Below are 56,114 nucleotides of genomic sequence, written 5' to 3'. Positions count from 1 at the left end.
AGCCGCACCGAGCTCCGCCTTGCTTGGAAAGTGGTGATAGATGCTCGCAGCCTTGATCCCGACCTCAGCCGCAAGGTCGCGAAAGTTCATGCCGAGATAGCCGTGCGCCTGCGCGCTCAGCGTCGCCGCCGCGAGGATCGCTTCCCGAGAATTCGTGTTCACCGCTGCCTGCCCCACTAAACCGAACGATCGTTAGATAGGGCTTGACGGAGCCAAAATCATCACTCAATTGATGCCTAACGAACGTTAGGTAGAGGCTTGGCCATGGCTGATGACATCCTGTTCTCCGACGCGACACGGCTCGCCGAACTCATCCGCACCCGCGAGGTCTCGCCTGTCGAGGTCGTCCGCGCGCATCTCGACCGCATCGACGCGGTGGACGGACAGGTCAACGCGATCGTCACGGTCGCGGACGGGGCGCTCGAGGCCGCGAAGGTCGCCGAGGCCGCGGTGCTTGCCGGAGAAGCGCTCGGCTCGCTCCACGGCGTGCCCTTCACCGCGAAGGACTCCATCGACACAGCCGGCGTTCCGACCCAGCGGGGCTCGCCGATCTTCAAAGGCCGCACGCCGGATACGGACGCGACGAGCGTTGCGCGCCTAAAGAACGCCGGCGGCATCCTGCTCGCCAAGACCAACCTTCCTGAATTCTCCTACTGGATCGAAAGCGACAACCTGCTCTCCGGCCGCACCAACAACCCGTGGGATCTCGAACGCACGCCGGGCGGTTCGAGCGGCGGTGAGTCCGCGGCGATTGCGGCTGGCATGTCACCGCTCGGGCTCGGCACGGACCTCGCGATTTCGGTGCGTGGTCCGGCCGCCCAGACCGGCATCGTCTCGTTCAAGGCGACGCATGGGCTCGTGCCAATGACGGGGATCTGGCCCCGCGCGCCGCGCCGCTTCTGGCATGTCGGCCCTATGGCCCGCAGCGTCCGCGATCTCGCGCTCGCGGTCTCGCAGTTGGCCGGACCCGACGGCCTCGACGCTTTCGCAAGCAGCGCGGCCTTCAGCGCTGGGCTTGGTCGCTCGCTCGATCGGCCCCTTCGAGTGGGTTGGATGGTCGGGCCCGGCCTCGGGCCGGTCGACCCGGAGGTAGCGGCGACCGTCGAGGCGGCGGCGGATGCGCTTAGAGGCCTTGGCGTCGCGGTCGAGCCTGTCGGCATCCCGGCTCTGGAGCGGGATTTTGCGCTCGACGTCTTCAACCGCCTCCACGTCATGGAGATGAAGCCAGCCTTCAGGGCGGCAACGGCCGGACGTCACGAGGATGAGCTCTACAAGATGGCAAAGACCATGCTTTCGCTGCCCGATACGTCGATGGACGACTACATTGACGCGGAGCAGGCGGCGGAGCGGCTGCGCGACGGCTACGCGGCCTATTTCAGGAACTACGACGCGCTGATCACGCAGGTGCTGCCCATCCCAGCGCACCGGCACGGCGTCGAGCAGTTCGTCATCGACGGCCGGACGGTCGACGCGACCTACCTGCAGGCCGCGACCGTGCCGCTCAACGTCACCGGCCTGCCGGGCCTGTCGATGCGGTTCGGCACGAGCACGGACGGAATGCCGATCAACGTTCAGATCATCGGCGCTTGGCAGGCGGAGCTCGCCATCCTTCATGTCGCGTCGCTGCTCGAAGAGGTCAGCCCCGTTCGAGGCCTGCGGCCCAGTCTCTTGGGGTGAACGCTGACCGTTCCGGCGCGGCGCCTTCGTGGAATTTCTCTCTACGAGGGCGCCGCGGCCAATGAGTGTTTAGATTCTGCTCCGTGCTCGGGGCCGTCCTCGAAAGCCTCTCGGCACAGATCGACGAAGCCTCGCACTTTCGGGTCCATGTATCGCGTCGAGGCGAAGACGGCGTGGACCGGCATCGGCGCGTTCGCCCATCCGGGCAGGACGTAAGCCAGGGTGCCATTGGCGACATGTGGCGCGGCCATGAAGCGAGGAAGCTGAGCCACCCCCAGTCCCGACACGGCGAGGTTTTTCAGCGCGATCATGTTGTCGAGCGCGCAACGCGGCGTCTGCGAAACCTTCTCCGTGACGTCGCCGTTGACCAGCGTCCAGACGGAGCGACCGCTCGCCGACTTCATGATCAGGTCATGGCGCTTCAGGTCGTCGACCGTGCGCAGAGCCGCAGCGTCCTTCAGATAGCCGGGCGAGGCATAGAGGCCGTAGGTGATGTCGCCGAGCTTGCGCGCCGACAGCTCGGAATCCGGAAGCGCTCCAATCCGGATGGCCACGTCGATCCCCTCGTGGATGATGTCGACGGCGCGGATCGAGTAGACCGTCTCGACCGAGACCTTCGGCCATGTGCGCAGATATGTGGCGATCCAGTCGTCGACCCGTGTCGTTCCGAACTCCGGCGTCGCGGTGATCTTCAGGCGCCCCCTCGGCTCCCGGGACTGCTGCGCGACGGCCGCCTCGGCGGCTTCCGCGGCGGCCAGGATCGAGGAGACGCGCTCAAAGTAGTCCCGGCCGACTTCGGTCACGCTGAGCCGCCGGGTCGACCTGTTCAGAAGCCTCGCGCCGAGCTTCTCCTCGATGCGCTGGACGATCCGGCTGACCCGCGCCTTGTCGGTCTCCAGACGTTCGGCGGCCGCGGTGAACGACTCCTCCGTCACCACCGCGACGAAAGCCTGCATTTCGGAAAAGCTGATTGTTGTCGTCATGGACAACATTTTTCATCTGCCACGCGATAGTGCAATCGCGCGCCGGACGCCGCGCACAGCGTCCGGCCCGAGCAGGTCACTGCCTAACGGTGTCGGGGCTCGCCTGCTCGAGGAACAGATCGATGTGAACCTGCGGCATGCCTTCGAGCGTCCCGCCGATCGGCGACGGGCGCACGGCCTCTCGGATCAGCGTCCGAGCCTGATCGTGGGACACGGGTTCGCCCCGCTGCTGATAGATCCGCTTGGCCTCGTCGCCCGTCACGCCTTCCGGGACCTTCGGAGCGTAGCGCCAAAAGTAGATCGCCGTGTTTGGCTCGATGCGCCAGCTTTCAGCGAGCGACCCGGCGTCGACGACGTCATAGCCGATGGCCTCGACGAACTCGGTCACGGCCTGCTTGGCGGCTGCGTCGTCGCCCGCGATCGGCAGGGTCGTCCGGTCGGCGTCGCCCTCGGGCCGGGCGTTGCTCTCCATGTGGATCCAGCTGAGGTTGTGCAGCCCCTTCACGAGCCGGGCGCCGCGAAGGTGCCGCTGCACAAGCTCGCTCGAGGTCAGTTCCCCGTGGTCGAGATCAGCGCGGCGGAACTCGCCCATGCCCGGATAGTAGTTCGTCTGGTCGAGCACGACCTTCCCGGCGAACCCGTCGGACGGCAGCGCCTCGAAGGCGGCGAGTGGAACCGAGACCGTGACGATGTCCGCGGCCGCGATCGCCTCTTCGACGGAGCCTGCGCGGGCAAGCGGGCCGAGCGCACCGACGAAGCTCGAAAGCGTTTCGGCGCCGCGTGAGTTGCTCACCACGACCTTGTATCCCGCCCTTACGGCGAGCCGCGCGACGGCTTTTCCTACGAGGCCGGAGCCGATGATTCCGATTGTGCCTGTCACCTGATGTCCCTTCCATAAGCTGGCCACGGCGCGCTGCCGACTTGTCTGGCGGGCGCGTCCGGACCCAGAGCTATGGACTGCCATCGGAGGATGACAGTGACGTAAGATGCAATAGACCGTTGTCCCAAGAAGCAACAGTCTCCGGCCTGCGTTCAGCCCAGTGCTGAAAGTGTCGATGTGAAGGTTTTCTTTGCATGGTCGACGAACGCCCGGACCTTCGGAGTCGGATAGCGGGTCGACGAGAACACGGCGTGGACTGGGGCCGGCGGCTTCGACCAGCCCGGAAGCACCTCGTGGAGGCGGCCTTCGGTCAGGAGCTGCGCGGCCTGGAAGCGAGGCAGCAGCCCGATGCCGATGCCGGCGGCGACCGCGTCGCGAGCGGCGAGGTTGTTGTTGATCAGGAGACGCGGAACGAGGCGAACGATCTCGCAGTCAGCGCCGCGTCTCAGTTCGAGCTCGGCGCTTCGCCCGGGAGCCGCGAACACGACGGTGTCGTGGGCGTCGAGGTCTTGCGGCGATTTCGGCGCGTCGCGCCCATTGAGATAGCCGGGGCTTGCGAACAGGGCGTAGTCGGCCTCCCCGAGCTTGGCTGCGGTGAGATCGCCGTCGCCCAGGGCGCCGACCCGGATCGCGAGATCGTAGCCCTCGCGGACGATATCGACCATGCGGTTGGTGTAGTCGGCCTCCACCCTTATCCGGGGATGATTGGCGAGGTAGCCGGCGATCCACCGGCTCACAACGCACAGCCCGAACTCCTCGCCGCAGGTCAGGCGCAGCACGCCTTGCGGCTCGCCCTTGGCGCTTTCGGCAAGCCGATCGGTATCTTCTAGGGCGTCAAGGATCGAGACCGCGCGCTCGTACACCTCCTGGCCGAGCTCGGTGACGGTGACCGATCGCGTGGTCCGATGCAGGAGGTGCGCGTCGAGTCGCGCTTCGAGCCGGATCACCAGGCGGCTGAGATGGGATTTGCGGGTGCTGAGCGCCTCGGCCGCTCGTGTGAAGGAGCCGGACCGGACGACGGCCACAAAAGCCCTGAGCTGAGCGGGATCGATTGTCGCTTCCATGGGCGACAAGGTGGTGCTGGTCAGCCGGTTTATCCACTGATCGCGACATCATAGCTCTCCGCCACGCCAATCGAACTGGCGCGGAGAGGCACATGAAAATCGGCATCCTCAACACGGGGAACATCGGGGCCCGGCTCGCGCAGGCTTGGGCGGCGGCGGGACATGAGCTCGTGCTCGCCAAGGACGGCGAAGATCGCAAGCTCGAACCGCTGCTGGCGGAGCTTGGCGACAAGGCTCGGCTCGGTTCTGTCCGCGAGGCCGCAGAGTTCGGCGAGGTCGTCCTGTTCTCGGTCTACTGGCCGCGGGTGGAGGCGATCGTCGCCGCCGTCGGCGATGCGCTCGACGACAAGGTCGTCATCGAGACCATGAACCCGCTCGGCGTCACCGCCGACTTCAAGCACTTCCACGACGTCGAGTTCATGCGTGACAGTTCGACGGCCGAGGATCTGCAGAAGCGTCTGCCGAAGGCTCGCATCGTGAAGGCCTTCAGCACGCTGGCGGCTCCCGTGCTCGAGGCGGCGGCCTGGGAAACGGCCCCGACGCGGCCGAGCGTGCCTTACGTGACCGACGATGCGAACGCCGGGCGGATCACGCGAGAGCTCATTGAGAAAGCCGGCTTCAAGCCGCTCGCTGCGGGCCCGCTGAAGGGCGCCCGGCAGATCGAGCAGCTCGGCGTCTTCCTTCACCACGTCGCCGACCACGAATACGGCGGCGACCCAGACCTCATCCGTCTCGCCCTGACCGTGATCGAGGCCAGCCCTGGCCCGGTCATGCGTGAACGCGTCGCCTGAAGAAGGAACGGCAGAATGTCCAAGCCACTGAACGGGAAGACTGCTCTCGTCACCGGCGGTTCGCGTGGCATCGGCCGCGCGATCGCAGAGCGTCTCGCCAGCGACGGCGCGACCGTCGCGTTGACCTACAACGCAAGCAAGGGCGGTGCGGATGAGGCCGTCGCCACCATCAAGGCGGCCGGAGGGACCGCCTTCGCGCTCCAGGCGGACCTCGCCGATGCAAGCTCCATCCCCGCTCTGTTCGACCGGCTCGACCGTGAGCTCATCGAGCGTAACGGCAACGCCGCGCTCGACATCATGATCAACAACGCCGGCAACTCGGGCTGGGGCGGCCTCGGCGACGCAACGCCCGAGGCCTGGGACGCGATGATCGCCGTCCATGCCCGCGCGCCGTTCTTCATGGCACAGTCGGCGCTGCGCCGCCTCCGCAATCCCGGACGGATCATCAACATCTCGTCGGCGCTCGCCACGCGGCCGCAGCCGATGGTCCCGATCTATTCGATGGCGAAAGCCGCCATCAACACGCTGAGCCACGCGCTCGCCATGGAGCTCGGGCCGCGCGGCATCACCGTGAACGTCGTGGCTCCGGGGTGGACGCGAACCGACATGAACGCGTCCGTGCGCGAGAACGCTGATATCGTGAAGGCCATCGAGGGCGACACGGCGCTCGGTCGCTTCGGCGAGACGTCGGACATCGCCTCCGTCGTGGCCTTCCTCGCGTCCGACGAGGGGCGCTGGGTCACGGGTCAGGTTGTCGAAGCGAGCGGCGGCTACAGGCTCTAAGACTGCTCAGGCAGGCGACGGCCAGCTTCTCGGAAACTGCGCCGTCGCCTACTTTTGCAGATCGAAACCAGCAAGCAGGCGTCACGAATCTCCAGCATCAGCGCGACCTGCGCGACACGGTCGAAGATTCCGTCCCGCGATCCAAAGAGCGACAGCGCCGGAAGCCAGATGTATCCCGGCGCTGTAGTCCGGCGCTTACCGAGAAGGCCGTCCAGCGTCTCGAGCCAAGTGCGCGCCGTCATGCGGCGGCATGGATCGACGAGCGCCCGGCGGCGGTCTTCGCGCGTCCGGCCCTCGAAGTCGGCCGTCTGGAACGTGTCAATGAACTTGTCCGTGACGCGGTCACCGAGCTCCGCACGCAGCGCCTTCAGGGTGGCGTTGCCGGCCGCCATCGGAGCCGCAGCGATCAGCGAGAGGCTGCGCAACAGCTTCGAGCGCTGCTCGGCGACGCGCTGGACCACGATCGAGCCAAGCGAATGGCCGACGAGATGGATCGGCCCATCGGCGATCGCTTCCAGGAACGCCATCGCATCGTCTGTGAGGTCGCCGATCCCGTAGCGCTCCGCCTCGCCTGTCAGCCCGTGTCCGCGCTGGTCGAGCGCGAAGACGCGGGAAACCGTTCGCGAAGGTCGGCAGAAGCGGCTCGAAGCTGCGCCAGCTGTCGCCGTGTCCGTGCAGGAACACGATCGTCGGACCGCTCTCGCCGCGCGCGACATAGTGCCGGCGCAGGCCGCCGAGCGACAGGAACCGGCTTTCCGGCCAGAACGGCCGACGTTCATCGCTCGTCTCCCTTGGATCGACGGCCGTGGGGCAGGCGTCGGCCCGCCCCACGACCGGTTTCAGTAGTCGAGGCCGGCGCCGGCGGGAGCGCCCGAGGGCCCGCTCTTGTCCTTCGGCAGTTCGGCGACCAGCGCTTCGGTGGTCACCAGCAGGCCCGCGACCGAGGCGGCGTCCTGCAGCGCCGTGCGGACGACCTTGACCGGATCGAGAATGCCGGCCTCCAGCAGGTCCACATACTCTTCCGACTGCGCGTTGAAGCCGAAGGTCGGGGAATCCGCGTCAAGGATCTTGCCGACGACGATCGAGCCTTCGACGCCGGCGTTCTCCGAGATCTGCCGCACGGGCGCCTCAAGCGCCTTGAGCACGATGTGCACCCCGGCCTGCACGTCGGAATTGGCGTGTCTGATCGTCGCGACCGCCTTCTTGGCGCGCAGCAGGGCGACCCCGCCGCCCGGAACCACGCCTTCCTCGATCGCCGCGCGGGTGGCGTTGAGGGCGTCGTCGACCCGATCCTTCTTCTCCTTGACCTCGATCTCGGTCGCGCCGCCGACGCGGATCACCGCGACGCCGCCCGAAATCTTGGCGAGCCGCTCCTGCAGCTTTTCGCGGTCGTAGTCGGAGGTGGTCTCCGCGATCTGCGCCTTGATCTGGGCGGAGCGGGCCTGGATCGCCTCCTTGTCGCCGGCGCCGTCGACGATCGTGGTGCTCTCCTTGTCGATCCTGAGCCTAGCGGCGCGGCCGAGCTGGTCGAGCGTGACGTTCTCGAGCTTGATGCCGACGTCCTCGGAGATGACCTGCCCATTGGTCAGGACCGCGATGTCCTCGAGGATCGCCTTGCGGCGGTCGCCGAAGCCCGGCGCCTTCACGGCCGCGACCTTAAGGCCGCCGCGGAGCTTGTTGACCACGAGAGTGGCGAGCGCCTCGCCTTCGACGTCCTCGGCGATGATGAGCAGGGGCTTCGCGCTCTGCACGACCGCTTCGAGCACCGGCAGCAGCGGCTGCAGGCTCGCGAGCTTCTTCTCGTGGATCAGGATGTACGGGTCGTCGAACTCGACCAGCAGCTTCTCGGCGTTGGTGACGAAGTAGGGGCTGAGGTAGCCGCGGTCGAACTGCAGTCCCTCGACCACGTCGAGTTCGGTCTCGAGGCTTTTGGCCTCCTCGACCGTGATGACGCCCTCGTTGCCGACGCGCTTCACGGCTTCGGCGATGATGTCGCCGATCTCCTTCTCGCCGTTCGCCGAGATGGTGCCGACCTGCGCGACTTCCTCCGGCGAGCTGACCTTGCGGGCGCGCTCGACGATGTCCTTCACCGCGGCCGTGACGGCGAGGTCGATGCCGCGCTTCAGATCCTGCGGGTTGAGGCTCGCGGCCACCGCTTTCGCGCCCTCCCGGACGATCGCCTGGGCGAGCACGGTCGCGGTGGTGGTGCCGTCGCCGGCGAGGTCGTTGGTCTTGGACGCCACTTCGCGGACGAGCTGCGCGCCGAGATTCTCGAACTTGTCCTCCAGTTCGATCTCCTTCGCGACGGTGACGCCGTCCTTGGTGATGCGCGGAGCGCCGAAGGACTTCTCGATCACGACGTTGCGGCCCTTGGGGCCGAGCGTGACCTTCACCGCGTTGGCGAGGATGTCGACCCCGCGCAGCAGGCGCTCCCGGGCGTCGGCGGAGAACTTCACGTCTTTCGCGGCCATCGGCCGAACTCCTTCCAGTCTGAAACGCAGGATGGTGCGAGGGAGGACGTCAGGCGACGACGCCGAGGATGTCCGCTTCCTTGACGATCAGCAGATCCTCGCCGTCGATCTTGACCTCGGTCCCGGACCACTTGCCGAACAGCACGCGGTCGCCGGCCTTGACGTCGAGCGCTACGATCTTGCCGCTGTCGTCACGCGCGCCGGGGCCGGCCGCGACGACTTCGCCTTCCTGCGGCTTCTCCTTCGCGGTGTCTGGGATGATGACGCCGCCCTTGGTCTTCTCCTCGCCCTCGAGGCGGCGGATGACCACGCGGTCGTGCAGCGGACGAAAACTCATGCGCAAAAGCTCCGTTGATGCGGCCCGGCGAGAGAAAAACGGCCCGGCGGTGGCCGACCGGCGTTGCCGATCGATCCAGCTTGTCCAACCCCCGATGTTTATCAAGTAATTCTATCAAACTTATTGAATTAAGTTGACGCGATGCGGTTCTGGCGGGACTATCTCGTCTGCCGCGTCGCCGAACCTGAAGGAGCCGCGGCCAAACTCCTGGTTTGGGAATGGCCGTGATGCAAGCTCAGTTCGAAGTTGTTCGCCTGAACCGATGGTCGGCGAAAGCGTGGGGCGTGGTGGACGACGCCGGCGAGCTCGTCGGCGACGCGGTGGAAAGCCGACGCATGAAGCGGGGAGAGGCGTTCGATCTCGCCCGCGCGCTCAACGCGGCCGGGCGGCCGAAGCGTGGGGCGCGGTGCGGCCGGCCGGGGGCCACGGTTGAGGCCCCCATGGTCTGCTGACGCGGGATTGGAATTCGACCGTCTCACGCGGCAGGACGGTCAGTGCGGAGCTGGAGACGGCTCTTGTGTGGCGAGTCCGCCGTCCACCTTTGAAGACCGCTCGGCGGGCTCGCGTTTCTGAGAAGCATTCCTTAGATGACGCCCATCGCAAGCGAGACCCGACATCCGCCGCCTGGGCTCGATGCCGCAGCGATTCCCGCCAATCGTCATGAGAGACGAACGCGCGGCGGCCGCTGCTTCGAATGGCCGACTGTCGGTCTCGCGGTCGCGATCTATGGCGGCTGGCTCGCTCTGACGTTCTTCCACGCCGCCGTTCCAGCGCCGCTGCTGTGGCTTGCGGGCGGCTGGCTTGTGGCGTGGCACGCCTCGCTCCAGCACGAGATCATGCACGGGCATCCGACCCGGAGCCGCGTCGTCAACGACGCGATCGGCTGGCCGCCGCTCTCGCTGTGGCTGCCCTATCCGGTCTATCGCCTGACGCATCTGCGCCATCACCGAGACGAGCGCCTGACCGATCCGCTTGAGGATCCAGAATCGACCTACTGGACGCAAGATCAGTGGGATCGGCTCGGCCGGGTCGGCAGGGCGCTCGCGACCTTCAATGTGACGCTCGCCGGCCGCCTGAGCGTCGGGCCGCTCGTCATGATCGTCAGTTTCCTCGTTTCCGAAGCGAAGCTGTGCTGGGGCGGAGACGCCAACCGCCGGCGCATCTGGGCGCGCCACGCGCTCGGCGTGGCGGCGGTTTCGGCCTGGGTCGTCGGCGTCTGCGGCATGTCGCCGGGCGCCTATCTGTTCGGCTTCGTCTATCTCGGCGCTGCGCTCACGCGGCTTCGTTCCTTCGCCGAGCACCGCTACGCCGCCCGCTTCGAGGAGCGCAGCGCGATCGTCGAGAACGGCGGCGTGCTCGGACTGCTCTACCTCAACAACAATCTCCACGCCCTTCATCACCAGTCGCCCGCCACGCCCTGGTATCGGCTACCGAAACTCTACGGAAAGCGCCGGGAGGCCTTGATCGAGGGCAATGGCGGATTGGTCTATCGGGGCTATGCCGACGTCGCGCGCCGTTTCTTCCTTAGACCCCACGATACGCCGCGGCGGCCGACCGACGCTTGGGGAGCGGGCGCGCCATGATGCTCGCCTCGCTACCGATGTACTCCGGGCCGGAGGGCGCGGCCTCCGCGTTCTGGGCCGCGATCCGCGACGGCCTCCGAAGCCGCGGGATAGAGGGTGCGCCCGCAACGCTTGGCGACCCCGCCGACCTTTCAGCGCATTGGCGATCGCCCGCCCTTCTTTTCAGCCAGACCTGTGGCCTGCCGTTCTCGACGGAACTCGCCGGCTGCGTCACGCTGCTCGCCGTTCCTCACTATGACGCTCCCGGCTGCGAGGGTCCCAACTACCGCAGCGTGATCGTGGCGCGGGCCGACGACGCCGCGGACACGCTCGCCGGCGTCGTCGGCCGCCGCGCCGCCGTCAACGCGGTCGGTTCGCATTCGGGCTTCTCCCAACTCGTCACCACGCTAGCACCCTTCGCCAGAGGAGCGTATCCGTTGAGCGAGATGATGGTCTCCGGAAGCCATCGCGCGTCGCTGTCCTTGGTGCGCGAGGGGGTCGCCGACTTGGCCGCCATCGATTGCGTCACCTGGGCCTTGCTGGTTTCGAACGAACCCAGGGCAGTGTCCGAGCTGAAGATCGTCGGCCGTTCGCCGCCGAGCCTCGGCCTGCCTTTTGTTGCGTCGAGTGAGCTTCCGTCCCAGACAATCGAGGCGCTGCGCAGCGCGCTGGCGGACGTCATGCGGCATTCCGCGCATGAGGCCACACGCAGAGCGCTGATGCTGAACGGCATGTCGACGCCGACCCAGGATGCCTATGCCGCGCACGCGGAATCCGCGCGCTTCGCGCTGTCGTTCATGGGCCACGACGCTGGACCCGATGATGATCTTCCGGTCGCGGCCGCGTTCAGCTCGCCATCCTGACGCGGGCCGCCGCAGGACCGCGTTCGGCCAATAAACGCCGCTCCAAAATTCACGTTCGAGATCGGCGTGACATAGAACTCGACCACGTCCCAGCGGTCGCACGTCAACTCCAGAGCCAAGCTACTGATGTGGTCCGCGTTCGAGGTGTGAATGCCGACGCGTCGAGTGGAAGACGGATGTGGAGGAAGGCAAGCCACGCGCCTTGGCGCTCGCGAAGAGGGCTATATTCGCAAGCATATGATCTATCCTGACGGTCGGAATCGGGAGAGCGGCTACTTCGCATTGGCCGATGAGCTCTGGCCAGAGGCGAAGAGGGTTTGGTCGGCAGGCCTCTACCCGAAGTAGGCGCGCTGAATGTCATCCTCTATCGACATGTCGGCCGCAGGCCTGAACAGCGCCACCACTCCGGACTCAAGCACCGCGACCTTCGCCGCGACGCTCAGCGCAAGCGCCGCATTCTGCTCACAGATCACGAAGGCGACGCCACGCGCCGCATTGATGTCGCGTATCGCAGAAAACACTTCTCGCGCGATGCCCGGCGCCAATCCCATCGTCGGTTCATCGACAAGCATCAGTTTTGGACGCGCCATGAAGCCTCGCGCGATCGCAGCCATTTGCTGCTCGCCCCCGGAGAGGTAGCCGGCTTTCTGGTTTCGACGCTCTTTCAGCCGCGGAAACAGTGCGAAGGCGGCGTCCAAGTCCTCGTTGACGCCTAGGGAGTCCGACCGAGCGTAGGCGCCCATTCGGAGGTTTTCTTCGACGGTCAGTTGCCGAAACAGCCGGCGGCCCTCGAGAACATGAGCGATTCCCCGACGAACCCTCTCGGCGGTCGGCAACCTGCGAATATCCTCGCCGCGGAAGCGGACGGCGCCCCGGCGGACTGAGCCACCTTCCGCGGCGAGCAGGCCGGAGATCGCCTTGAGCGTCGTCGATTTTCCTGCGCCGTTCGCGCCGAGGAGGACGGTGACGTCCCCCTCGGACACTTCGATCGAGACGTCGCTCAGGGCGAGGAGATCGCCGGGATAGACGACCTCGACGCTGCTGAGGGCGAGAAGCGGCTGCCCGGTCGTCACGTCAGTTCTTCGACGCGACGCTTGCCCGGTACTCGTCGACGGACCGCTTGATGCGAGCCCAGACGACGTCCTCGTAAGGCGGAACCCAGCCGCTGATCGTCGTCCAGCGCTCGCCATCCCAGCTCTGGAAGAGCTGCGCGTCGACGCCGCCATGATAGTCGGGCGAGAGCTTGATCTCGGGGACAAGCCCTTCGGCGCCGAGATCCTTCAACCGTTCCTTTGTGAGCTGGACCTTGTTCAGCCCGTCGAGCACCTTCTCGCCGCTGAGAGGCAGGCCGTGATCGCGAACCGCGTTGCGGAACGCCTCGACGATCAGGATGCCGGTAAAGACCCCGCGATTGTAGGCGACCGTCCCGACGCGCTCGCGCGGCAGCGCGCCCTTGCCGGCGCCATAGACCTTCTCAAGGATCTGCTGGATGATCGGGAAGCCGGTTCCGACCCCCTGATAGCTCGCGGAGACATAGCCCTTGGCGAGGTCGCCGGCGGCGGCGATGTCCTCTTCCGAGCCGCACCACAGGGTCCCGATGAACCGGTCGATCGGGAAGCCGACCTTCTGGATTTCCGTGAAGGGCACCGAGCAGGACTGGCCGTAGTTCCACTGGATCGCCCAGTCGGCGCGGTACCGGCGGGCGATGTCCACCCAGGCCGCGCTCTGTTCGAGGCCAGGCGTCGGAAGCGGGAACGACCTCCATTCGAACCCGAACCGCTTCGACAGCTCGTCGAGCACCGGGATGGCGCCGCGACCGTAGGCATTGTCAAGATGCAGGAAGGCTATCTTCTTGCCCTTGAGCTTGTCCTCGCCGCCTTCCCTTTCGGCGATGTAGCGGATGGTGGACGACGCCTGCGCCCAGAAGTTCGCGACGACCGGGAACAGATAGGGGAAGGTCGCGCCATCGGTCGCGTCGGCGCGGTTGCCCGCGGGATTGATGCCCGCGACCTTGTCGGCGGCGAGCCGCTCGCTGAGCGCGACGACTGCGGGCGTGCTGTTCGGATAGACGACCTTCCATTGACCGCGGAACCGCTCATAGCATTCGAGCGCGCGCGGCGTTTCGTAGCCGAATTCGCACTCGCTCCAGCGGATCTGCGCGCCGCCGACGCCGCCCTGCGCATTGACGAGCGCGAAGTAGTCCTGCTGCCCGCTGCTGACGCCCGTCGCTCCGGTCGCGTAGGGGCCGGTGCGCGTGACGAGCATGGGGTGATGGATTTCCGTGGCGCTGTCTTCGGCAGAGGCTGGGGCCACGGCGAAAGCGGCGGGCAGCGCGGCCACCGCGAAGAACAGGGTCCGTAACCCTGCGGGCCGAACGCGTGTCATTGTTCAGTCTCCTGGTTTGGGCCGGGGCGTCGGATGACGCGCCGGAGTGCGTTCGACGCGGCCGTGCCGGCACGTTCGACGAGGCGGGCGAGCCCGTGCGGCTCGGCGATAAGGAAGGCGACGATCAGCAGGCCGAAGATCAGATGTTCGGCGTTGGCCAGCGTCGCGGCGTTGACGGCGCCGCCAAGCGCGTCCGCTCCGCGGTGAAGCGCGATACTCAACACGATCGGGGTCAGCGCGATGAAGGCGGCGCCGAGATAGGAGCCGATGACGGAGCCGAGCCCGCCGATGATGATCATCCCGAGCAGCTTGACGGACAGCTCGAGGCGGTACTCCTCGATCGTCGCGGCCCCCGTCCATGCGAAGGTCACGAGCGCGCCGGCGACGCCGGCGTAAAACCCCGAGACCGCGAACGCGATCAGCTTGTGCCGCAAAGCCGCGACCCCGAGCACCTCGGCTGCGATCTCCCGCTCGCGGATGGCGATCCAGGCGCGCCCGACGGGACTGCGCAACAAATTGGCCGCAAAGAGGGTGAGCGGCGCCACGACGGCAAGCGTCAGCCAGTATTTCGCATGCGTCCCATCCAGGGCGAGCGGCCCGAGGGACAGCTTTGGGATGCTCAAGATCCCATGCGACGTGGCTCCGAACCAAGGGATCCGCTGCATCAGCCAGATCACCACGACCTGCGCCGCCAGCGTCGAGACCATGAGATAGAGGCCGCGGATGCGCCTGGAGGGAAGCCCGACAAGCGCGCCGACGAGCGCAGAGGACGCCCCCGCCGCAAGCAGCGCGAGGGGAAGCGGCAGCCCGTAGCGGCCGTAGGCGATCGCGCCGACGAAGGCGCCGACAGCCATGAATGCCGCCTGCCCCATCGAGATCTGGCCGGCGGCGCCCACGACCACGTTCAGTCCGAGCGCCGCCAGACCGAAGATCAGGGTCGGCAGGGCGATGCTTTTGATCCAATACTCGTCGACCGCGAAAGGGAAAGCGATCAACAGGCCGACCGCGCCCAGCCAGAGCGCGGCGCGCCATGTGCGGCTGCGCGGCGCCGGCTTCACGGCCGGAACGATATCGGCGGCGAAATCGGTCATATCCGGTCGATCGTGCGTTCGCCGAGCAGGCCTTGCGGCCGGAAGGAGAGGATGAGCAGCGCGCCGAGATAGGCGACGATCTCTTGCACGCCCCCTCCGACGAACGGTCCGAGAAAGCCCTCTCCGAGCGCCTCGCCGGCCCCGACCAGAATGCCGGCCAGGATCGCCCCCGGGATGCTCTCGATACCGCCGATGATCAGGATCGGCAGCGCCTTGAGGGTGATCTGCGTCATGCCGAAATGGACGCCGATGCGGCTTCCCCACAGAACGCCCGCGACGATCGAGATCGCTCCGGCGAGCGTCCAGGCGACCGCCCAGATACGGTCGACCCTCACCCCCATCGCTTGCGCCGCCACCGGATCGTCCGCCAAGGCGCGGAGGCCGAGGCCGATCCGCGTGCGCCGGAAGAACAGCACGAGCAGCATGACGCTGACGGCCGCGACGGCCGCACCGATCAGGTCGGGCGGCGACAGATAGACGCCGCCGAGCTCGATCGGCGCCTGCGGAATATCGAGCTTCAGTCCACGCGGCTGGTTGCCCCAGACGAGCTGCGCGAGGCCTTCGAGCGCGTAAGCTACCCCGACGGTCGCCATGAAAACGGTAAGAGGCGAGCGCCCGATCAGCGGACGCAGCACGAAGCGCTCGACCGCAACCGCGAGGACCGCCATCGCGACAAGCGCGCCCGCTATCGCAAGCGGCAGACCCAACGCCGGACGAAGTCCGACCACGGTTAGCGCCGCGAAGAGCGTCATCGCCCCTTGCGCGAAATTGAAGACGGCCGACGCCTTGTAGATCAGCACGAAGCCAAGGGCGACCATCGAATACATGACGCCGATCAACACGCCGGTGATCGCAAGCTCCGCCCCGTAGATCAGATCTCCGCTCATCTCAGCCGGGTTCTCCGGCCACGCCGAAATAGGCGTCGATGACCTTCCGGTCCTTGCGGATGCGCGCGGGCGGTCCTTGTGCGATGACCTCGCCGTGGTCGAGCACCAGGATGCGGTCGGCGAGCGCCGTGACCAAAGGAAAGTCGTGCTCGATCATCGCGACCGTGAGGCCCAGACGGTCGCGGATCAGACGGATGACGCCGGCGATCTCGCGTTTTTCTCCGGCGTTCATGCCGGCCAGCGGTTCGTCGAGCAGCAGAAGCCGCGGCTTCGCCGCAAGCGCGCGCGCAAGCTCGACCTTCTTTTTCACGCCATAGGGAAGGGTCTCGACCGCCAGATCGCGGAACGCGCTCAACCCGAGAAAGCCGAGCGCCCATTCGGCGGCTTCGCGCTGCCGGGCCGCGTCGGCCTGGGCCGTCGGCCACGACAGGCCGTAGGCGAAGAAGCCGCCCGCGGCGTGGACGTGGCGACCGACCAGAACGTTCTCCAGCACGCTCAGGCCGGCGAACAGAGCGACGTTCTGAAACGTGCGCGCGACGCCGAGCGCGGCGACGCGGCTCGGCTTCGGGCGCGCGACATCCGCTCCGAAGTAGCGAACCGATCCGGCGGTGGGCCGATAGGCTCCGCTCACGACGTTGAGCAACGAGGTTTTGCCGGCCCCGTTCGGCCCGACGATCGCGAAGATCGCTCCTTCAGGACAGGCGAAGCTGACGTCTCGGAGAGCCGTCACCGCGCCAAAACTCAGGGAGACGCCAGAAACCTGGAGCGGCGGCGTAGGCGTGCGGAGCTCTGCGGCGAGCGGCGACATTCTTGCAACCTGGGAGGAGCCTGGAGGCGCGTATACACGCCGGCGTGTAAAATTATTTAATTCAATTGATGGAATGAATAGATTTATGTCAATAAGGGTCGTCGTGCTCAGCCGAGCCGCCAAGCCGCGGCGCGCCGCCCACCGGAAGTCGGGAGCCTGAAATGAACATCGCCGTTCGCCATGCCGCATCGAAGACGCCGACGCCGCATGAGCAGTGGCGCGAGCTCGATCTGGCCGAGACGCTCGCCTATCCGACGCTTCTGCTCGTCGTCGGTCAGTCCAACAGCATTCTCACGCCGACGGGGGCGCAGGCCCATGAGCGGCTATGGGAGCGGACGCGCCTGCCCGACGGTCCTTTGCCGAACACCCTCCGGCTGGCGGAGGCTGCGCGCGCGGCGGAGCAGCGCGTCGCCTGGACCCGCTACGACATTTATCGGAAGGACTATCCGCAGACGCTCGTCGACAAGGCCCAGTACGATTTCTGGGTGAAGGACAAGGCGGACTGGACGGCCGAAGACTGGAAGCGCGACGCCGACCTCGTGGCGGAAGTCGATCAGGCTCGACGTCCCGAAGACCTCGTGCTGTTCTATGCGACGCTCGGCAACGTGTTCCTCGGGACGCTGCTGACGCAGCATCTGGCGGCCTGGGGCGTTCGCACGATCCTGCTCGCCGGCTACCATCTCAACTGGTGCATCGAGCAGGCCGCGCGCACCGCACGCGACATCGGCTTCAATCCGATCGTCGTCGGCGACGCCACGGCGGCGGGCGTCGAGGCGGACGAAGCCCCGACGCTCCAACGGATCGACACCTTCTTCGCCCCCGTGATCTCGACCGATGAAGCCGTCCGGCTGCTCGCCGAGGGAGCGGAGCGCCGCCGCGCGCGCGGTTGGCCGACCGCGCTCTGACGCTCGAACACGCCCGTCGGTGCCCGTCGGCGTCGACGTCCCCGCACACGTCCTTCCGTCTGGTCCTCATGTTCCTCAAGACTCTCCTCGCCGTGGCGCTGTCGTCCACGCCCGCTGCGCCGTGCTTCGCGCAGGACACGCTCGTCATCGGCGCGCCGCTGCCGCTCACCGGCGCGCTCGCGCCGGAGGGCGCCAAGCTGCGGCAGGGCTACGATCTCTGGCTCGAGCGCGTGAACGCGGCGGGCGGCGTGGCGGCCGGCGACAAAAAGCTCAAGGTCGAGATCAAGTTCTATGACTATCAGTCAAACACACCCAAGGCCGTCCAGCTCGCCGAAAAGCTGATCACCGACGACGGCGTCGACTTCCTGTTCTCGCCCTTCGGCTCCGGCGCGACCAAGGCGGCGAGCGCGGTCGCGGAGAAGAACGGCGTGCCGCTGATCGCTTCGTCGGCGTCGTCGGCCGAAGTCTTCAACCAGGGGTACGAGAACCTGTTCGGCCTTTATACCGACAACTCGACCCTGAGCGAGCCGATCGCAGACCTCGTCGTGAAGGCCGGCGATGTAAAGCGCGTCGCGATCCTGTCGCGCAACGATCTCTATCCGCTCTCGCTCGCCAACGAATTCGAGAAGTCGGCGAAAAAGCGCGGCCTTGAGGTGGTGTACTTCGAGAAGTACGCCATCGGCACGCTCGACCACGCGCCAGCGCTGACGCAGCTGCGGGCCGCCAATCCCGACTGGGTGGTCGTCACGGGCTACATCAACGACCTGATCCTGCTCCGCAAGCAGGCCGCGGACCTGAAAATCGCGACCAAGGCATTCACGGGCATCAACGGTCCGGCCTATCCCGAATGGATCAAGGCGACCGGTCCACTCGCCGAGGGGGTGACGACCTCGAGCTGGTTCCACCCGGTTCTGGCCTACACGAGCAAGGACCTGTTCGGCTCGACGAAGGCCTTCGTCGACGCCTTCAAGGAAAAGTACGGCGTCGCGCCCGACTTCACCCAGGCGTCCGGCGCGGCCGTTGGCGTGGTGCTGCAGCTCGCGATCGAGCGCGCGGGCTCCAAGAACCGCGACGCGGTGCGGGCCGAGCTGAAGAAGGGCGGCTTTGAGACCTTCTTCGCGCCAATCTCCTTCGCGCCGTCCGGCATCGCCAACTCGTACGTGCCGCCCGTCTACCAGATCCAGAACAGCAAGGTCGAAGTCGTCTTCCCCGCGGGCGTCGCGACCTCGACGTTCAAGCCCGGCGTCGGCGACTGACGGCGGCGGCTCGATGCTCACCCTTCAGGTCCTGGCCAACGGGCTCGCGCTCGGCGGGCTCTACGCCTCGATCGCCGCGGGCTTTTCGCTGGTCTGGGGCGTGCTGAACGTCATCAACCTGCTGCACGGCTCGCTGATCGTGCTCGGCGGCTACCTCGCCTATTTCGCGTTCGCGGCGTTCGGCGTGAGCCCGTTCGTGTTCGCGCCGGTGGCGGGTCTCGCCCTGTTCGCGCTCGGCTACGCGGTCCAGGTCGTCGCCGTGAACCCGGTGATGGGGCGGCCCGTGCTGATGACGCTGACGCTGACCTTCGGGCTCAACCTGCTGCTCGACAATATTATGCTGTCGGCCTTCAGCGCGGACTACCGCAAAATCACGCTGGACCCGCCGCTCGGGATCGTCGAGCTCGGCCAGGCACTCGTGCCCGTCGACCGCCTGATCGCGACCGCGGTCGGCCTCGCGCTGGTGGCCGGGCTCTGGCTGCTGCTCCGGACCACTCAGCTCGGCAGGGCGATCGTCGCCGTGCGCATGGACCGGGAGGCGGCGGCGCTGATGGGGATCGACGTCCGCCGCATCTACGCGCTCGCCTTCGCGCTCGGGGCCTTCATGGCGGGGGCGGCCGGGGCGCTGTTCGCCGCGATCTTCCCGATCTCGCCGGTGGCCTCCGGCGGCTATCTCGGCAAGGCCTTCGTAATCTGCGTGCTCGGCGGTCTAGGCAGCGTGCCGGGCGTCGTCGTGGGCGGCTTCGCGCTCGGCGTGATCGAAAGCTTCGGCGCGCTCGCCTTCGGGCCGGAGCACGCCGGGACGCTCGCTTTCGTGCTGCTCATCGCTCTGCTGGTGGTCCGGCCGCAGGGACTGCTCGGCCGGGCCGGCTTCCAGTGACCGCGCGGCTCCTCGCCGTCGCGGCGGCGCTCGTCGCGTTGGTCGCCATCGGGCTGCTCGCCGACAACTACGTGCTGCGCCTCGCCGCCACCGCCTGCATGTACGCCGCGCTCGCGCTGTCCTGGAACCTCGTCGGCGGCTTCGCCGGCTACCCGTCGTTCGCCACCGCGGCCTTCTTCGGGCTCGGCGCCTATGCGAGCGGCGTCGCACAAGACCATAGCCTGCCGTTCTGGCTCGCCTGGGTCGGGGCGGGCACGCTGGCGGCGGCGTTCGCGGCGGCGCTCGGCGGCGCGATCCTGCACCTCAAAGGCCATTACTTCGCGATCGCGAGCCTCGTGGTCGCGGACGTGCTCCGGGAGCTGGTCAACTCCTGGACCGACGTCACCGGCGGCGGCATGGGGCTGAACCTGCCGCTGATCGCGCTCGGCGGTCCGCGCGCGCAGGCCGCCTTCTATTTCGCGGCCTTCGCCGCGGTCGCGATCTTCGCGCTTGGCGTCGCCTTCATCGTGAGCCGCTCGCGGCTCGGGGTCGGGCTGCGCTGCGTCGCCGAGAACGAGACGGCCGCGCCGCTGATCGGCGTCTCGGTGCGCTCGGCCAAGGTCAAGGCCTTCACGCTGTCCGGCTTGATCGGCGGGCTGACCGGCGCGGTCTACGCCTCCTGGGTCACCTACATCGACCCGACCGACGTGTTCGACGTGCTGCTGTCGGTGAAGCCCATCATCATGGCGCTGATCGGCGGCGTCGGAACCGTGCTCGGACCGGTCGTCGGCGCGATCGTGTTCCTGGGGCTCGAAGAGCTGATCTGGCGCAACGTGCTCGAGTTCCACGCCGGCGTGCTGGGCCTCGTCGTCGTGGCGCTGGTGCTGTTCTTGCCCGCGGGGCTCAGCGGCGCGAAGCCTTTCGGCCTCATCCGCTGGATCCGTGGGCGCGCGGGGCGGAGGGGCTCAGCGTGAGCGCGCTTCTCGCGATTGAGGGCGTCACGCGCCGCTTCGGCGGGGTGACGGCGGTCGACGACGTCACGCTGAGAATCGGCCGCGGCGAGATCGTCGGGCTGATCGGCCCGAACGGCGCCGGCAAGACCACGCTCGTCAACGTCGTGACCGGGGTCCACCGCGCCCAGGCGGGCGCCGTACGGCTCGACGGCGTGCGCATCGACCGGCTTCGCTCGGACCGGATCGCGCGGCTCGGCGTCGCGCGCACCTTCCAGGTCGTGCAGCCGTTCCCGCGCATGACGGCGCTGGAGAACGTGCAGGCCGCGGCGCTGTTCGGAGGCGGCGTGGCGACGCTTGCTGCGGCCCGCGAGCGCGCCGCCGCGCATCTCGCCTTCTGCCGGCTCGACCAAGAGGCGGACAAGCCCGCCGGGGCGCTCAGCCTCGCCAGCCGCAAGCGGCTGGAGCTCGCCAAGAGCCTCGCGATCGGGCCAAAAATCCTGTTCCTCGACGAGGTCAACGCCGGACTCAACCCGGCCGAGATCGACATCGCGCTGGAGCTCATTCGCGCGATCGCCGGCCGCGGGGTCGCGATCGTGCTGATCGAGCATCTCATGAAGGTGGTGACGGGCGTCTGTGGGCGGATCGTTGTTCTGAAGCAGGGGCGCGTGATCGCCGACGGCGCGCCGCGGGACGTGGTCGCAAACCCCGCCGTCGTCGAAGCCTATCTGGGGCGCCGCTTCGCGGAGCACCTCGCCGCCGAGGCGCGGCAATGAGCGCGCCGCTGCTCGATGTGTCGGGTCTCGCCGCGGGCTATGGCGACCTCACGGTGCTGGCGGAGGTCGACCTTCAGGTCCGCGCCGGTGAGATCGTCGCGCTGATCGGCTCGAACGGCGCAGGCAAGAGCACGCTGCTGCGCGCACTGTCCGGCCTCGTAAGCCCCACGGCGGGGGGCATCCGGTTGGATGGCGCGGACGTCAGGGCGGCCGCGTCCCGCGATCTCGTGGGCCTCGGGCTCGTACACGTTCCGGAGGGCCGGCGCCTGTTCGCGAGCCTGTCGATCGCGGACAACCTGCGGCTCGGCGCCTACGCCCGGCGTGACGGACGGGCGGCGATCGCGCGCGACGTCGCGCGGATGTACGAGCTGTTCCCGCGGCTGGCCGAGCGCCGTCGGCAGGACGCCTCGACGCTGTCGGGCGGCGAGCAACAGATGTGTGCGATAGCCCGGGGCTTGATGGCCCGGCCGCGCCTCCTCATGATCGACGAGCTGTCGCTCGGTCTCGCGCCCAACGTCGTCGAGGATCTGGTCGAGACGCTCCGGCGGGTGAACGGCGAGGGCCTCAGCCTGCTGCTCGTCGAGCAGGACGTCGTGACCGCGCTCGAACTGTCGAGCCGCGCCTATGTGCTCGACCAGGGACGGATCGTCCTTCACGGCGCGTCGGTCGATCTCGCCCGCGACCCGTCGGTGCGCAAAGCCTATCTCGGAGACCTCACAGGAGCGGCCGCATGAACGCCGATCGACCCCAGATCGACTACTATTTCAGCTTCATCTCGCTCTGGTCTTATGTCGGCAGCCTGCCGTTCCAGGATCTCGTGCGGCGCACGGGCGCCGAGGTCACCTTCAAGCCGATCGATCTGCTCGCGGTGTTTGCGGCCGGCGGCGGAAAGCCAGTGAAGGAGCGGCCGAAACAGCGGCAGGCCTATCGCCTCGTCGAGATGCAGAGGTGGCGGGAGATCCGAGGCATTCCGCTGGTGCTGCAACCACGGTTCTACCCGGCAAATCCCTCTGTCGGGCACCGCATGGTCCTGGCGGCTATCCGGGAGGCGCTGGACGTGACCGGGTTCGTGCACGCCGGCCTGAAGGCCGTCTGGGCCGACGAGCTCGACATCGCCGCCCCCGAGACGCTCGTCGCGCTCGCCGACGCCAATGGCCTGCCGGGCCGCCGATTGCTGGAACAGGCGTGGGAGGACACGGCGCTTGGCGAGACCGAAGCGTCGCTCACGCGCGAGGCGGTCGACCGCCTGCTCTTCGGCGCGCCGTTCTACTTCTACCGGGGCGAACCCTTCTGGGGCCAGGACCGGCTCGACCTGCTGGAGAGGGCGATCGTCGAAGGGACAGAGCCGATCCCGTTCGACCCTTCCTGAACGAGACCCAGCTGATCTCTTTTCGACAACTCGGCCCGCGTTCAAGGCCGCCGCGTAGCCCTCAGCCCGAGGCTGAATTACTGTACGAGTTGGCGGCGGGAGCTCAATCGTTCTCAGCCAAAGCCATTCCCCCGGCGTTCATGAACACCATATCGCCCTGCGGGCTGTGGATGCGGCCGCAGAGCACGTCGCGGTGGTGGCGCTCCAGCGGATTGGCGCGCGACAAGCCATGGTTTCCGGTCAGCCGAAGCGCACGCTCTACCACCGCCACCGCTCCTTCAGTTACGGCGACCTTGATCTGCCCCGCCTCCGTGGCGTTCAGCGAGCGGTCGCGATCCCAGTCGCGGCCGACGGAGAGCAGCAGCCTTCGATGAATGGCGAGCTGTGCCTCGTTCTCGCCGACCGCGTGTCGTGGCAGCGGCAGGGAGGCGAGCGGCGCACCGAGGTTGCTTGGCGCGCGCGTCCGGAGGAACCCGATCGTCCACGCCTGCGCCGCTCGCGCCACGCCGTCATAGAGCGCCGCGAGCAGAACGCTGACCCAAACCGCGCCGATCGCATCGGGAGCGGCGGCCCACTCCTCAGGCGACCGTAGGTCGGCCGCATGATCCTCTGGCACGCGGACGTCGTCGAAGATCACGTCATGGCTGCCGGAAGCGCGCAGACCGAGATGGTCCCATGTCTCGTGGATTCGGACGCCTGTGGCGGCGAGCGGAACCAGCACGTTGCCAACGCGCGGCGGCTCCTCGTCGGTGCGTGCCCAGACGACGCCCCAGGTGAGCGCCCCCGCGCCCGTAGAATAGATTTTCCGGCCGGAAAGGCGCCAGCCGTCCTCCGTCCGGCGCAGAATGGTGGCGGGAAGCCCGCCCCGCCAGGGCGTGCCGAGATCAGGCTCCACACGCAGGGCGTTCAGCAACGCGCCCTGGTCGGACGCCGCACCTAGCGTCTCCCGCTTCAGCGTTGGAGAGCAGCGGCTCTCGGCTAGGGACGCGAGCGAGATGTACTGCATTGCTGTGATTAGCCCGGTGGCTGGTTCCGCCCGCCCCAGCGCGCCGACGACCCGGACGGCGTCCTCCAACCCCCGGCCGGCGCCGCCGAAGGTCTGCGGCGCGGTCAGCGCCAGGAAGCCGGCGCGATGCAGCGCTTTTAGGTTCGCGACGGGCAGGCTAGCTTCGCGGTCGTGACGCTCTGCGGTGGCGGCGAAACTTTTCGCCAGCGTCTCGAGGGAGCGGAACGGATCCTGGCGGCCAGACAAGGCCTGCGAGAGGTTTTCGTCGCCTGGCGTCATGCGAACGCGCGACCGACGTTTGGCGCGATCCGCGAACCCGCCACGGAGGGCGCGGCCGCGACCGTCGCCTCAAGAATGTCGATGAAGCGCTGGACCGAGCGCGACGGCGCGTCGGCGGCGCGCAGCCGCAGGCTGGCGCGCCCGAGTTCCGGCAGACCGCCGGACGCGAGGATGTGGAGGCCCGCCGGCACGCTCAGCGGCGTGCGGACCGTGACGCCAAGCTCGGCGGAGATCGCCGCCCAGATGCCGCTGAGGCTGGTGCTGGTGAAAACAGAGCGCCACGGCCGTCCCGACTCCTCGAGCGCGGCGATCGCCTTGGCCGCGAACAGGCATGGCGCGCCCATCAGAACGAGCGGAAGCCGGGCCTGATCGTCCGGCGCGAAGCCCGCCGGAACGATCCAGACGATCGGAAACTCCGCAAGAAGGCGGCCAGGCCGTTGCGTCCCGTCCTCGCCCAGACACCAGAACAGCGCGACGTCCAGCGCCCCGGCGTCGAGCGCCTCCAGCAGGACCGCGTTCCGTTCCACCCGCGCCTCGACCGCGACGGTCGGGTGGGAGCGGGCGAACCGCCCGAGCAGATCAGGCAGCCATGTTTCCGCCAGGTCCGGCGGTAACCCGACCCGTACACGGCCCGAGACGTCGTCGCCCGCCACCGCGGACAGCGCCTCGTCGTTCAGGTTGATGAGCTTCTGCGCATAGCGCAGCAGCGTCTCGCCCGCGTCAGTCAGGTGCAGACCGCGCCCCGCTTTGCGGAAAAGCACCTGTCCGGTCTGCTGCTCGAGCTTGCGCAGATGCAGGCTGACAGCGGACTGCGAGCGCCCGATCAGCTTCGCCGCCCGGGCGAAGCTGTTTAGCTGCACGCCCGCCACGAAACTGCGCAGCACGTCGATCTCGAGATTGGTCGGATGGCTCATCGTCGGCCTTTTCGCCATGGCCTGCGCGCCGTCGCGGGCGCCAATCATGCATTTTTCCTCAAGCTTCGAGCAGAAGAACTCATTTGTGCCAATACGTCCATATGTACTAAATCACGTCTGCGCCTGCACCTGGATGATCGGCGCGACCAGCAGCCCGGCGACGCCGCCGAGCGCGGCGGCGGCCGCGAAGGTCAGGGTGGCCACCCGCCGGGCGTCGACGGATGCCGAGCTCTTGGGCTGCATCCAGCATGGCCGTCGCAATCTGACTCGGGTTTGGCGCAGGCTGGACCCAGACCGGGCCCGATGAGCCCCGATAGCGAGGGTCCGGCGATCCGCGCCAGTTCTCTATCTCGCGATAAATCTCCAGAACCTGCTCGTAGCCCCAGGCGGGGTCTCCGGCCTCGGCGGCGAAGTGGTCCCAATCGCTCCGGTGGCCCCGCGCCCAGACCATGACGTTTATGCTGGAGCCGCCGCCGAGCCCTTTGCCCATCGACATGGAAAGGGACCGGCCGTCGAGGTGCGGATTGGGTTCCGCCTGAAACCCCCAGTCACGCTCGCTTCCGAGACTTGTCGGCCAAAGCGAGGGATCGAGAACAGCTTCGGCGTCGTCGTCGCCGCCGGCCTCGATCAGGAGGACCTGCACGTCAGGATTCTCGGCCAGCCGCCCGGCGACCACCGAACCGGACGAGCCCGCGCCGCAGACGATGAAGTCATACTCCGGCAGTGGTCCTTCGGCCCGCGCGGCTGAGGGCTCCCCGACCACGCCGACCTGGTCTGACGAGATCATTTGGAGACCGCCTTCGCGGCCGTTTCGATGAGGTCGGCGACCGCCGCCGGCTGCGACATGAACAAGGCGTGGCTGGCCTTGATCTCCTTCACGGCGCTGCCGGCCCGTTTCGCCATCGAGCGCATCAGGTCGGGATGGATCGCCCGGTCTTCGGTCGCGATGAGCGCCCAGCTCTTCTTTGTCTTCCACGCCGGCTGGGTGATCTTTGCTTCGAAGCTCGCCTTCGAAGGCAGCACCTGGGAGGCCGCCATGAACTCGGCTTCGGCCTTGGGCACGTCCGCGGCGAAGTCGGCGGCATAGACCTCCGGGTCGAGGTAGAGATAGTCGTCAGCCGTGGCCTTGATGCCCGTCGTCGCGGGTGGCGTCTTGCCGGCGAGATCCAGCAGGTTCTCGCCCTCGTCCGGCTGGAACGCGGCGATATAGACCAGCCCGGCGACGTTCTCGGCCGAGCCGGCCTGGGTCACCACCATGCCGCCATAGCTGTGGCCCACGAGCAGCGATGGCCCGTCCTGGAGATCGAGGATGCGCTTCGAGGCGGCCACGTCGTCCTGCAGCGAGGTCATCGGCGGCTGCACCACCGTCACCTTGAAGCCCCTCGCCTTCAGCAGGTCGTGGACCTTGCGCCAGCCAGAACCGTCGGCCAGCGCCCCATGGACGATGACCACGTTCCGGATCGACTGGGAATAGGCAGGCGCGATCGCCGCCATCGCGAGGAGCGCGCCACCGGCGAGCGAGAGCGCAAGTTGGGTCGTTCCCATGGCGGGGCCTTTTCTGCTTATGGGTTAGATGAGGGGCTGGAGAACGCGCGGCGGTCAGCGAGCCTTGCTCGGATCGTCGGCGGGATTGACGTAGTTGAGACCAAAGGGGCCCGTGCCGTTGACCTGGATCACCGCAGGCTGATCCCTGGTCCAGAGCGAATGCGGCATCAGGGCCGGCAGGTAGAGGAAGCCGCCTTGGCCGAACGGTTCGCCGCGGCTCTCGACCATTTTCTCTCCCATGTCGTGGACAAGGGCGCCGTCAAGCAGCGTGACGGTCTCGTCGGTCGCGTGGGTGTGCGGGGCGATCACGGTTGAGGGCGGAATCCTGAGCCGCAGCGCGAACGGGCCGGGCTTGTCCGGATCGCCCATGATGACGCTGATCTCAATTCCCTTCGGCAAAGCGGCAGGCGCAGGCTTCCACTGGACGGCAGCCGCGTCCTTCACGGTGATCATCTGCTTGTGGGCGGACGGGTCCGCGATCGCAGCCGTCGATAGACCGGCGGCCAGACCGAGAGCTGACAGACGAACGGCTTGCTTCAAGCCCGGGACCGCTGCTCGCGGGAGGTTCGCGAGATGGGCGGCGGCAGTGGTGCGGACGACGTTGATCAAGGCGCTAACCCCATGTTGAAGAGGAGTGGACGATAGGGGAACGAATGAGAAAGGTGCTTTCGAAAGTGATCTTCTCGCTTGCCTTGGACGAGCCCTTTTGAAACAGAAAAGGCGTTGATCGTCCAAAATGAGGGCAGAGTTGAAAGATCCTTCCAGTACTGCGCTTGACAGGATCGATCTGAAGATCCTTCGCGCGCTTCACGCAGACGGCCGGTTGACGAACGCCGATCTCGCCGCCCGCGTGGGCGCCAGCCCCGCGACCTGTCACCGACGGACGCAGCGGTTGTTCGAGAATGGCCACATCACCGGCTTCAGGGCGGACGTCGCGCCCGCTTCGGTGGCTCTGGGCGCCCTTGTGATGATCGGCGTCATCCTTGATCGGTCTTCGCCGGACAGCCGCAACGCCTTCGAGGAGGCGGTGCTTAAGATAAAGGAGATCCTCGACTGCATTCTGGTGGCGGGCGAGTTCGACTACTTCCTCAAGATCCGCGCGCGTGACCTGGCCGACTTCAACAAGCTGCAGAGCCAGACGCTCATCGCCCTGCCGGGCGTCCAGAACACCCGGACCTTCTTCGTGATGAGAGAGGTCAGGGAGAACGCCCGATTGACCTTCTGATCAGCCGACCGCCCATCCGTCAGACCGTCCGTATCGTCCCGCCGTCGATGACGAACTCGGCGCCGTGGATCGCGGCCGCGCGGTCCGAGGCGAGGTAGGCGATCAGGTCCGCGACCTCGTGGGGCTCCGCCGGGCGCCCGATCGGGATGCCGCCGAGGCCGTCGAGCACGAGCCGCCGCGCGTCCTCGACCGTGCCGCCGTTCGCGGCCTGCAGACGCTCGAGGAAGTCCGCCGACGCCTCGGTCATGATCCAGCCGGGCGAGACGGTGTTGACGCGCACCCCCTTGGGTCCGAGCTCCTTGGAGAGAGACTTGCCGTAAGTTCTCAACGCGGCCTTCGCGGCGGCGTAGGCCGTGGTGGACGCGGGCAGCGGCAGGACCGACTGGATGGAGGTGACGTGCACCACCGCCCCGGCGCCGCGTTCGATCATCTGCGGAACGAGCAGGCGATCGAGGCGGACCGCCGGCATCAGGTTCAGGTTCAGCTCGGCGAGCCAGTGATCGTCGGTGAGAGCCGCGAAGCCGCCGCCTGGCGACGACGAGCCGCCGACGACATGGGCGAGGATGTCGACTCCGCCCATCTGCTCGGTCGCCGCTCTGGCGAAGGTCGCCGCGCCTTCGGCCGTCGTCAGATCCGCTTGGACGAACGAGACGCCGTCGATGGGCTGAAGGGTTCCGCGCGCGGCGGTGATCACCCTGGCGCCGCCCGCGACGAAACGATCGACGGTCGCGCGGCCCAAACCTTTTGTGCCGCCGCTGACGAGCACCCGCTTGCCGGCGAACTCGGCCGGATCAACTCGGACGGTCATACCGCGATCTCCAAGGCTTTGATGAGGTCGTTCGCGAGGGTGAACCGGTAGGTGAAGCGGAGCGGGCTGCCCTTGAAGTCGCCATGGGCCGGGCCTTCGAGCACGACTTGGCCGTTCTCGTCGCGAACCGTGTCCGGCGTGAAGATCGCCCTGACGGGGATCACTTCCGTCTCGAGCAGCGTCCGCACTTTGGCGAGGCCCTCGTGGCGGCTTCCATTATCCAAGACCACCGCGTCCGCGGCGAAGGGCTTCAGCATGTCGGCCAGGTCAAGGCGCGCGTTGGCCTCGACATAGGCGGCCACGGGTTTTGGGAGTTCTGGCGTCATGGCGGATCCCGGCTTCGGTGAAGAGGCTCTTGACGTTTGCGATGGCCCGTTGAGCCTGCGAGGCGTCGACGTCAGCGATCTAGCACTGGACAACCGACGCGATAATCGGGACAGAATGAGATAAAGCATCGCGAAAATCGGGATAATGGCTGCTCACGCCCTCATTGAGCTCGACGCCGTTGTGGCGATCGCGCGCCGCAGGTCCTTCCGGGCGGCGGCTGCGGACTTGCAGATTTCGACGACGTCGCTCAGCAACATCGTCGCGAAGTTCGAGAGGCGGCTCGGCGTTCGCCTGTTCAACCGGACCACACGCAGCGTCTCGCTGACCGACGCAGGACGGAGCTTCGTGGAGCAGGTCAGCCCTGCTCTCGTCGACATTCACGACGCCATGGAGGCCGTGAAGTCGCAGCAGGAGGTTCCGTCAGGCACGCTCCGGATAAACGCGTTCCCGACAGCCGCGCGCGAAATCCTCGAGCCCGTCATTCTCGAGTATCTGCGACGCTTTCCTCGCGTCCACATCGATCTGGTCACCGAGGGGCGGCTCGTCGACGTCGTGGCGGAAGGCTTCGATCTCGGCGTCAGAAGCGCGGATCTCGTGCCGAGCGACATGATCGCGGCGCCGATCGGCCGTCCGAGATCAAACGCCGTGGTGGCGTCGCCCTCTTACTTCGAGAAGCACGGCAAGCCTCGAGCGCCTCTCGATCTGCTCGACCACGCCTGCATCCGGGTCAGACTTCCCGACGGCGGGATCTACCGCTGGCATTTCGAGAAAGACGGTCAACCTGTCCAAGTCGACGTGAACGGCCCGATCACCCTTGATGAAGCGAGCCTCGCCCGCGCCGCCGCGCTAAAGGGGATTGGGATCGGCTTCTTCATGGAGTCCGACATCCACGAAGACATCGAGGCCGGACGTCTGGTTCGCGTTCTGAACGACTGGATGAAGCCGGTGGCGCCTTTGTGCCTCTACTATCCGGGCCGTAAAAACCCCTCGGCCGCCTTCAAGGCTTTCGTTGATCTGGCTGGAAGTCGTCGAAAAGAAAATTGACATAGGCGATTGCACTAACGAGCGGAATATTGGCCGCGGCCGGCGTGCCAACGTTTGCTTATGAGCATGTTGCCAACGTCAGCTTATGGCGCTTCGTGGCTGCTGATCGTCGGCCGCGGATGACCCAAGGCGGCCCTTCTTGAGGTCTGCCTTCCCCGTTCCGCCGATTGTTTCGCGTCGCGCCGGTCTAATAACCGGCGCGCGACGGCGTTTGATCAACAGCGCTCGTAACGCATCACATGAGACGCATCGCACAGGTTCGAGCCGGGGGCGGCCGCCACCGCGAAGGCGCTGGCGCAGATCGCGACATGGGCGCTGGGCCCGCCGACGAAATACATCATCAGCGGCGCAGCGAGGATCGGGCCGCCGCCGCCGAACAGGCCGAGCGTCATGCCGACCGCCGAGCCGGACACGCTTCCGAGCAGATCCTGCATAGGTTCGCGCGCAAGCGCCGCCATCACAGGCCGTCCAGCGGCACCTTGAGGAAGCGGCGCCCGTCGCTCCCCGGCGCGGGCAACGCGCCGGCCTTCATGTTGATCTGGAGCGAGGGGATGATGAGCCGCGGCATGGCGAGGCTCGCGTCGCGCGATGTGCGCAGCGCCACGAACTCGTCTTCCGAGACGCCGTCGCGCACATGGATGTTGTTGGCGCGCTGTTCCGCGACCGTCGTCTCGTTGCGAATTTCGCGGCCGTTCGGCCCGTAGTCGTGGCACATGAAAAGCCGCGTCGCGGAGGGCAGGGCCAGCACGCGCCTGATCGAGCGGTAGAGCGCCCGCGCGTCGCCGCCCGGAAAGTCGGCGCGCGCCGTGCCGCCGTCCGGCATGAACAGCGTGTCGCCCACGAAGGCGGCGTCGCCGACGAGATAGGTCATGCACGCCGGCGTATGGCCCGGCGTTGCGACAGCCTGCGCTTCCAGCGAGCCGATCGCGAAAACGTCGCCGTCCTGGAACAGCCGGTCGAACTGCGACCCGTCGCGCCGGAACTCCACGCCTTCGTTGAAGAACTTGCCGAAAGTCGCCTGGACGTCGCGGATCGCCGTCCCGATCGCCATCGTTCCGCCGAGCTCGCGCTGGAGATAGGGCGCGGCCGACAGGTGGTCGGCGTGGACATGGGTCTCGAGCAGCCACTCGACCTCAAGTCCGTTCGCCCGCACATGGTCCACGATCCGGTCCGCCCCCGCATAGGCGATGCGCCCGGCCGCGTAGTCGAAGTCCAGCACGCTGTCGACGATGGCGCAGGCCGGGCCGCGCGGGTCCTTCACCACGTAGGAGAAGGTGTTGGTGGCCGCGTCGAAGAAGGAGGTGACGTGAGGATTCATGCCGCGAGCCTCGCAACGCGCGCGCCGCCCGCCCATTGCTCCATGACAAGCGCGTCTGCGTCGTCCTGCAGCACGCGCCATTCGCCGGCCGTCGACGGCGCGCCCTCGATCACCACCGGGGTCGACCGCGTCTTCAGGCGGATCACCGGGGCGCGGTGGACATATCCGCAATGGTCGCGCTTGAGGATGGCGTTCGCGATCGCCTCGGCCTGCCGGCGGATCGGCTCGACGAAGCGGCAGGGCGCGCCCACGATCGTCACGCAGTCGCCGAGAGCGTAGACGTGTTCGGCGCTCGTGCGCATCGTCTTCGGATCGACCACGATCCCGCGGTCGAACGCGAGGCCGCCGCTGCGCGCGAGGCGGGGTTCGGTCGCGAGCCCGGTCGCGGCGACGATCTGGTCGGCCTCGACCGTCTCGCCGGACGCGAGAGTCAGGCGCAAGCGCTCGTCGATCCGCTCGACCTTGCCGACCGCCCGCCCGCCAATGAAGCGAACGCCGATCTTCGAAAAGCCCGCCGCGAGCCGCTCCGCAGCCGGGCGCGGCAGCATGGCCAGGAGCGGCAGTTCCTCGATGCCGATCAGCGTTACGTCATGGCCGGCGCCCGCAAGATCCTCGGCGAGTTCGCAGCCGACCATGCCCGCGCCCACGATTGCGACGCGCTGCGGCCCGCACGAAAGCGCGGCGTGGAGGCCCGACCAGGCCGCGAGATCGTTGACGCGCCAGCAGAGGCGGGCGGGCAGGCAGGCGGGCGCCGCCGAGCGCGCGCCCTGAGCCAGCACGAGGTCGGAAAAGCGCACGGTCCCGCGCGTGGTGCGGAGCGTCCCGCTCGCTGGCGACAGTCCGACAGCGAAGGTTTCCTTCATCAGCCGCACGCCGAGACGCGCCGCGGCTTGCGCGCCGGTCTCGCGGCGAAGGCTGCTCGGCGTCGCGCCGCGCGTCAGCGCGACCGAGAGTTCGGGCTTGTAATAGACGTCGCCCGAGCAGGCCGTGACCACCGTTATGGGCGTCGCCGGATCGAGTGCGCGGATGGCTTCGGCTGCGCTCCAGCCTGCCGTCCCGGCGCCCACGATGACGACGCCGCTTGTCCGCGAGACCGGCGTCGCGGCCTGCGGCGCGATCACGGCGGCGCGCGGGACGAGAGGGTCGAAATCCGCCTTGGTGACGTTGCAGATCGGGCATTCCCAGTCGTCGGGAATGTCGTCGAAGCGCGTGCCGGGCGCGATGCCGCTATCGAGGTCGCCCTCCGCCTCGTCATAGATCAGCCCGCAGACGCGGCAGATGTAGCGCCGCCAAGGGCCGAGCCCGTCGGTCGGCTCGATCACGGCGGGAATGGCGGTCCCGGCGTTCACGCGAGCAACCCCGCCGGCTGCGCGACCTTGGAGAGCCGCGTCATCTCGCTGCGCAGATGCTTTATGGCGGGCGTGACGATCGCCACGAAATGCGCCTCGCGGACGCGACGCTGCGGCGCTGCCGACATCAGGTAGCCGCGCGCGCCCTGATGCAAGAGCGCCGATTGGGTCGAACGCAGCGACAGCTCCGACGCCTGGGCGCGCGCGTCGAGCACGTCGATCAGGTAATCCGTGGAGGTTTCGAACGGCGTCTCGGCGAGCTTCGCCACGCGGCCCGCGAGCTCGTCAAGCTCGCCCGCGATCTCGTCAGGCCGGTTGTCGAGGTACTGGTTCACATGTTCCAGAACGCTCTCGACCTCGAGCATCGAGTCGATCGCGCCCTCGGTGACTCCGAGCCCCATCCCAAGCTGTAGGAGGATGAAGGCCGCACGGATCTTCGCGATAAAAGGCTTCGCCGGATCGGCGATGAGGTCGGCGTCGTCAATGCGCACGTCGGCGAGCCGCAGGCCCCAGGTGCTCGTGCCCTCCATGCCGGAGAAGACCGGGCACTGGCGCAGCTCCACCGGCTCGTCGCAGCGGAGCACGAACATGATCTCGTGGGAGGGCGCGCCGGAGGCGTCGACCGCCTGCGCGATCGCCCCGCAATACTGGCCGCGCCCGATATGGCTGACCCAGGGCAGCGTGCCGGTGACGCGATAGCCGCCGGGCACGCGCACGGCCTTCAGCGCCATCGGCTCGATGCCCGCGAACGACTTCATCGGGTTGGAAAGCGCCGTGCCCCCGAAGGTTTCGCCCGCGGCATGGGGCGGCAGCATGCGGTCGGCGAGCCCGCGATTCTCCGAGTGGTCGAGATAGAGGCCGAAGACGCCGTGGCACCACATCAGGAAGCCGGTGGAGCCGCATTGCCTCGCGCCGGCTCGCATGGCGTCGATTGCGAGACCGAAGTTCCCGCCGGCGGATTTCAGATGCGCCGACAGCGCTCCCACACGCGCGAAGTCGCGCATGATCTCGAGCGGATAGTGGCCCTCGTCGATCGCATGCGCCTTTGCGCGCAGCGCGCCGTCCGAGATGGCGCGGGTGCGGGCGAGCACCGTTTCGCCGTCCGGGTCCGGTGACGTGTCGAATGCATGCTGATCGAGAGCGCGCGCGCCGGCCATCGGCTAAGTCTCCAACCGGGAGTGGTCGGGGGCCGCTCGACGCGGCCCCTTGGTCCTTCAGTCCGCGAGCGCGATCTTGAAGGGGATCGGATTGCGCATGGTGTTGGCGACCGGCGAGAAGTAGTTCGCCTGTCGCACAATCTGATCGAACTCCTCGCGAGTTGCGTCGCCCTCGATGTCGACGCTCACGCGGATTTCCTGAAAGCCCATCTGCGACGGCTCGCGCTCGGCGCCGCCGGCGCCCCAGGCGGCCGGGTTGCCGATGTCGCCCTCAAGCCTGATCTCGAGCTTCGACAGGCGGACCTGCTTCCATGTCGCGACGGCCGTGATGCCGACCGCAAGGCAGCCGCCGAGTGCCGAGAGCACGATCTCGCCAGGCGCTGGCGCGGTGTTCTCGCCGAAGAGGTGCAGCGGCTCGTCGACGACGACGGGGGCGTGGTCGCCCACATAGCTGAGGGTCCGGTACTGGCCGTCCACCACGGTCTTCACGACGTTGGTGCCGCGGCTGTTCGGGTTGTTGCGGCCCTTCTCGGCGAAGGCCATCAGGCCGTCGCGGTCGATCGGGCGCAGATAGGTCTCGGCGGTCTTGATCTGGGCAGAGGCGGTCATGGGCTGTCCTCGGTGTTCCGCGGGCGGCGGTATGTCCCGCCGTCCTTCACGAAACGTCATCGCAACGCCTGTGCCAACCCGCACCGGCAGAGGTTGAGGAAGCCAAACCGGCTGAAAATTGAGCGAACCTATTCTGCGCTCCGATGAGCGGCGTAGGTCGCGCGCCGCCTCCGTCCGTCGACAAAATGTCGACAATGCCGGAATTGTGGGTTCAGCTTCTGGCCGGCTCGAGCCCGAGCTTCTTGAGGCGGTAGAAAAACTGCCGCTCGGTGAGGCCAAGCTGCTGCGCGGCCCGCGCCTTGTTGCCTCCTGAAAGCTCGAGCGCGCGGCGAAGGTCCTCGGCGGTGTGGGACTTCACGGGCAGATAAGGCCGCACCGGCATGGCGGCGGGTGCGAAGTGCGCCTCCGGCGGCCGCTGCCTCGGGGCGGCGATGTCGAAGGCGCGGTCGGCGAGGAGCGAGGCCACTTCGACGCGTCCCAGCACCGGGGCGCTGGCAAGCAGCACGAGGCGCTCGATGAAGTTCGACAACTGCCGCACGTTCCCCGGCCAGGACTGTTCGCTGAGGTAATGCATCGCGTCCGCCGTCAGCGCGACCTCGCGTCGGTTGGAAGCGTTGGCGCGGTTGAGAAAATGGCGGGCGAGCTGTGGAATGTCGGCAGCCCGCTGGCTGAGCGAGGGCAGTTGGATCGGGATGACGTTGAGCCGGTAGAAAAGGTCCTCGCGAAAATCGCCGCGCTCGACCGCGAGCGACAGATCGCGGTTCGTCGCCGCGACCAGTCGCATGTCGACCCGGATCTCCCGCTTGCCGCCGAGCCGCATCACCACGCCCTCCTGCAGCGTGCGCAGGAGTTTGGTCTGCAGCAGCAACGGCATTTCGCCGATCTCGTCGAGAAAGATCGTGCCGCCGCTTGCCTGCTCGAACCAGCCGGCCCGCGCTTCCGTCGCGCCCGTGAAGGCTCCGCGCTCATGGCCGAAAAGCTCGGATTCAAATAGGCTCTCAGGGATCGCCGCGCAGTTGACCTTCATGAAGGGCTTGGACTTCCGCGGCCCCGCGGCGTGCAGCGCATGGGCGAACAGCTCCTTGCCCGTCCCGGATTCGCCGAGCAGCAGGACGCTCGCGGTCGCGTCCGCAACCTGTTCGATCTGGGCGATGGCGCGCAGCAGCGCCGGGGCTTCGCCGACGATGCCGTATCGCGCGGCCTGGTCCGATGGCTTGGCGAGCGGCTCGCGCGCCTCGATGGCGCGCATGCGCCGGTCGAGCCGGTCGTTCAGGGTCAGGAGCTGGCCGAGCAGCGTCGCGACGATCTTGAGGATCCGGACGTCGTCCTGCAGCGGCCGGTCACGGTGGCGGATGCGGTGGCAGGCGAGCGCGCCGACCGTGCGATCCTCGACGCGGATCGGGCAGGCGAGAAAAGAGACGACGCCCTCGGGCAGACGCGAGCGCTCCACCGCGCGGCCGAGGAACGTCGGCTCCTTGTCGATGTCCTGGACGATGACGAGGTGTCCGGCCTGGATGACGCTGCCGGTCACGCCCTCGCCGAGCTGGTAGCGGCCGCGCGCGGCCTCGGCGGTCGTAAGACCGTACGAATAGGCGATGCGGTAGACGTCCTCGTCTTGCGATTTCAGCACGATGCGGCCCCGGTTGAGGCCAAGCATCTCGGACATCAGGTGCAGCGCGCCGCGGGCCACCTGGTCGAAATAAAGCCCCTTCCCGATGAGGTTCGTGACCTCCTGGATCAGGAACATCTCCTGGGTGCGCCAGAAGCCGCTGGTCTCGCGGTGGACGTCCCGTGTTTCGTTCGTCATGTCGCCAATCGTCGCCTTTTCGGGACTCATAGCGCGAAACGGCCCGCGCCGAAGAGGGCGCGGGCCGGGCTCGGCGGGACGTGATGCGCGCAGGCGGTCAGCTTCGCTTGATCGCGAAGGAAGCGAGATATTCGTCCGGCTTCGAGGGATCGAACGGCTTGCCCATGACGCTGAAGGTCTTGGCGGTTGACGACGGGGCCGCGATGCCGGCCTCCTTCATGGCCTTCTCGGCGTCGGTCGCGAGATAGACGTCCCTCGCGATCGCCTGGAAGTCGACGTCGCCCTTAATCTGGCCCCAGCGCTTCATCTGGGTCAGCGTCCAGATGGCGTAGCTTTCATAGGGGAACGGGTCGAAGGCGATGCGCGCGGGGTCTTTCTTCACGCCGCCAAGTCCGTCCGCATAGGTGCCGGTCAGCACCTGCTCGACGACCGTCACCGGCTGGTTGAGATAGTTCGCGGGCGCGATGGCGACCGCGATCTCCTTCCGATTCTCCGGCTTCTGGGCATAGGAGGTCGCCTGCATGATGGCGCGCAGGAGCGCTGCGGCGGTGTTCGGCGTGTCCGCCATCATCTTACGCGACAGCGAGAAGCTGCAGCAGGGGTGGCCGTCCCAGATCTCCTTCGACAGCAGATGGATAAAGCCGACGCCGTCATAGACCGCACGCTGCACGATGTTGTCGGGAGCGAGGAAGCCGTCGATGTTGTCAGCGCGAAGGTTTGCGACCATCTCGGGCGGCGGCACGAGCCTGAGCTGAACGTCCGTGTCCGGATCAATGCCGTGCTCGGCGAGGTAATAGCGCAGCAGGTAATTGTGGTTCGAGAAGTCGTAAGGGATGGCGAACTTGAAGCCCTTCCAATTCTTCGGATCGCGATTGTCCTTGTGCTTGTTGGCGAGGCAGATGGCCTGGCCGTTGACGTTCTCGATCGCGGGCGTGACGAAGGGCGTCTTGGTCGCGCCAAGGCCCATCGAGATTTGGAGCGGCATCGGCGCAAGCATCTGGGCGGCGTCATATTCGCCGTTGATGGTCTTGTCGCGGATGATCGCCCAACCGGCGGTCTTCACCACCTCGACATTGAGCTTCTGCTTCTCGTAGAAGCCCATAGGCGCGCCCATGATGATGGGAGTCGCGCAGGTGATCGGAATGAAGCCGACCTTGAGGTTCGCTTTTTCGGGCGCCCCCGCCTCGCCAAGAGCTTGAGCGGCGGCCTTTATCGGGAACACGTGATTGAGCGCGGCTGCGGCTGTGGTCGCGCCGATCGCCTGAAGGAACAGGCGCCGCTCGATCGTCTTGGGGAAGATCGCCTTCAACAGCGCCTGTTCGGTCGCGTGTTCGACGGCCGCGACCGAGAGCGCCTCGTCATGAGCCGCCTGACTTGAATGCGCGCCGCAGGGACAGCGTGTCAGCTTCCAATTTGATCCAGACCCGCTCATTGCGCTCTCCATCGATGACCTGGATCGATGAGCAATGGCTGTGCCATGCGACTGCGCGAAGAATCCCACCTGATCACCAGAGCCGCCTGGCGTGACAGCGCCAGCAATGTCGACTTAATGCCGACAATTTACCGGCACTCGGCGTTCCGAGGCCTGCCCGTAGCCGACGATCAGCCAAACCGCCGACGCAGTCGATCGTTGTCGCGCCTTAGAGTTTGACCCGGCGCTAACCTGGCCCGCCCTCAAACCTCGCATCCGTTTTGCGGCGCGCTTAGGATGACCGCGCCGCCAGTTCGCTGCCCGTCTCCTCCGTATTGCCTGCGCCCGGGCCATCGGCGCCATGACGAGCCGGCTCGATAACTCGACCCTGCCGAGATCGTGCAATAAGAAGACGCTGCGCGTTGCTCTGGCTCAGGCGTCCAAGGCGCGAGCGGCCATCGTGGCCTTGGCCCACCAGACGAGCTCGTCCAGCGCGATCTTCGCGGAGCCAAGAAGATTCTGCTCGATCGTTTCGATCGGCTGGTTGCCGACAGCAGGGAAGATCGTGAAGAAGTCGGCCCCACCGATGTGGACGGCCGCGTGCGTCGAGACCATGTGCAACTCGACTGCGATCTGACGGAGGTGCTCTAAGGCTCGGGCAGCGCCCATGCCCCCGTAGCCGATCGCGGTGAACGGCTTGTGGTTCCACTCCTTGTACGCTTGGTCGAGCGCGTTCTTGAGGACAGCCGACAAGGAATGATTGTACTCGGCGACGACAAAGATGAAGCCGTCGAAGCGCGCCAACTCATGCTGCCAGCGCGTCGCCTCAGCGCTCTGGCTCGGTGCGAACGCGCTTGAGGCGACCTCGTCGAACATCGGCAGATTAAAGTCGCGGAGGTCGAGAAGCTCGACGTCAATGTCGGAGCGGGACTGCGCTTGTCTCAGCATCCACTGGGCCGGAACGTCGGCGAAACGGGCTCCGCGGGTCGTCCCAATGATCAGAGCGATCTTAGGCCTAGCGTGATCTGTCGTGGACATGGCTTTGATCTCCTCGATGCCTCGCGCCGGTCAGGCGTCGAATGGCTTGGCGAGGGGAAAAATGACCGGACGGCTGATAGCCTACTAGCCATCCGAAGCGGGCTTCGGCGTCCCCGTATCCGGAACACTTGGGTGCCTAGCGGCTGACAACCGTCGGTAATTCAGGCACACTTTCGGGGCGCGCTGCACGGCAGTTAGACGGGGGTCGGTTTGGAAATTGAAGACCTTCGCGTGTTTGTCGAGATCGCCGACGCGGGCGGGGTCAACTCCGCCGCTCGTCGGCTCGGTCTGGCGAAATCGATCGTCAGCCGTCGCTTGTTGCGGCTCGAAGACGAACTCGGCGCTCAGCTTGTCGCCCGCACGACCCGAGGCGTCGTTCTGACAGAGGCCGGCGCCCATTTCCGGGATGAAGCGGCGAAGGTCTGCGCGGTCATCGATAATGCACGCGAAGACATGTCGCCCGCCGGGGCGCTAAGGGGCCTACTTCGCGTCGCAGCGCCGGCCTCGTTCGGTCGCCAGTTGGCGCCGGTCCTCGCCGAACTCGCTCAACGGCACAAGGATCTGCACGTCCACATTCGCTTCAATGATCGCTATGTCGACCTCGCCGCCGAGGGCTTCGATTGCGCCATTCGCGTCGGATACCTGTCCGACTCAAATCTGGTGGCGCGCAAAGTCGGTGAGCTCCCTGTTCGCCTCTATGCAAGTCCCACCTACCTGTCGGAGCACGGCGAGCCGCAAACGCCATCCGACGTTCTGCAGCACTCGTGCCTCACGCCTGGCGCGGACGTTTGGAACTTCAGACGCGGTGGTGAAACGATTCCGTTACGCCCGCAGGGTCGGTTCAAAGCAGACAACGCTTTCGTTATCGCGGAGGCGGCTGCAAGAGGTGTCGGCATTGCCGTATTGGGAGAAATCATCGCTGCGCCCTACGTCGCCGAAGGCGCGCTGACACCGGTGCTGCAAAGCTATGACCTGCCCGCGGTCGGCATCTACATCGTGCGGCCGCAGGGGCAGCATCTGCCACGAAAGGTGCGGGTGCTGATCGACCTGCTGGCCGAGGCGTTCGCAACGCCTTCAGCTGCAAACGCGCGCTGACCCGGTACGGTCCCCAGAGGCGAAGCCTGATAGGGCGGCAGGCTATTCATGCGCACGCGGCTCGAAGACGTTAATCTCCCCGCGCCGGGGCCAAGCCGCGGATGGTGGTCCACAAGGACCCGTCCTGCGGCTGCTGCGAGGCGTCGGTCGACCATGTCCCGCATTGAACGACGATGTCCGCAATGCGGCGAGTCGCCAGCGACAGCTTCTGGCGCTACGGCGTCATGGCGCGCACAGCGCTCCAATCCAGCCCGAAACGCGCCAGGTATTTTCGAAGTCGATCGGCGTCGTTGGCGCTCGCCTTTTTCGCTCTGCTGGCGGCGAACAGGGCTCGACCGGCGGCGCTGGCGGTGGCCTCCCGACGGCAGACGCTGACGACCTCGGCGAGTTGCACCTGGTCGAACAGATCGATCTCGGCCAAACCGCTCGGCCCGAGCAGTTCGAGCAGCTCGGCCTCCCGCTTGTCCCGTCTTGCGCCCCAGCCTCGCCGAAGCCGCGAGATCTCCTCGTCGACCGTCTCGGCGTCGACGCGGCCTTTTGGAGCGAGCGTCGCCATGCGTGTGACCGAGGCCCCGAGATCGCGAAAGTTCGCCGACCACGCCGCAGCCGAGGAGGTCGCGAAGGCGAGATATTTTTCGCGCGCTTCGCGGTTGAAGGAGACGCGAGAACCCTCGCGCTCGGAATAGCGGTCGAGTTCGTAATCGAGGTTCGGCTCGACGTCTTCGGGCCTATCCGCGAGCCCCGGCAGGTCGAAGGTCCACAAGTTGAGGCGCGCCAGCAAATCTTCCCGGAAGCGGCCGGCGCGGACGTCCTCCGAAAGATCGCGGTTGGTGCCGGCGATCAGCTGGAAGTCGCTCGCCACCTCCCTGTCCGAGCCCACGGGCAGGAAACGCTTCTCCTCGATCGCCCGCAGCGCCATCGCCTGCTCGTCGGGCCCGAGTTCGCCGATCTCGTCGAGGAACAGGATGCCCTTGTCGGCGGCCTTCAACAGACCTGCCCGGTCCTGCGCCGCGCCCGTGAAGGCGCCCTTCACATGGCCGAACAGGGTCGACATGGCGCTGTCGCCGCGCAGCGTCGCGCAGTTCACTTCGACGAAGGGGCCGCCGACCTGCCGGCGGGACTTTTTGAGGTCGTAGATGCGCCGTGCGAGCTGCGACTTTCCCGCTCCGGTCGGCCCGCACAGCAGCAGCGGCGCCTTGGAGCGGATCGCCACCCGCTCGATGCGGTCGATCATCCGGTTGAAGGCTTCGTTGCGGGTGGCGATGCCGGACTTTAGGAAGCTCGCGGCCTCGTCGCGGTCGCGTCGGAAGCGGGTCGCGATCTGATCGTAGCGCGACAGGTCGATGTCTATGACGCTGTAGGAGCTCCGCTTCGTCTCGCTTTCGTGGACGCGCCTCGGCGGCGACAGCTGCAGGATCGTGGCCGGCACGAAGCGCGCCTCGATCAGCAGGAACCAGCAAATCTGCGCGACATGCGTGCCGGTCGTGATGTTGACGAGATAGTCCTCAGCCTCGGTATCGAACGGGTAGGTCCGGGCGAAGTCGTGCATCGCCGAATAGACCTCGCCGAAGTCCCATGGGTCCTTCATCGGCATCAGGTGCCGGCGCACCTCCGCCTGCGGGGCGACCTGCGCGATGTCGCCGACGACGCGGTCGGCGAGTGACGCCGAGTTCTCGCCGTGGATCAGCTCGAGCCGGTCGACGGGAAGTTCGGGATGAAGGAACAGGTCGACGGACGGCCGCCAGCGCTCGAAGCGATTGTGTCGGCCAGCGTCGAGCGTCGTGCCGAGAAAGCCGATGACGACCCGCTTACGATCCACCGTGGATGATCCCGTACGATAAGCTACGATATTTAAATATCAGGAAATCGCGGATCGCGAAAGCGCCGCCAGGGCTTGGCAAGACGTTCCCAAAAAATCTTTTCCAACAAAGTCTTGGACTTTTCCAAAAATCCGATGGCGCTTCCCACGGATTGGCACGGTGCTCGCAATGATCTCGGCGAAACCGAACGGGAGACGAGGACGATGGCCAACAAGGCGCTCTTCAAGTCGATCGTCGGCCGGCTTGCTCCGGCCGCGACCGCGACCAACCACGCCGGCGCCTCGGCCTACGCCTATGGCCCGCGTCACCAGTTGGCGCAGCTCGCGGTGACGGGCTCGCTCGGCCGGACCTTCTACGCCGAGCCGGAGGCCCAGCTCGAGGCGGCGCTGAAGCTTGCTCATGAGGTCGAGCCCGCATTCCTCGCCAGGACTGCGGTCTACGCCCGCAAGCGCGGCCACATGAAGGACCTGCCGGCGCTTCTGCTCGCCGCCTTGTCGGGCATGCAAGGGACCGAGTTCGTCCGCGCCTTCCCGCAGGTCGTCGACAACGGCCGCATGTTGTGCAACTTCGTGCAGATCATGCGGTCGGGCGTCACGGGCCGGAAGTCGCTCGGCACAAGGCCGAAGAAGCTCGTCCAGGCCTGGCTCGACGCGGCCTCGGACCATCAGATCCTGAACGCGGCGGTGGGCCAGGCCCCCTCGCTCGCCGACGTGATCAAGATGGTCCACCCGCGCCCGGCCTCGCCTCAGCGGGCGGCGCTGTTCGGTTGGCTGATCGGGCGTCCCTACGACGTCGCGGCGGCTCCGGAGATCGTCCGGGCCTTCGAGGCGTTCAAGAAGGATCCGGTCGGCGACGTTCCGGATGTCCCGTTCCAGATGCTGACCTCGCTGCCCCTCACCGGGGAGCAGTGGGCCGGCGTCGGCCGAAAGGCCGGCTGGCACATGCTGCGCATGAACCTCAACACCTTCGCGCGCCACGGCGCGTTCGAGGTCGAGGGGTTTGCGGATTTCGTGGCGGAGCGCCTGCGCGACGCCCACGCGATCCGTCGCGCCAAGGTCTTCCCGTACCAGCTCATGGCGGCCTACGCGGCCACAGGCAAGGACGTGCCGGCCGTGGTGCGCGAGGCGCTGCAGGACGCGATGGAAGCCGCGGTCTCCAACGTGCCGACGGTCGCAGGGAACGTGGTGGTGTGTCCCGACGTATCGGGCTCGATGAGTTCGTCCGTCACCGGCTACCGGCCGGGGGCGACCTCCGCGGTCCGCTGCATCGACGTCGCGGCGCTCGTGGCCGCCGCGCTCTTGCGGGCGAACCGGTCGGCGCGCGTCATGCCGTTCGAGTGGGATGTGGTCGAAATCGACCTCAACCCGCGCGACAGCGTGCTGACCAATGCGGCCAAGCTCGCAGGGGTCGGCGGCGGCGGCACCAACTGCTCGGCTCCGGTCGAGCGGCTGGCCGTGGAGAAAGCCAAGGTCGACCTGCTGGTGTTCGTCTCGGACAACGAGTCCTGGGCGCATGGGCGGCGAGGTCCTGGCACGGCCCTGATGCAGTCCTTCAGGAAGCTGAAGGCGATCAACCCGGGCCTGAAGATGGTCTGCGTCGACATCCAGCCCTACGGGGCGACGCAGGCGATCGAGAGCGAGGACATCCTCAACGTCGGAGGCTTCTCCGACGCGGTGTTCGAGATGATCGGCCACTTCGCGGACGGGACCCTCGGGCCCGACCACTGGGTGGGCGACATCGAGAAGATCGAGCTCTGACGAGAAGGGACGCGGGCGATGGGGCCCGCGTCCCAGCAAGGAAACCGAAGCAGACTGGTCCGTCCCGGCGACGCGACGAATGCCGGCCGAGAGTACACCACCATCTGGAGCGTTGGCGGACGGTAACCGCCCCGACCCACCGTTATCGGAGCTCCGCCTCTCGCCAATTTCGTCGTCGCGTCTCCCGGACGGATCGAAGCCGTGACGAATGCTGACGGAACTACATCACTGTTAATGACCAGGTCGCGGGTTCGAGTCCCGCCGGGCTCTCGGGCCCGTAGCTCAGCGGCAGAGCAGGGGCGAAGGGTCGCCGGAAGGCGATCCTCGCCAGACGTTTCGTCGAATCTTGTCGTCACGGCTTCGGCCGAATGGAACTGACGTGACGAATGCAGGCAGGACTCCATGCACGAATGAGGTCGCAGGTTCGAAGCCTGCCAGGTCCGCAAGATCGGACCTGTAGCTCAGCCGGAAGAGCACATTCCCTTGTCCTGCCGCCCCTCGTCGTCACGACCCTCGAACTGACGCGGCGAATGCCTGCGGGACTACATGGGTAGAGCGCCCGCCGGAAGCGGCGGGAGGTCGGCGGTTCAAGCCCGCCCCGGCGTCAGCCGAGTAGCTCAGCAAACGTCTCGCGAACACTTGTCGCCTCGGCCGACGGACTGAACTGAACGCCCAAGCCAAGACGCGTGAGGAGACGCGCCATGATCACCGGAAAGACGCTCATCGACTGGGGCTTTGCGCCCGGTTCCTGGTTCTCGGAAGGCATCGCGGCCGCGCAGGCGGCGGCCGATCGCGGCGAGGACCCGCGCGCGGCCGCTGCTGCGCTTGCGCCGGAGCTGCGCCCGCAGCGCGCGATGAGCGCGCCCGGCACCGTGCCGTATCACCTCAACATCCGGGCTGAGAACGACGGCGACGCCGAGAACATCGCGAACGTCCAGGCTCATATGGATGAGCTGATGCGCGTGCCGACGATCCGCGCCGGCGCCGTGATGCCGGACGCCTGCCCAGCCGGACGCGCGCCGGGCACGATCCCGGTGGGCGGAGTGATCGCGACTGAGAACGCCATCCATCCGGGTTTTCATTCGGCTGACATCTGCTGCTCGATGGCGCTGACCTCGTTCGGCGACGTCGATCCGACCAGCATCATCGACGCCGGAATGGCCTGGTCGCATTTCGGCGGCGGCGGACGGCCGCGTGGCGCGCAGATCCGCCCGCCGGCCGAGATCCTTCAGGCGATGGACGCGAACCCCTTCCTGAAGACGCTGACTTCGGCGGCGATCGAGCATTTCGCGACGCAGGGCGACGGCAACCACTTCTTCTATGTGGGCCGCCGCGCCTCGACCGGCGACGTGACGCTCGTGACCCATCACGGCTCCCGCAAACCCGGCGCGCTGCTCTACAAGGCCGGCATGGCGCTCGCCGAGGAGACCCGGCGCGCGGTCTCGCGAGAGACACCGTCTCACAACGCCTGGATCGAGGCGGACACGGCGGAGGGCGAGGCCTATTGGGAGGCGCTGCAGATCATCCGGCTGTGGACCAAGGCGAACCACTACGCGATCCACGATCTCGTGGCCGAGGCGCTCGGGCTCGAACCCGTCGACCGGTTCTGGAACGAGCACAACTTCGTCTTCCGGAAGACCGACGGCCTGTTCTACCACGCCAAGGGCGCGACCCCGGCCTATGACGGTTTCTCCGCCGACGACACGGGGCTCACGCTCGTGCCGCTCAACATGGGCGAGCCGATCCTGATCACCCGCGGCAAGGACGCGCCGAACGGGCTCGGCTTCTCGCCGCATGGCGCGGGACGCAACTTCAGCCGCTCGGCCTTTCTGCGCGCCCAGACCGAGACGCCGGAGGAGCAGCTCGCCGCGGTGCGCAAGCGCATCGACGCGCGGTTCTTCAGCGGCGTGCCGGACGCATCCGAGCTTCCGGCTGCCTACAAGAACGCCGACACGGTGCGCTCTCAGCTCGCCGAGTTCGGGCTCTGCGAGGTGGTGGACACGGTGGAGCCGGTCGGCTGCATCATGGCCGGCGACTGGCAGGTCAACGCGCCGTGGCGGAAGAAGAAGGCCGCCAAGGCCGCGAGGGACAGCCAGGCGGACTCGATCGGCTGATCGATATCCCGGGCGCCCCATCGGGACGTCCGGGGTCTCTCAGTAAACAGCTGAATGTCCGCAATGCGGCGAGTCGCCAGCGACAGCTTCTGGCGCGTCCCGAACGGTTACGGGTGTACGATTGCCTTCGAGGGGCCGCCTCTAGGAGGAGGCTATGCGCCAGCCCGACTTGTTCCGCTTACCTCAGAAGCCATGGAACGCCGGTCGGCTCATCGGTCCGAAAGCGCCGTTGAAGCCGAAGCATATCTGGGCGATCCGGTCGCCTTGGGTGAAGCCTTTCTCGAAAAGCTGTTCCTGGATCCGGTTCGCTCCCTAGGAAGGCGACAACTCTTCACCGGCTGCGCGGCGATAAGTCTGGCTTGGGCGCGCCGAAAAGCGCGAGCTGGGGAGGCCCCTGCGTACTGGGTCCGGCTCGCCGCTCTCGCCCACGCGGGCGTCCTGACGGACGCGCGGATCGAGGCGAAGGATCCGGAAGCGTTCGCTCAGTGGGCGATCGAGAATTTCGGCGTCGAGCAGCTCTGGGCGACATCGATGGAACGTCAGGAAGCGCCCAGATGGTCTCCCGAACTTCTGTCTGAAGTCTACCTCCGTGCGGACCTCAATGCGCAAGCGATGCTCGCGATACAGAATATGCCGTTCGGCGGACAGGTGGCCTCATGGTCCAAGATCGTAGAGGGCGAAGCGATGTCGGACCTCGCAAGCCGTCCGTTGGGCCTTCTCATCTATCCAGGTCCGTTGGACGACTTCGGCCCCCCGCCGAACGACGTTGAGCTCGCCGAATGGGAAACCCCTCCGGGGGGCGCAACGACGCTTCTCGGATTGCTCGACGCGCTGCCGTTCTGCGCCAAGATCGGCCAACCGAGCGCCGCGACCGTTGATCGGTTGATCGGCATTCTCACCGCCGAACGCGACTTCGTGTCGGACGATATAGACCGCTATCTGACGGCGCTGAACGCCGTCGCCGACATGAGCGCCGCGGGACGCTCAGTTCGCCTCAGCGACGCGGTGCTCGACCGCTGCACGACCCTGCTTCGTCAGCAAGATGCGCAAGAGCGAATTCCATACCTGCTCAGCATCGCCGTCACCGCCTGCGCGGCGTGCGAAGACCGCAAAGCGTACCGGGATCGCTTCGGCGCGTTTTTCACGAGCACGGCCTTTCGCCTAGGCGACGAGACCGCCCTAAGCACGCTCCGCCAGATCATCGACCATATGCTTGTTGCGGAACGCCGGATGGCGCCCGAGCTAGGACGCGCCCGATTGATCGCCGACTACAAGCTGAGGCGCGCGCCCTGAACGCTGTTCTTCCGCGACGACTCCTCGATGGCGCCGTCCGCGCTCGCCATCATGGCGCGGTGCTTCGCGTCCACGATACCATGAGCCATGAACGGCAAATCAGATCTTTCCGACGTCGAAGCAAGCGCGCTCGATCAAATACCAGATCATCATCGCCAAGCTGCCGCTCGCCCGCGACGTCGAGGACTTCGCCTTCGACGACACGCCGATCAACGAGACCCTGATCCGCGACCTCGCCGGAGGCGAGTTCCTGGCCCATCAGCGCAACGTCGTGCTGGTCGGCGGCACCGGAACCGGCAAGACCCACCTCGCCATCGCGATCGTCCGGGCCTGCATCCGCGACGGCGCGCGCGGCCGGTTCTTCAACGTGGTCGACCTCGTCAACAAGCTCGAGGCGGAAGGCCGTTCAGGACGCCAGGGCCGCATGGCCGACTACCTCGGCCGCCTCGACTTCGTGGTCCTCGACGAGCTCGGCTACCTGCCGTTCGCGCAGTCCGGCGGCCAGCTCTTGTTCCATCTGATCAGCCGCCTCTACGAGCAGACCTCGATCATCGTCACCACCAACCTCGCCTTCGGCGAATGGCCAAGCGTGTTCGGCGACGCAAAGATGACCACCGCGCTGCTCGACCGGCTCACCCACCACTGCGACGTCGTCGAGACCGGCAACGAGAGCTGGCGCTTCAAGAACCGCGCCTGAGCGCCGCCCGAGGCCGCGCCCTCTGGACGTCGATCCCGCCGGCGCTGCGCAACCCCGACCAGCTCCGCGCCGGCGGGATCGACACCGCTCACCCAGCTTCAGGGGGTCGACATTGGACGCCGATAAGGGGTCAAAGTTCAGCGCCGATTGACAGCCAGTCGCTCGAACATCGACCTCAGGCAGGCCTTTGCTAGCTTCCGCGACATCGTTTGCGCCCTTGTTCGCCACGACGACACCAACGCTGTGGTCGCGAAGGAAGTGAAGTCTTTCTGAGGACAGCGCGCCAAGGCGACAGAATGCGAAGGCTAGACAGCAATAGCCGACTTTGACCCAAGCCGGTCGACAGCGAGCCAAGGCCCGCCCCCGGTGCGTCCCCGAATGGCTGCGGGTGTATGATTCCGTCGAGGGGCCGCCTCTAGGAGGAGGCAATGCGCCGATCGCGACCGGCGTGTTCCGCGCACGCGTTACGGTCACGCTCGACTTTAGGGTCGAAACAGGTGTCAACGCTGACGCGGATTTGAGCGCAGCGGCCTGGAAACGGGCAAGCCACGGGTTTTACCGGGAACAACCTCGGGGAAGGCCACCTTCAACACGTTGGCACGAAATCTGCTTTTCAAAATGGGAAGTATACTTCCTATTTTTGAAGGAATGGCATGGCCTCCGCCAATCGGCTCTCGAAAGATTACGACGTCATCGTCTGCGGCGGCGGCTCGGCGGGATGCGTCGTGGCGAGCCGGCTCGCGGCTGACCCGGACCTCGAAGTTCTGCTGATCGAAGCGGGGGGCATGGACGACGCCCCCGAGGTCCGCGATCCCACGATCTGGATGCGCAACATCGGCTCCGAGCGCGACTGGGGCTTCGCGTCGGAGCCGTGTCCGGGCCTCAACGGGCGGCGCGCGCCGCTCCCGATGGGCCGCGTGCTCGGCGGCGGATCGAGCGTCAACGGGCTCGTCTGGGCGCGGGGGCACAAGAGCGACTTCGACCTTTGGGAGGCCGAGACCGGCGATCCGGGCTGGGGGTACGAGGCCGCGGTCGATCTCTACAGGCGGATCGAGGATTGGGACGGGCCGGCTTCCCCGCTGCGCGGCGTCGGCGGGCCGATGTCCATCACCCTTCCGAAGGACCCCATCCCCGTGGTGCATGGCCTGCTGGCCGACGCTTGCGAGCTAGGCGTCCCCGCAGTCGCTGACCACAACGCCGAGGCGATGGCGGGCGACGGCTGCTGCGCGATCGCGAACGTCAACGTCGATCGGGACGGCCAGCGGGTCTCCACCGCGACAGCCTACCTCCGCCCGAAGATCGGGCAGCCGAACCTGACAGTGGTGACCCACGCTCTGACCCGGCGCGTCGTGATCGAGAACGGCCGTGCGGTCGCCGTCGAGTTCGAACATGACGGCGAGATCCGTCTTGCTCGCGCGCGCCACGAGATCGTGCTCTCCCTTGGCGCGATCAACACGCCGAAGACCCTGATGCTGTCGGGGATCGGGGACGCCGCGGCGCTCCGGCGCCTTGGACTGCCGGTCGTCCAGCATCTGCCGGGCGTCGGCCAGAACTTTCAGGACCACATTCTCGTCGCCGGCTGCGTGTTCGAGTATCGCGAGCCGTCGGCGCCGCGGAACAACTCCGCCGAGTTCACGATCTTCTGCAAATCCGAGGCGTCGCTGACCAGGCCGGACCTCCAGCCGATCCTTGAGGAATGCGCGTTCGGCTCTGAAGTCACGCGGCCGGCCTATGACCTGCCGGTCGATCCGTCCGCCTGCTTCACCTTGGCGCCGGGCCTGATCCGGCCGAAGAGCCGCGGCCACGTCGCGCTGACCGGCGCTCGGCCCGAAGACCCGGTGAAGGTGCACGCGAACTTCCTCAGCGAGGAGGCGGACGTCCGCGCCCTGCTCCGCTGCGTCGAGATCTGCCGCGAGATCGGTCACTCGGACGCGCTGAGGCCATTCGTGAAGCGCGAGCTGATGCCAGGACCGCTTTCGGCGCGGGAGATGCTGACCTTCCTGCGGAACGCCGCCGGGACCTATTTCCACCAGACCTGTACGGCGAAGATGGGCCGCGACCCGATGTCGGTCGTCGACGGCTCGCTCAAGGTCTACGGCGTGGACGGGCTGCGGGTGGCCGACGGTTCGATCATGCCGGAGGTGGCGGGTGGCAACACGATGGCCCCTTGCGTCCTCATCGGCGAGCGCGCGGCGGATCTCATCGCCCGCGCCCTCGCGACCAAGACTGACCTCCCATCAAGAACTGACCTGGCGTCACGGCAACTCGACGGAGCCGCAGCATGAATCCCGCCTCCTACGACGAGGTCGACGGCGTTCGCACCTACAAGCTGTTCATCGGCGGCGAATGGGTCGCGTCGTCGCGCAACATCGTGGCCGACAGCTTCAATCCCGCGGACGGGGCGCTCTTCGCGCGGACGCAGCAGGCCGGCCGCGACGAGGTCGTCGGCGCGATCGACGCCGCCCACAAGGCGTTTGAAGCCTGGGGCGCTTCGCTCGCGAGCGAACGCGAGAAAATCCTGCTCAAGACCGCGGAGGTGATCGAGCGGCGCACGCCCGAAATCCGCGACATGCTGATCGACGAGTGCGGCTCGGTCTTCAACAAGGCGCTGTGGGAGATCTCCTACGTCACCGATTGCCTCGTGAGCGCGGCGGGCGACGTGCGGCACGTCATGGGCGAGACCATGCCGGTGACCCAGCCCGGCCAGATCTCGATGTCCGTGCGCCGGCCGCTCGGCGTCGTGGCCGGGATCGCGCCGTTCAACTCGCCCTTCCTGCTGTCGATGAAGAAGATCGCTTTCGCGCTCGCGGCCGGGAACACCTTCGTGCTGAAGCCGTCGGAGGAGACGCCGATCTCAGGCGCGCTGATCGCCGACATCTTCGACGAGGCCGGGCTTCCCGCCGGCGTGCTGAACGTCGTTCCGGGCGTGCCGGCCGAAGTCGGCGAGCTCATCATGGCCGACCCTCGCGTGAAGCTTGTCACCTTCACGGGCTCGACCCGGACGGGACGCAAGCTGGCGGTCGAGGCGGCGAAGCACCTCAAGAAGTTCACGCTCGAGATGGGCGGCAAGAGTCCCCTGATCGTGCTCAAGGACGCCGACCTCGACTATGCGGTCGATGCGGCCGCCTTCGGCGTGTTCCTGCATCAGGGCCAGGTCTGCATGGCGAACTCGAAGATCATGGTCGAGGCGCCGATCTTCGAGGTCTTCAAGGAGCGCTTCGTCGCCAAGGCCAAGACCGTCCCGGTCGGCCATCCGCGCGAGACGACCAGCGTGATCGGACCGCTGATCCGCGACGGCCAGGTCAGCTTCATCGACGGCCAGCTGGAGGACGCCAGGGCCAAGGGCGCCAAGGTCGAGACCGGCGGCGGCCACGAGGGCCGCTACTTCGAGCCGACGGTCCTGAGCGGCGTCACGCCCGAGATGCGCATCTACCACGAGGAGAGCTTCGGCCCCGTCGTGTCGCTGATCCGCGTCGAGGACTCGGAAGAGGCGCTCAGGATCGCGAACGACACCGAATACGGCCTCTCCGCCGCGGTCATCACGAACGACCTGCAGAAGGCCATGGATCTGTCGATGCGGCTCGAATCCGGAATGGTGCACGTCAACGACTGCACCATCACGGACGAGCCGCACGTGCCGTTCGGCGGCGTGAAGAACAGCGGCTTCGGGCGGGAGGGCGGTCGCTCCTCCTGGGAGGAGTTGACGGAGCAGAAGTGGATCACAATCCAGCTCGGCAAGCGGGAGTTTCCCTTCTGACAGGGGAGACGACCGACTAGCGGGGGCATTGCGGCGCAAGCCGCGCGTCAACGGCGGGGAAGACGAAGATGGCCAAGACAGAACTGAGACTGGACGAACACGCGATCGAGCCGATCCCGGAGGCTGACCGGGATTCGACCGGTCCTCAGCAGATGTGGATCTGGGCGGGGGCCAACATCGCGCCCATCAACTGGGCGCTCGGGGCGCTCGGCATCATCCTGAAGCTCGGGATATGGGACACGATCGCCGTGATCGTGCTCGGCAACCTCGTGGGCTGCACGCTGTTCGCCTCCTTCACCGTCATGGGGCACAAAACCGGCGTGAACCAGATGGTGCTGAGCCGCGCGCCCTTCGGCAGGCGCGGGGCCTACCTTCCCGCCGCGCTCGTCTTCCTGATGACGCTCGGCTGGATTGGGGTGAACACCTACTTCCCGGTCAAGATCTCGATGGGGATCCTGGGCCAGTTCGGCGTGCCGGACACCGCGACGCCGAACCTCATCGTCATCACGATCATCATGGCGCTGCAGGTCGGGATCGGGACCTACGGTTTCTATGCCATCCGCACCTTCGAGAAATACACCGTGCCCGCGACGGTCGCGATCATGGTCCTGATCAGCGTGGCCGCGTGGTCGCAGCCGGGCGTGGTGAACTGGAACCTCGTCAGCCCGCTGGCCCCGGGCGAGCGCCTCGCCATGATCACGCTGCTGACCGCCGCGATCGGTGTCGGCTGGGGCATTTCGTGGGTCACCTGGGCGTCCGACTATTCTCGCTTCGTGCCGAGCAGCCAGTCCTCGAAGTCCGTGTTCTGGTACAGCTTCTTCGGCATGTATGTGCCGGTCGTCTGGCTCGGGATCCTCGGCGCGACGATCGCCAGCGTCTCCAACACCGCCGACCCCGCCAAGATGGTGAGCGCGGTGTTCGGCGGCCCGATGGCGGTGCTGGTGCTGGCGCTCGTCCTGCATGGACCGATCGCGACCAACATCCTCAACGTCTACTCCGCGACGCTCGCGCTTCTCAGCATGGGCATCCGCGTGCCGCGCATGGCGCTCGCGCTGTTCGTCGGCGCGGCCGGCTATCTGGTGACGTTCTACTTCGTGTTCGCGCCGGATTTCGCCCAGGCGTTCGACCACTGGATGATCGGTCTGATCATGTGGCTCAGCCCCTTCGCGGGCGTCGCGCTCGCGGATTTCTATGTGAAGCGCAAGGGACGGATCGATGTGCCGGAGCTCTACAAGTCTCCGGACACAAGCGCCTATGGCGACGTCAACTGGGCGGGGATCATCGCCTTCTTCGTCGGCCTGTTCGCGGGCTGGCTGTTCCAGAACGGGCTGCTCCCGGTCTTCCAGGGTCCGATCGCGAAGAACCTGCTCGGGGGGGCCGACCTTAGCTGGCTGGTGGGCACGCTGGTCGCGGGCGGGGTCTATCTCGCGCTCAGCCGGAAGCCGGCTGCGGCCGTCGCGGCCGTGCCGGGAGAGTGACGGCCGGCGTGTCGCCGATCGCCTGATCGACCTGAACGGCGGGGACTGGCGCGTCGTCGGCGCCCGCCGCAGTCTCTCGTAACCCAAGGCCCGGCCGCGCCGTCGCGGCCGGACGTCTTTTTTAGTCTGGACGCCCCCATGCATCACGATCTCCTCGTCCGCAACGCGACGCTTCCGGACGGCCGGACCGGGCTCGACATCGCGGTCAGCGGCGGCCGGATCGTTGCGATCGAGCGCGGCGTCGGCGGAGAGGCGTCGAGGGTGATCGACGCGGCCGGCCAGCTCGTCTCCGCGCCCTTCGTCGACGCGCACTTCCACATGGACGCGACGCTCTCGCTCGGCCTGCCGCGCCTCAACCAGTCCGGCACGCTGCTTGAAGGCATCGCCCTCTGGTCCGAGCTCAAGCCGCATCTGACTGCGGAGGCCGTGATCGAGCGCGCGCTGCGTTATTGCGACCTTGCGGTCTCGCAGGGCCTGCTCGCGATCCGCTCGCATGTCGACATCTGCGACGACCGGCTGCTCGCTGTCGACGCCCTGCTCGAGGTCAAGCGCCTCGTCTCGCCCTACCTCGACCTCCAGCTCGTGGCTTTCCCGCAGGACGGCTACTTCCGGTCGCCCAACGCGGCTAAAAATCTCGAGCGAGCGCTCGATATGGGCGTCGAGGTCGTGGGCGGCATCCCGCATTTCGAGCGCTCGATGCCGGACGGCGCGGCTTCCGTGCGGGCGCTCTGCGAGATCGCCGCGCAGCGCGGCCTACGCGTCGACATGCATTGCGACGAGACCGACGATCCGCTGTCGCGCCACGTCGAGACGCTCGCCTGCGAGACGATCCGTCTCGGTCTGCAGGGCCGGGTGGTCGGCTCGCACCTGACCTCCATGCACTCGATGGACAACTACTACGTCTCGAAGCTCATTCCGCTGATCGCGGAAGCGGGAATGGGCGTCATCGCCAACCCTCTGATCAACATCGTCCTGCAGGGCCGGCACGACAGCTATCCCAAGCGCCGCGGCATGACGCGCCTGCCGGAGCTCGCCGCAGCCGGCGTCCCCTGCGCCTACGGCCATGACTGCGTGATGGACCCGTGGTACGCGCTCGGAAGCGCCGACATGCTGGACGTCGCCCACATGGCGATCCACGTCGGCCAGATGACGAGCCGCGCCGCGATGCGCTCGGCCTTTGACGCGATCACCACAGTTCCCGCGGCGCTATTGGGGCTCGAAGGCTACGGGCTCGAGGTCGGCGCCAACGCCGATTTCGTCGTGCTGCAGGCGCGCGACCCGATCGAGGCCATCCGTCTCAAGGCGGCCCGGCTGTTCGTGGTGCGCCGGGGACGGGTGATCTCCGAGACGCCGCGCCGGATGGCGAGCATCGACCTGCCGGGCCGTTCCGGCCCGGTGGATCCGGCCGGCTATGCGCCGGCCATCGCCGGCCCCTGAACGCTCTCGGACGACTTCTGCTTCTGGATGGCTTGTCGATGTCTGCTTTTGGCGGATTGTGTTGAAAAATTCGGTCCGAGCGGATCTTGAGCCTAAACGCGCTGACCTGAGACTCTTTGCTCGTGGGCCGCGCCTCGCTCGACCGGGCCGGCGTGGACTTCACCCAATTTCAGAGCGCCGACGCGATCGTCAGCCTGATCGATGGCAGCTCGCGGCGACCGTCGGCGAAGCGCTGGGATACGCGGCCTGCTTCGTCGCGGCCGGCTGTTCGGGCTTGCGGCCTTGGCGTAATGCCCCCTTCTCTCGAGCGACGCGCGGGGTGTCGCCGAGCGGTGGCAGCTGAGCGCGCGCACCTTCGCGATCGAGTTTTTCGACGACGCGCGGACGCGGCCGAGCCGCAACCAAAAACGCCTTCCACGTTGATGCACCGTAACGACGCGCCGCGCATATATCGCGCGCCGGACGACGCGAAGATCAAAAAAGTCTCTCGCAGAGAGTCCTCGGCGCTCGCCGCCATTCGTCAAAGCCACGAGCCGAAGTGTCGTCGCATCAGGGGAGCGACGGCGGCAGGCGTCGGGAATCTTGGGGGCGATGGTGAGTTCACGTTCGAAGTACGGAGTTTCGGGCAGGATCGGCTACGGCGCCGCCATGCTCGCGGGGGCGTTGATCGCGATTCAAGGCGCGTCGGGCGCATCCGCCCAGACCGCTACCGAAAGCGGCGCGACGCATGCGGCCGCAATTCCTGCCGGACCACTCTCCTCGGCGCTCCACGCCTTCGCGACGCAGACCGGCCTGCAGGTCCTCGCCGACGCGGACGTCACGGCGGGCAAGCGCTCCCGGGGCGCGCGCGCCGGCCTCGCCCCCGCAGAGGCTCTGGCCTCGCTGCTCGAAGGGACCGGCGTCGCCGGGCGGATCGTCAGCGGATCGCAGGTCGAGCTTCGCGCCGAACCGCCCGCGACGGTCCAACTCGTGACCGGGCAGATCGATGACGGCGCGATCGCGCTTGAGCCGATCACCGTCTACGGGGAGAAGGCGGCCCGCGACTCCTCCCGCACCTACACGAGCGTCGGCGTGGTGACCGCGGAAGACCTGCAGAACTCGAGCGCCCGCGACACGGCCCAGGCCTACAATCGACTCGCGAACGTGCGCTCCTTTCCCTCGGGCGAAGGGAATTCGAGCATCGTGATCCGCGGCCTGAACGCCGAAGGCGTGACGGCGCCGGGCCGCTCCGCCCCGGTCGTCTCCGTCCTGATCGACGGCGCGCCGCAGAACATCGAAGCCATCCGCCGCGGCAGCCGCGGCCTATGGGACGTCGAGCAGATCGAGGTCCTGCGCGGCCCCCAGTCGACGCTGCAGGGCCGCAACTCGCTCGGCGGCAGCGTCGCGATCAAGACGAAGGATCCGACCTTCGAGCCGGAGGTCGTCATCGACGGCTCGCTCGGAACCGAGGATTCGAAGTCCGCCGCCTTCGCGGTGTTCGGCCCGCTGGTCAAGGATCAGGTCGCGATGCGCATCGCGGGCCAGATCGCGCGCGAGGACAAGGACATTAGGTTCGTGGCCCCGAGCCTGGACAAAGAGCGTCGGGACGAGTTCGAGCAGATCCGCGCCAAGCTGCTGCTGACGCCCGACGCGCTGCCGGGCTTTTCCGCCCTGCTCAGCGTCAGCCGCACCCATGACAAGCCGGGCTGGAACTTCGTGACCGGACCCGATTTCTTCGACCGCCGCTTCGACCCGGAGGACAGCTTCGGGGCCGAGTTCCGCGACACCAAGGTCAACCGCTACGGCGCGGAACTGGCCTACGAGTTCGCGCCGGGATGGAAGCTGACCTCGCTCACCACCTTCTCGGAGTCCGACCTCGATATCGACACGCCCGCCGGGGCGTCGTTCCAGCGCGACGAAACCCGCAAAGGCAAGGATTTCTCGCAGGACGTGCGGCTGAACTTCGACCCCGAGGGCTCCAGGCTGTCGGGCGTCGTGGGCTTCTTCGTTGGCCGTTACACCAGTGACGCGGCAGGCGTCGCCACGACCACCGCGCTCGCGCCTTACGGCGTTCCAATCGCGTTGGTGCAGGACCTGAAGGCCGAGTTCAGGACGACGTCGATCGCCGCCTATACGGACCTGCGGTACAAGCT

General features: G+C 67.1%; 51 protein-coding genes, 1 tRNA gene and 2 pseudogenes (1 of these 54 cut by a window edge). 26 read left to right on the top strand and 28 right to left on the bottom strand.

Features of this window, described 5'->3' with window-relative positions; genetic code table 11:
* Nucleotides 1-162, bottom strand: the 5' end (the start) of a protein-coding gene (locus ACFSCV_RS06265; RefSeq protein WP_378798076.1) for a TetR/AcrR family transcriptional regulator. It extends 402 nt beyond the left edge of the window; only the first 162 of its 564 coding nucleotides appear in the window; its start codon is at nt 160-162; its stop codon lies beyond the left edge, outside the window.
* 102 nt (nt 163-264) lie between these two features.
* On the opposite strand from ACFSCV_RS06265, the gene ACFSCV_RS06260 reads away from it, so the two are divergent.
* Nucleotides 265-1,677, top strand: coding sequence for an amidase (locus tag ACFSCV_RS06260; RefSeq protein ID WP_378798053.1), 1,413 nt, complete (start codon nt 265-267; stop codon nt 1,675-1,677).
* Between the two features lie 41 nt (nt 1,678-1,718).
* On the opposite strand, the gene ACFSCV_RS06255 is transcribed toward ACFSCV_RS06260, so the two are convergent.
* The 3 genes from ACFSCV_RS06255 to ACFSCV_RS06245 form a co-directional block, all read right to left on the bottom strand.
* Complete coding sequence (locus tag ACFSCV_RS06255) at nt 1,719-2,660, bottom strand: LysR family transcriptional regulator (RefSeq protein ID WP_378798051.1); 942 nt, start codon at nt 2,658-2,660, stop codon at nt 1,719-1,721.
* Nucleotides 2,661-2,736: 76 nt separating this feature from the next.
* Nucleotides 2,737-3,624, bottom strand: a complete 888-nt coding sequence (locus ACFSCV_RS06250) for an NADPH-dependent F420 reductase (RefSeq protein ID WP_378798049.1) — start codon at nt 3,622-3,624, stop codon at nt 2,737-2,739.
* Nucleotides 3,625-3,692: 68 nt separating this feature from the next.
* Nucleotides 3,693-4,604, bottom strand: coding sequence for a LysR family transcriptional regulator (locus ACFSCV_RS06245; protein ID WP_378798047.1), 912 nt, complete (start codon nt 4,602-4,604; stop codon nt 3,693-3,695).
* 92 nt (nt 4,605-4,696) lie between these two features.
* Here ACFSCV_RS06245 and ACFSCV_RS06240 point away from each other — a divergent pair, with 92 nt between their 5' ends.
* On the top strand, nt 4,697-5,395 hold the full coding sequence (locus tag ACFSCV_RS06240) for an NADPH-dependent F420 reductase (RefSeq protein ID WP_378798045.1): 699 nt from the start codon (nt 4,697-4,699) through the stop codon (nt 5,393-5,395).
* 15 nt (nt 5,396-5,410) lie between these two features.
* Nucleotides 5,411-6,178 (top strand): SDR family NAD(P)-dependent oxidoreductase, encoded by a 768-nt coding sequence (locus ACFSCV_RS06235; RefSeq protein ID WP_378798043.1) that lies wholly within the window; start codon nt 5,411-5,413, stop codon nt 6,176-6,178.
* On the opposite strand, the gene ACFSCV_RS06230 is transcribed toward ACFSCV_RS06235, so the two are convergent.
* The 3 genes from ACFSCV_RS06230 to groES are packed head-to-tail and all read right to left on the bottom strand — an operon-like array spanning nt 6,175 to nt 8,986.
* Nucleotides 6,175-6,957, bottom strand: a complete 783-nt coding sequence (locus ACFSCV_RS06230; RefSeq protein WP_378798041.1) for an alpha/beta fold hydrolase — start codon at nt 6,955-6,957, stop codon at nt 6,175-6,177. The genes ACFSCV_RS06235 and ACFSCV_RS06230 overlap by 4 nt on opposite strands.
* Nucleotides 6,958-7,017: 60 nt before the next feature.
* On the bottom strand, nt 7,018-8,649 hold the full coding sequence (groL, locus tag ACFSCV_RS06225) for a chaperonin GroEL (protein WP_378798039.1): 1,632 nt from the start codon (nt 8,647-8,649) through the stop codon (nt 7,018-7,020).
* Nucleotides 8,650-8,698: 49 nt separating this feature from the next.
* The gene (gene groES, locus ACFSCV_RS06220) at nt 8,699-8,986 is read right to left on the bottom strand and encodes a co-chaperone GroES (RefSeq protein ID WP_378798037.1); all 288 of its coding nucleotides are present in this window, start codon (nt 8,984-8,986) and stop codon (nt 8,699-8,701) included.
* A gap of 227 nt (nt 8,987-9,213) precedes the next feature.
* Between groES and ACFSCV_RS06215 the strand changes: the two genes are divergently transcribed.
* The 3 genes from ACFSCV_RS06215 (at nt 9,214) to ACFSCV_RS06205 (ending at nt 11,411) form a co-directional block, all read left to right on the top strand.
* Nucleotides 9,214-9,438 carry a hypothetical protein gene (locus ACFSCV_RS06215; protein ID WP_378798035.1) on the top strand — a complete coding sequence of 75 codons (225 nt, stop codon included), beginning with the start codon at nt 9,214-9,216 and terminating at the stop codon, nt 9,436-9,438.
* A 135-nt stretch (nt 9,439-9,573) separates the two neighbouring features.
* A complete protein-coding gene (locus ACFSCV_RS06210; RefSeq protein WP_378798033.1) occupies nt 9,574-10,569 on the top strand; it encodes a fatty acid desaturase in 996 nt (331 codons plus the stop codon).
* Nucleotides 10,566-11,411 carry a phosphate/phosphite/phosphonate ABC transporter substrate-binding protein gene (locus ACFSCV_RS06205; RefSeq protein ID WP_378798031.1) on the top strand — a complete coding sequence of 282 codons (846 nt, stop codon included), beginning with the start codon at nt 10,566-10,568 and terminating at the stop codon, nt 11,409-11,411. Before ACFSCV_RS06210 ends, ACFSCV_RS06205 begins: the two co-directional genes overlap by 4 nt.
* A 332-nt stretch (nt 11,412-11,743) precedes the next feature.
* On the opposite strand, the gene ACFSCV_RS06200 is transcribed toward ACFSCV_RS06205, so the two are convergent.
* From ACFSCV_RS06200 to ACFSCV_RS06180, 5 genes are read right to left on the bottom strand one after another with little or no spacing between them, the layout of a single operon-like run.
* Nucleotides 11,744-12,484: an ABC transporter ATP-binding protein gene (locus tag ACFSCV_RS06200; protein WP_378798029.1), complete on the bottom strand. Its 741-nt coding sequence runs from the start codon at nt 12,482-12,484 to the stop codon at nt 11,744-11,746.
* Between the two features lies 1 nt (nt 12,485).
* On the bottom strand, nt 12,486-13,796 hold the full coding sequence (locus tag ACFSCV_RS06195) for an ABC transporter substrate-binding protein (RefSeq protein ID WP_378798027.1): 1,311 nt from the start codon (nt 13,794-13,796) through the stop codon (nt 12,486-12,488).
* On the bottom strand, nt 13,793-14,887 hold the full coding sequence (locus ACFSCV_RS06190; RefSeq protein ID WP_378798025.1) for a branched-chain amino acid ABC transporter permease: 1,095 nt from the start codon (nt 14,885-14,887) through the stop codon (nt 13,793-13,795). The genes ACFSCV_RS06195 and ACFSCV_RS06190 overlap by 4 nt, the downstream gene beginning before the upstream one ends.
* Complete coding sequence (locus ACFSCV_RS06185; protein WP_378798023.1) at nt 14,884-15,774, bottom strand: branched-chain amino acid ABC transporter permease; 891 nt, start codon at nt 15,772-15,774, stop codon at nt 14,884-14,886. Before ACFSCV_RS06185 ends, ACFSCV_RS06190 begins: the two co-directional genes overlap by 4 nt.
* A gap of 1 nt (nt 15,775) precedes the next feature.
* On the bottom strand, nt 15,776-16,504 hold the full coding sequence (locus ACFSCV_RS06180) for an ABC transporter ATP-binding protein (protein ID WP_378798022.1): 729 nt from the start codon (nt 16,502-16,504) through the stop codon (nt 15,776-15,778).
* A gap of 239 nt (nt 16,505-16,743) precedes the next feature.
* Here ACFSCV_RS06180 and ACFSCV_RS06175 point away from each other — a divergent pair, with 239 nt between their 5' ends.
* The 7 genes from ACFSCV_RS06175 to ACFSCV_RS06145 all read left to right on the top strand — a co-directional run bounded on the left by ACFSCV_RS06175 (nt 16,744) and on the right by ACFSCV_RS06145 (nt 22,697).
* A complete protein-coding gene (locus tag ACFSCV_RS06175) occupies nt 16,744-17,487 on the top strand; it encodes an isochorismatase family protein (RefSeq protein ID WP_378798021.1) in 744 nt (247 codons plus the stop codon).
* Between the two features lie 68 nt (nt 17,488-17,555).
* Nucleotides 17,556-18,743, top strand: coding sequence for an amino acid ABC transporter substrate-binding protein (locus tag ACFSCV_RS06170; RefSeq protein ID WP_378798020.1), 1,188 nt, complete (start codon nt 17,556-17,558; stop codon nt 18,741-18,743).
* 13 nt (nt 18,744-18,756) lie between these two features.
* The gene (locus ACFSCV_RS06165) at nt 18,757-19,623 is read left to right on the top strand and encodes a branched-chain amino acid ABC transporter permease (RefSeq protein WP_378798018.1); all 867 of its coding nucleotides are present in this window, start codon (nt 18,757-18,759) and stop codon (nt 19,621-19,623) included.
* Nucleotides 19,620-20,576, top strand: coding sequence for a branched-chain amino acid ABC transporter permease (locus tag ACFSCV_RS06160; RefSeq protein WP_378798016.1), 957 nt, complete (start codon nt 19,620-19,622; stop codon nt 20,574-20,576). The genes ACFSCV_RS06165 and ACFSCV_RS06160 overlap by 4 nt, the downstream gene beginning before the upstream one ends.
* The gene (locus ACFSCV_RS06155) at nt 20,573-21,328 is read left to right on the top strand and encodes an ABC transporter ATP-binding protein (protein ID WP_378798014.1); all 756 of its coding nucleotides are present in this window, start codon (nt 20,573-20,575) and stop codon (nt 21,326-21,328) included. The genes ACFSCV_RS06160 and ACFSCV_RS06155 overlap by 4 nt, the downstream gene beginning before the upstream one ends.
* Entirely contained in the window at nt 21,325-22,062 is a 738-nt protein-coding gene (locus ACFSCV_RS06150; RefSeq protein WP_378798012.1) for an ABC transporter ATP-binding protein, read from the top strand. The genes ACFSCV_RS06155 and ACFSCV_RS06150 overlap by 4 nt, the downstream gene beginning before the upstream one ends.
* Nucleotides 22,059-22,697, top strand: a complete 639-nt coding sequence (locus tag ACFSCV_RS06145) for a 2-hydroxychromene-2-carboxylate isomerase (RefSeq protein WP_378798010.1) — start codon at nt 22,059-22,061, stop codon at nt 22,695-22,697. Before ACFSCV_RS06150 ends, ACFSCV_RS06145 begins: the two co-directional genes overlap by 4 nt.
* 103 nt (nt 22,698-22,800) lie before the next feature.
* Here the strand turns inward: ACFSCV_RS06145 and ACFSCV_RS06140 are convergent, their stop codons facing one another.
* From ACFSCV_RS06140 to ACFSCV_RS06120, 5 genes and pseudogenes are all read right to left on the bottom strand, one after another.
* Nucleotides 22,801-23,982, bottom strand: coding sequence for an acyl-CoA dehydrogenase family protein (locus tag ACFSCV_RS06140; RefSeq protein WP_378798008.1), 1,182 nt, complete (start codon nt 23,980-23,982; stop codon nt 22,801-22,803).
* A complete protein-coding gene (locus ACFSCV_RS06135; RefSeq protein WP_378798006.1) occupies nt 23,979-24,944 on the bottom strand; it encodes a LysR substrate-binding domain-containing protein in 966 nt (321 codons plus the stop codon). Before ACFSCV_RS06135 ends, ACFSCV_RS06140 begins: the two co-directional genes overlap by 4 nt.
* A gap of 172 nt (nt 24,945-25,116) precedes the next feature.
* Nucleotides 25,117-25,683: pseudogene (locus ACFSCV_RS06130) on the bottom strand (GMC family oxidoreductase N-terminal domain-containing protein); the annotation flags it as partial.
* On the bottom strand, nt 25,680-26,441 hold the full coding sequence (locus tag ACFSCV_RS06125) for an alpha/beta hydrolase (RefSeq protein WP_378798004.1): 762 nt from the start codon (nt 26,439-26,441) through the stop codon (nt 25,680-25,682). The gene ACFSCV_RS06125 and the pseudogene ACFSCV_RS06130, both read right to left, overlap by 4 nt.
* Before the next feature lie 54 nt (nt 26,442-26,495).
* Complete coding sequence (locus ACFSCV_RS06120) at nt 26,496-27,050, bottom strand: cupin domain-containing protein (protein ID WP_378798002.1); 555 nt, start codon at nt 27,048-27,050, stop codon at nt 26,496-26,498.
* A 127-nt stretch (nt 27,051-27,177) separates the two neighbouring features.
* Here ACFSCV_RS06120 and ACFSCV_RS06115 point away from each other — a divergent pair, with 127 nt between their 5' ends.
* Nucleotides 27,178-27,666: an Lrp/AsnC family transcriptional regulator gene (locus ACFSCV_RS06115; RefSeq protein WP_378798000.1), complete on the top strand. Its 489-nt coding sequence runs from the start codon at nt 27,178-27,180 to the stop codon at nt 27,664-27,666.
* A gap of 19 nt (nt 27,667-27,685) precedes the next feature.
* Here ACFSCV_RS06115 and ACFSCV_RS06110 read toward each other — a convergent pair whose 3' ends face one another.
* Both ACFSCV_RS06110 and ACFSCV_RS06105 read right to left on the bottom strand, forming a co-directional pair.
* Nucleotides 27,686-28,474 (bottom strand): SDR family oxidoreductase, encoded by a 789-nt coding sequence (locus tag ACFSCV_RS06110; protein ID WP_378797998.1) that lies wholly within the window; start codon nt 28,472-28,474, stop codon nt 27,686-27,688.
* Entirely contained in the window at nt 28,471-28,800 is a 330-nt protein-coding gene (locus ACFSCV_RS06105) for a nuclear transport factor 2 family protein (protein WP_378797996.1), read from the bottom strand. Before ACFSCV_RS06105 ends, ACFSCV_RS06110 begins: the two co-directional genes overlap by 4 nt.
* 145 nt (nt 28,801-28,945) lie before the next feature.
* On the opposite strand from ACFSCV_RS06105, the gene ACFSCV_RS06100 reads away from it, so the two are divergent.
* Nucleotides 28,946-29,845 carry a LysR family transcriptional regulator gene (locus ACFSCV_RS06100; protein ID WP_378797995.1) on the top strand — a complete coding sequence of 300 codons (900 nt, stop codon included), beginning with the start codon at nt 28,946-28,948 and terminating at the stop codon, nt 29,843-29,845.
* Between the two features lie 215 nt (nt 29,846-30,060).
* Here ACFSCV_RS06100 and ACFSCV_RS06095 read toward each other — a convergent pair whose 3' ends face one another.
* From ACFSCV_RS06095 to ACFSCV_RS06060, 8 genes are all read right to left on the bottom strand, one after another.
* Nucleotides 30,061-30,303, bottom strand: coding sequence for a hypothetical protein (locus tag ACFSCV_RS06095; RefSeq protein ID WP_378797994.1), 243 nt, complete (start codon nt 30,301-30,303; stop codon nt 30,061-30,063).
* Nucleotides 30,303-31,163, bottom strand: a complete 861-nt coding sequence (locus ACFSCV_RS06090) for an MBL fold metallo-hydrolase (protein ID WP_378797992.1) — start codon at nt 31,161-31,163, stop codon at nt 30,303-30,305. The genes ACFSCV_RS06095 and ACFSCV_RS06090 overlap by 1 nt, the downstream gene beginning before the upstream one ends.
* Nucleotides 31,160-32,512, bottom strand: coding sequence for an FAD-dependent oxidoreductase (locus ACFSCV_RS06085; protein ID WP_378797990.1), 1,353 nt, complete (start codon nt 32,510-32,512; stop codon nt 31,160-31,162). Before ACFSCV_RS06085 ends, ACFSCV_RS06090 begins: the two co-directional genes overlap by 4 nt.
* Nucleotides 32,509-33,669 (bottom strand): acyl-CoA dehydrogenase, encoded by a 1,161-nt coding sequence (locus ACFSCV_RS06080; protein ID WP_378797988.1) that lies wholly within the window; start codon nt 33,667-33,669, stop codon nt 32,509-32,511. The genes ACFSCV_RS06085 and ACFSCV_RS06080 overlap by 4 nt, the downstream gene beginning before the upstream one ends.
* 57 nt (nt 33,670-33,726) lie before the next feature.
* Complete coding sequence (locus tag ACFSCV_RS06075) at nt 33,727-34,278, bottom strand: OsmC family protein (RefSeq protein ID WP_378797986.1); 552 nt, start codon at nt 34,276-34,278, stop codon at nt 33,727-33,729.
* Nucleotides 34,279-34,489: 211 nt separating this feature from the next.
* Complete coding sequence (locus ACFSCV_RS06070) at nt 34,490-36,085, bottom strand: sigma-54-dependent Fis family transcriptional regulator (RefSeq protein WP_378797984.1); 1,596 nt, start codon at nt 36,083-36,085, stop codon at nt 34,490-34,492.
* A 97-nt stretch (nt 36,086-36,182) separates the two neighbouring features.
* On the bottom strand, nt 36,183-37,517 hold the full coding sequence (locus ACFSCV_RS06065; protein WP_378797982.1) for a CmpA/NrtA family ABC transporter substrate-binding protein: 1,335 nt from the start codon (nt 37,515-37,517) through the stop codon (nt 36,183-36,185).
* Between the two features lie 411 nt (nt 37,518-37,928).
* On the bottom strand, nt 37,929-38,534 hold the full coding sequence (locus tag ACFSCV_RS06060) for an NADPH-dependent FMN reductase (RefSeq protein ID WP_378797980.1): 606 nt from the start codon (nt 38,532-38,534) through the stop codon (nt 37,929-37,931).
* Between the two features lie 210 nt (nt 38,535-38,744).
* Between ACFSCV_RS06060 and ACFSCV_RS06055 the strand changes: the two genes are divergently transcribed.
* The gene (locus tag ACFSCV_RS06055; protein WP_378797978.1) at nt 38,745-39,629 is read left to right on the top strand and encodes a LysR family transcriptional regulator; all 885 of its coding nucleotides are present in this window, start codon (nt 38,745-38,747) and stop codon (nt 39,627-39,629) included.
* Nucleotides 39,630-39,843: 214 nt separating this feature from the next.
* On the opposite strand, the gene rtcR is transcribed toward ACFSCV_RS06055, so the two are convergent.
* Complete coding sequence (gene rtcR, locus ACFSCV_RS06050) at nt 39,844-41,448, bottom strand: RNA repair transcriptional activator RtcR (protein ID WP_378797976.1); 1,605 nt, start codon at nt 41,446-41,448, stop codon at nt 39,844-39,846.
* Between the two features lie 204 nt (nt 41,449-41,652).
* Between rtcR and ACFSCV_RS06045 the strand changes: the two genes are divergently transcribed.
* The 10 genes and pseudogenes from ACFSCV_RS06045 to ACFSCV_RS06000 form a co-directional block, all read left to right on the top strand.
* Entirely contained in the window at nt 41,653-43,206 is a 1,554-nt protein-coding gene (locus ACFSCV_RS06045) for a vWA domain-containing protein (protein ID WP_378797974.1), read from the top strand.
* Between the two features lie 451 nt (nt 43,207-43,657).
* Nucleotides 43,658-43,813 (top strand) — tRNA-Ser (locus ACFSCV_RS06040).
* Nucleotides 43,814-43,907: 94 nt separating this feature from the next.
* Nucleotides 43,908-45,320, top strand: coding sequence for an RtcB family protein (locus ACFSCV_RS06035; protein ID WP_378797972.1), 1,413 nt, complete (start codon nt 43,908-43,910; stop codon nt 45,318-45,320).
* 192 nt (nt 45,321-45,512) lie between these two features.
* Nucleotides 45,513-46,613, top strand: a complete 1,101-nt coding sequence (locus ACFSCV_RS06030; protein ID WP_378797970.1) for a hypothetical protein — start codon at nt 45,513-45,515, stop codon at nt 46,611-46,613.
* A gap of 112 nt (nt 46,614-46,725) precedes the next feature.
* Nucleotides 46,726-47,310, top strand: a pseudogene (gene istB / locus ACFSCV_RS06025) (IS21-like element helper ATPase IstB); the annotation flags it as partial.
* 653 nt (nt 47,311-47,963) lie between these two features.
* The gene (locus ACFSCV_RS06020) at nt 47,964-49,595 is read left to right on the top strand and encodes a GMC family oxidoreductase (protein WP_378797968.1); all 1,632 of its coding nucleotides are present in this window, start codon (nt 47,964-47,966) and stop codon (nt 49,593-49,595) included.
* Nucleotides 49,592-51,067, top strand: a complete 1,476-nt coding sequence (locus ACFSCV_RS06015; protein ID WP_378797966.1) for an aldehyde dehydrogenase family protein — start codon at nt 49,592-49,594, stop codon at nt 51,065-51,067. The genes ACFSCV_RS06020 and ACFSCV_RS06015 overlap by 4 nt, the downstream gene beginning before the upstream one ends.
* Before the next feature lie 68 nt (nt 51,068-51,135).
* A complete protein-coding gene (locus ACFSCV_RS06010) occupies nt 51,136-52,545 on the top strand; it encodes a purine-cytosine permease family protein (RefSeq protein WP_378797964.1) in 1,410 nt (469 codons plus the stop codon).
* A gap of 138 nt (nt 52,546-52,683) precedes the next feature.
* Nucleotides 52,684-53,982: an amidohydrolase family protein gene (locus ACFSCV_RS06005; RefSeq protein WP_378797962.1), complete on the top strand. Its 1,299-nt coding sequence runs from the start codon at nt 52,684-52,686 to the stop codon at nt 53,980-53,982.
* 591 nt (nt 53,983-54,573) lie between these two features.
* The coding region (locus tag ACFSCV_RS06000) for a TonB-dependent receptor (RefSeq protein ID WP_378797960.1) at nt 54,574-56,114 on the top strand (1,541 nt) is incomplete at its 3' end.

The sequence above is a fragment of the Methylopila henanensis genome (assembly GCF_042681025.1).
Classification (GTDB): domain Bacteria; phylum Pseudomonadota; class Alphaproteobacteria; order Rhizobiales; family Methylopilaceae; genus Methylopila; species Methylopila henanensis.
The sequence above is the reverse complement of the archived record's forward strand: the minus strand, read 5'-3'. Positions and strand labels throughout refer to the sequence as shown.

Bases quoted from the DNA above. Each gene is read 5' to 3' on its own strand.
- ACFSCV_RS06205 (WP_378798031.1), top strand. From the start codon at position 10,566: ATGATGCTCGCCTCGCTACCGATGTACTCCGGGCCGGAGGGCGCGGCC.
- ACFSCV_RS06015 (WP_378797966.1), top strand. From the start codon at position 49,592: ATGAATCCCGCCTCCTACGACGAGGTCGACGGCGTTCGCACCTACAAG.
- ACFSCV_RS06105 (WP_378797996.1), bottom strand. From the start codon at position 28,800: ATGACGCCAGAACTCCCAAAACCCGTGGCCGCCTATGTCGAGGCCAAC.
- ACFSCV_RS06195 (WP_378798027.1), bottom strand. From the start codon at position 13,796: ATGACACGCGTTCGGCCCGCAGGGTTACGGACCCTGTTCTTCGCGGTG.
- ACFSCV_RS06145 (WP_378798010.1), top strand. From the start codon at position 22,059: ATGAACGCCGATCGACCCCAGATCGACTACTATTTCAGCTTCATCTCG.
- ACFSCV_RS06110 (WP_378797998.1), bottom strand. From the start codon at position 28,474: ATGACCGTCCGAGTTGATCCGGCCGAGTTCGCCGGCAAGCGGGTGCTC.
- ACFSCV_RS06165 (WP_378798018.1), top strand. From the start codon at position 18,757: ATGCTCACCCTTCAGGTCCTGGCCAACGGGCTCGCGCTCGGCGGGCTC.
- ACFSCV_RS06075 (WP_378797986.1), bottom strand. From the start codon at position 34,278: ATGACCGCCTCTGCCCAGATCAAGACCGCCGAGACCTATCTGCGCCCG.
- ACFSCV_RS06190 (WP_378798025.1), bottom strand. From the start codon at position 14,887: ATGACCGATTTCGCCGCCGATATCGTTCCGGCCGTGAAGCCGGCGCCG.
- ACFSCV_RS06230 (WP_378798041.1), bottom strand. From the start codon at position 6,957: ATGAACGTCGGCCGTTCTGGCCGGAAAGCCGGTTCCTGTCGCTCGGCG.
- ACFSCV_RS06035 (WP_378797972.1), top strand. From the start codon at position 43,908: ATGATCACCGGAAAGACGCTCATCGACTGGGGCTTTGCGCCCGGTTCC.
- ACFSCV_RS06255 (WP_378798051.1), bottom strand. From the start codon at position 2,660: ATGACGACAACAATCAGCTTTTCCGAAATGCAGGCTTTCGTCGCGGTG.
- ACFSCV_RS06060 (WP_378797980.1), bottom strand. From the start codon at position 38,534: ATGTCCACGACAGATCACGCTAGGCCTAAGATCGCTCTGATCATTGGG.
- ACFSCV_RS06070 (WP_378797984.1), bottom strand. From the start codon at position 36,085: ATGACGAACGAAACACGGGACGTCCACCGCGAGACCAGCGGCTTCTGG.
- ACFSCV_RS06100 (WP_378797995.1), top strand. From the start codon at position 28,946: ATGGCTGCTCACGCCCTCATTGAGCTCGACGCCGTTGTGGCGATCGCG.
- ACFSCV_RS06125 (WP_378798004.1), bottom strand. From the start codon at position 26,441: ATGGGAACGACCCAACTTGCGCTCTCGCTCGCCGGTGGCGCGCTCCTC.
- ACFSCV_RS06115 (WP_378798000.1), top strand. From the start codon at position 27,178: ATGAGGGCAGAGTTGAAAGATCCTTCCAGTACTGCGCTTGACAGGATC.
- ACFSCV_RS06065 (WP_378797982.1), bottom strand. From the start codon at position 37,517: ATGAGCGGGTCTGGATCAAATTGGAAGCTGACACGCTGTCCCTGCGGC.
- ACFSCV_RS06010 (WP_378797964.1), top strand. From the start codon at position 51,136: ATGGCCAAGACAGAACTGAGACTGGACGAACACGCGATCGAGCCGATC.
- ACFSCV_RS06045 (WP_378797974.1), top strand. From the start codon at position 41,653: ATGGCCAACAAGGCGCTCTTCAAGTCGATCGTCGGCCGGCTTGCTCCG.
- ACFSCV_RS06215 (WP_378798035.1), top strand. From the start codon at position 9,214: ATGCAAGCTCAGTTCGAAGTTGTTCGCCTGAACCGATGGTCGGCGAAA.
- groES (WP_378798037.1), bottom strand. From the start codon at position 8,986: ATGAGTTTTCGTCCGCTGCACGACCGCGTGGTCATCCGCCGCCTCGAG.
- ACFSCV_RS06150 (WP_378798012.1), top strand. From the start codon at position 21,325: ATGAGCGCGCCGCTGCTCGATGTGTCGGGTCTCGCCGCGGGCTATGGC.
- ACFSCV_RS06260 (WP_378798053.1), top strand. From the start codon at position 265: ATGGCTGATGACATCCTGTTCTCCGACGCGACACGGCTCGCCGAACTC.
- ACFSCV_RS06090 (WP_378797992.1), bottom strand. From the start codon at position 31,163: ATGAATCCTCACGTCACCTCCTTCTTCGACGCGGCCACCAACACCTTC.
- ACFSCV_RS06250 (WP_378798049.1), bottom strand. From the start codon at position 3,624: ATGGCAGTCCATAGCTCTGGGTCCGGACGCGCCCGCCAGACAAGTCGG.
- ACFSCV_RS06245 (WP_378798047.1), bottom strand. From the start codon at position 4,604: ATGGAAGCGACAATCGATCCCGCTCAGCTCAGGGCTTTTGTGGCCGTC.
- ACFSCV_RS06240 (WP_378798045.1), top strand. From the start codon at position 4,697: ATGAAAATCGGCATCCTCAACACGGGGAACATCGGGGCCCGGCTCGCG.
- ACFSCV_RS06135 (WP_378798006.1), bottom strand. From the start codon at position 24,944: ATGATTGGCGCCCGCGACGGCGCGCAGGCCATGGCGAAAAGGCCGACG.
- ACFSCV_RS06080 (WP_378797988.1), bottom strand. From the start codon at position 33,669: ATGGCCGGCGCGCGCGCTCTCGATCAGCATGCATTCGACACGTCACCG.
- ACFSCV_RS06140 (WP_378798008.1), bottom strand. From the start codon at position 23,982: ATGACGCCAGGCGACGAAAACCTCTCGCAGGCCTTGTCTGGCCGCCAG.
- ACFSCV_RS06170 (WP_378798020.1), top strand. From the start codon at position 17,556: ATGTTCCTCAAGACTCTCCTCGCCGTGGCGCTGTCGTCCACGCCCGCT.
- ACFSCV_RS06185 (WP_378798023.1), bottom strand. From the start codon at position 15,774: ATGAGCGGAGATCTGATCTACGGGGCGGAGCTTGCGATCACCGGCGTG.
- ACFSCV_RS06175 (WP_378798021.1), top strand. From the start codon at position 16,744: ATGAACATCGCCGTTCGCCATGCCGCATCGAAGACGCCGACGCCGCAT.
- ACFSCV_RS06020 (WP_378797968.1), top strand. From the start codon at position 47,964: ATGGCCTCCGCCAATCGGCTCTCGAAAGATTACGACGTCATCGTCTGC.
- ACFSCV_RS06210 (WP_378798033.1), top strand. From the start codon at position 9,574: ATGACGCCCATCGCAAGCGAGACCCGACATCCGCCGCCTGGGCTCGAT.
- groL (WP_378798039.1), bottom strand. From the start codon at position 8,649: ATGGCCGCGAAAGACGTGAAGTTCTCCGCCGACGCCCGGGAGCGCCTG.
- ACFSCV_RS06235 (WP_378798043.1), top strand. From the start codon at position 5,411: ATGTCCAAGCCACTGAACGGGAAGACTGCTCTCGTCACCGGCGGTTCG.
- ACFSCV_RS06095 (WP_378797994.1), bottom strand. From the start codon at position 30,303: ATGGCGGCGCTTGCGCGCGAACCTATGCAGGATCTGCTCGGAAGCGTG.
- ACFSCV_RS06030 (WP_378797970.1), top strand. From the start codon at position 45,513: ATGGAACGCCGGTCGGCTCATCGGTCCGAAAGCGCCGTTGAAGCCGAA.
- ACFSCV_RS06005 (WP_378797962.1), top strand. From the start codon at position 52,684: ATGCATCACGATCTCCTCGTCCGCAACGCGACGCTTCCGGACGGCCGG.